53 protein-coding genes, 2 tRNA genes and 1 other RNA gene (2 of these 56 running past the window's edge) are annotated in these 54,793 nt (G+C 71.7%); 23 read left to right on the top strand and 33 right to left on the bottom strand.

All coding sequences use genetic code 11. The features are described from left to right. Positions 1-116, bottom strand: the beginning of a protein-coding gene (locus ACFVTR_RS16555; RefSeq protein ID WP_387039071.1) for a DNA polymerase III subunit gamma/tau. 397 nt of this gene lie to the left of the window's left edge; the window shows 116 of its 513 coding nt (coding positions 1-116); the start codon lies at positions 114-116; its stop codon lies beyond the left edge, outside the window. Between the two features lie 9 nt (positions 117-125). After that, positions 126-887: a copper homeostasis protein CutC gene (locus ACFVTR_RS16550; protein WP_387039068.1), complete on the bottom strand. Its 762-nt coding sequence runs from the start codon at positions 885-887 to the stop codon at positions 126-128. Positions 888-987: 100 nt separating this feature from the next. On the opposite strand from ACFVTR_RS16550, the gene ACFVTR_RS16545 reads away from it, so the two are divergent. After that, positions 988-1,857 (top strand): hypothetical protein, encoded by an 870-nt coding sequence (locus ACFVTR_RS16545; protein ID WP_387039066.1) that lies wholly within the window; start codon positions 988-990, stop codon positions 1,855-1,857. Positions 1,858-1,939: 82 nt separating this feature from the next. Here the strand turns inward: ACFVTR_RS16545 and ACFVTR_RS16540 are convergent, their stop codons facing one another. Then, the gene (locus ACFVTR_RS16540; RefSeq protein ID WP_387039063.1) at positions 1,940-2,350 is read right to left on the bottom strand and encodes a hypothetical protein; all 411 of its coding nucleotides are present in this window, start codon (positions 2,348-2,350) and stop codon (positions 1,940-1,942) included. 114 nt (positions 2,351-2,464) lie between these two features. Between ACFVTR_RS16540 and ACFVTR_RS16535 the strand changes: the two genes are divergently transcribed. Continuing rightward, complete coding sequence (locus ACFVTR_RS16535) at positions 2,465-6,664, top strand: BTAD domain-containing putative transcriptional regulator (protein WP_387039060.1); 4,200 nt, start codon at positions 2,465-2,467, stop codon at positions 6,662-6,664. Between the two features lie 14 nt (positions 6,665-6,678). Here ACFVTR_RS16535 and ACFVTR_RS16530 read toward each other — a convergent pair whose 3' ends face one another. The 6 genes from ACFVTR_RS16530 to ACFVTR_RS16505 all read right to left on the bottom strand — a co-directional run bounded on the left by ACFVTR_RS16530 (position 6,679) and on the right by ACFVTR_RS16505 (position 16,186). Beyond that, on the bottom strand, positions 6,679-8,553 hold the full coding sequence (locus ACFVTR_RS16530) for a bifunctional metallophosphatase/5'-nucleotidase (RefSeq protein ID WP_387039057.1): 1,875 nt from the start codon (positions 8,551-8,553) through the stop codon (positions 6,679-6,681). Between the two features lie 228 nt (positions 8,554-8,781). Next, a complete protein-coding gene (gene ilvC / locus ACFVTR_RS16525; protein ID WP_157424884.1) occupies positions 8,782-9,810 on the bottom strand; it encodes a ketol-acid reductoisomerase in 1,029 nt (342 codons plus the stop codon). 63 nt (positions 9,811-9,873) lie between these two features. After that, a complete protein-coding gene (ilvN, locus tag ACFVTR_RS16520) occupies positions 9,874-10,383 on the bottom strand; it encodes an acetolactate synthase small subunit (protein WP_376947716.1) in 510 nt (169 codons plus the stop codon). 2 nt (positions 10,384-10,385) lie between these two features. Continuing rightward, positions 10,386-12,188 carry an acetolactate synthase large subunit gene (locus tag ACFVTR_RS16515; protein ID WP_387039053.1) on the bottom strand — a complete coding sequence of 601 codons (1,803 nt, stop codon included), beginning with the start codon at positions 12,186-12,188 and terminating at the stop codon, positions 10,386-10,388. 44 nt (positions 12,189-12,232) lie between these two features. Then, complete coding sequence (ilvD, locus tag ACFVTR_RS16510) at positions 12,233-13,927, bottom strand: dihydroxy-acid dehydratase (RefSeq protein ID WP_376947712.1); 1,695 nt, start codon at positions 13,925-13,927, stop codon at positions 12,233-12,235. Positions 13,928-13,936: 9 nt separating this feature from the next. Beyond that, a complete protein-coding gene (locus ACFVTR_RS16505) occupies positions 13,937-16,186 on the bottom strand; it encodes a bifunctional alpha,alpha-trehalose-phosphate synthase (UDP-forming)/trehalose-phosphatase (protein WP_387039050.1) in 2,250 nt (749 codons plus the stop codon). Positions 16,187-16,261: 75 nt separating this feature from the next. On the opposite strand from ACFVTR_RS16505, the gene ACFVTR_RS16500 reads away from it, so the two are divergent. Further along, positions 16,262-16,678 (top strand): RidA family protein, encoded by a 417-nt coding sequence (locus ACFVTR_RS16500; protein ID WP_387039048.1) that lies wholly within the window; start codon positions 16,262-16,264, stop codon positions 16,676-16,678. Between the two features lie 95 nt (positions 16,679-16,773). Here ACFVTR_RS16500 and ACFVTR_RS16495 read toward each other — a convergent pair whose 3' ends face one another. The 3 genes from ACFVTR_RS16495 to ACFVTR_RS16485 are packed head-to-tail and all read right to left on the bottom strand — an operon-like array spanning position 16,774 to position 22,412. Beyond that, complete coding sequence (locus ACFVTR_RS16495; protein ID WP_387039047.1) at positions 16,774-18,879, bottom strand: YhgE/Pip family protein; 2,106 nt, start codon at positions 18,877-18,879, stop codon at positions 16,774-16,776. Continuing rightward, positions 18,876-21,785: an MMPL family transporter gene (locus ACFVTR_RS16490; protein WP_387039045.1), complete on the bottom strand. Its 2,910-nt coding sequence runs from the start codon at positions 21,783-21,785 to the stop codon at positions 18,876-18,878. The genes ACFVTR_RS16495 and ACFVTR_RS16490 overlap by 4 nt, the downstream gene beginning before the upstream one ends. 9 nt (positions 21,786-21,794) lie before the next feature. Further along, positions 21,795-22,412 (bottom strand): TetR/AcrR family transcriptional regulator, encoded by a 618-nt coding sequence (locus tag ACFVTR_RS16485; protein ID WP_387039043.1) that lies wholly within the window; start codon positions 22,410-22,412, stop codon positions 21,795-21,797. A gap of 98 nt (positions 22,413-22,510) precedes the next feature. On the opposite strand from ACFVTR_RS16485, the gene ACFVTR_RS16480 reads away from it, so the two are divergent. From ACFVTR_RS16480 to ACFVTR_RS16445, 8 genes are all read left to right on the top strand, one after another. Next, the gene (locus ACFVTR_RS16480) at positions 22,511-22,699 is read left to right on the top strand and encodes a hypothetical protein (protein ID WP_387039041.1); all 189 of its coding nucleotides are present in this window, start codon (positions 22,511-22,513) and stop codon (positions 22,697-22,699) included. 120 nt (positions 22,700-22,819) lie between these two features. Further along, positions 22,820-23,290 (top strand): hypothetical protein, encoded by a 471-nt coding sequence (locus ACFVTR_RS16475; RefSeq protein ID WP_387039039.1) that lies wholly within the window; start codon positions 22,820-22,822, stop codon positions 23,288-23,290. 130 nt (positions 23,291-23,420) lie between these two features. Beyond that, complete coding sequence (locus ACFVTR_RS16470; RefSeq protein ID WP_387039037.1) at positions 23,421-24,113, top strand: biotin transporter BioY; 693 nt, start codon at positions 23,421-23,423, stop codon at positions 24,111-24,113. Beyond that, positions 24,110-25,441, top strand: coding sequence for a hypothetical protein (locus ACFVTR_RS16465; RefSeq protein WP_387039035.1), 1,332 nt, complete (start codon positions 24,110-24,112; stop codon positions 25,439-25,441). The genes ACFVTR_RS16470 and ACFVTR_RS16465 overlap by 4 nt, the downstream gene beginning before the upstream one ends. After that, positions 25,438-26,580, top strand: coding sequence for a thiolase family protein (locus tag ACFVTR_RS16460; RefSeq protein WP_387039034.1), 1,143 nt, complete (start codon positions 25,438-25,440; stop codon positions 26,578-26,580). Before ACFVTR_RS16465 ends, ACFVTR_RS16460 begins: the two co-directional genes overlap by 4 nt. Beyond that, a complete protein-coding gene (locus ACFVTR_RS16455) occupies positions 26,577-27,257 on the top strand; it encodes an energy-coupling factor ABC transporter ATP-binding protein (protein ID WP_387039032.1) in 681 nt (226 codons plus the stop codon). The genes ACFVTR_RS16460 and ACFVTR_RS16455 overlap by 4 nt, the downstream gene beginning before the upstream one ends. A 10-nt stretch (positions 27,258-27,267) precedes the next feature. Beyond that, the gene (locus tag ACFVTR_RS16450; RefSeq protein ID WP_387039030.1) at positions 27,268-27,861 is read left to right on the top strand and encodes an energy-coupling factor transporter transmembrane component T family protein; all 594 of its coding nucleotides are present in this window, start codon (positions 27,268-27,270) and stop codon (positions 27,859-27,861) included. A gap of 77 nt (positions 27,862-27,938) precedes the next feature. Beyond that, positions 27,939-28,130: a hypothetical protein gene (locus ACFVTR_RS16445; RefSeq protein ID WP_387039027.1), complete on the top strand. Its 192-nt coding sequence runs from the start codon at positions 27,939-27,941 to the stop codon at positions 28,128-28,130. 75 nt (positions 28,131-28,205) lie between these two features. On the opposite strand, the gene ACFVTR_RS16440 is transcribed toward ACFVTR_RS16445, so the two are convergent. After that, positions 28,206-28,278: transfer RNA gene (locus ACFVTR_RS16440), tRNA-Lys, on the bottom strand. A gap of 118 nt (positions 28,279-28,396) precedes the next feature. Between ACFVTR_RS16440 and ACFVTR_RS16435 the strand changes: the two genes are divergently transcribed. From ACFVTR_RS16435 to ACFVTR_RS16425, 3 genes are all read left to right on the top strand, one after another. After that, positions 28,397-29,188 (top strand): inositol monophosphatase family protein, encoded by a 792-nt coding sequence (locus ACFVTR_RS16435; RefSeq protein ID WP_387039025.1) that lies wholly within the window; start codon positions 28,397-28,399, stop codon positions 29,186-29,188. Positions 29,189-29,193: 5 nt separating this feature from the next. Further along, entirely contained in the window at positions 29,194-30,126 is a 933-nt protein-coding gene (locus ACFVTR_RS16430) for an LLM class F420-dependent oxidoreductase (protein WP_387039024.1), read from the top strand. A 177-nt stretch (positions 30,127-30,303) separates the two neighbouring features. Then, a complete protein-coding gene (locus tag ACFVTR_RS16425) occupies positions 30,304-30,828 on the top strand; it encodes a septum formation family protein (RefSeq protein ID WP_387039022.1) in 525 nt (174 codons plus the stop codon). 70 nt (positions 30,829-30,898) lie between these two features. On the opposite strand, the gene ACFVTR_RS16420 is transcribed toward ACFVTR_RS16425, so the two are convergent. Then, complete coding sequence (locus tag ACFVTR_RS16420) at positions 30,899-31,882, bottom strand: DMT family transporter (protein WP_387039020.1); 984 nt, start codon at positions 31,880-31,882, stop codon at positions 30,899-30,901. An 81-nt stretch (positions 31,883-31,963) separates the two neighbouring features. Here ACFVTR_RS16420 and ACFVTR_RS16415 point away from each other — a divergent pair, with 81 nt between their 5' ends. Next, positions 31,964-32,875, top strand: coding sequence for a LysR family transcriptional regulator (locus ACFVTR_RS16415; RefSeq protein WP_387039018.1), 912 nt, complete (start codon positions 31,964-31,966; stop codon positions 32,873-32,875). Between the two features lie 117 nt (positions 32,876-32,992). Here the strand turns inward: ACFVTR_RS16415 and mgrA are convergent, their stop codons facing one another. Both mgrA and ssrA read right to left on the bottom strand, forming a co-directional pair. Further along, a complete protein-coding gene (gene mgrA, locus ACFVTR_RS16410; RefSeq protein WP_387039016.1) occupies positions 32,993-34,045 on the bottom strand; it encodes an L-glyceraldehyde 3-phosphate reductase in 1,053 nt (350 codons plus the stop codon). A gap of 419 nt (positions 34,046-34,464) precedes the next feature. Next, positions 34,465-34,833, bottom strand: a transfer-messenger RNA (tmRNA) gene (ssrA, locus tag ACFVTR_RS16405). A gap of 167 nt (positions 34,834-35,000) precedes the next feature. Between ssrA and ACFVTR_RS16400 the strand changes: the two genes are divergently transcribed. Continuing rightward, positions 35,001-35,669: an SIMPL domain-containing protein gene (locus ACFVTR_RS16400; protein WP_387039014.1), complete on the top strand. Its 669-nt coding sequence runs from the start codon at positions 35,001-35,003 to the stop codon at positions 35,667-35,669. An 8-nt stretch (positions 35,670-35,677) separates the two neighbouring features. Here ACFVTR_RS16400 and ACFVTR_RS16395 read toward each other — a convergent pair whose 3' ends face one another. From ACFVTR_RS16395 to ACFVTR_RS16370, 6 genes are all read right to left on the bottom strand, one after another. Continuing rightward, a complete protein-coding gene (locus ACFVTR_RS16395) occupies positions 35,678-36,415 on the bottom strand; it encodes a tyrosine-protein phosphatase (RefSeq protein WP_376947662.1) in 738 nt (245 codons plus the stop codon). 60 nt (positions 36,416-36,475) lie between these two features. Then, a complete protein-coding gene (gene smpB / locus ACFVTR_RS16390) occupies positions 36,476-36,952 on the bottom strand; it encodes an SsrA-binding protein SmpB (RefSeq protein ID WP_376947660.1) in 477 nt (158 codons plus the stop codon). Positions 36,953-37,024: 72 nt separating this feature from the next. Continuing rightward, a complete protein-coding gene (ftsX, locus tag ACFVTR_RS16385; RefSeq protein WP_376947658.1) occupies positions 37,025-37,936 on the bottom strand; it encodes a permease-like cell division protein FtsX in 912 nt (303 codons plus the stop codon). Next, a complete protein-coding gene (ftsE, locus tag ACFVTR_RS16380; RefSeq protein ID WP_387039009.1) occupies positions 37,933-39,036 on the bottom strand; it encodes a cell division ATP-binding protein FtsE in 1,104 nt (367 codons plus the stop codon). Before ftsE ends, ftsX begins: the two co-directional genes overlap by 4 nt. A 91-nt stretch (positions 39,037-39,127) precedes the next feature. Further along, the gene (locus tag ACFVTR_RS16375; RefSeq protein ID WP_387039006.1) at positions 39,128-40,609 is read right to left on the bottom strand and encodes a Na+/H+ antiporter NhaC family protein; all 1,482 of its coding nucleotides are present in this window, start codon (positions 40,607-40,609) and stop codon (positions 39,128-39,130) included. Positions 40,610-40,653: 44 nt separating this feature from the next. After that, positions 40,654-42,288, bottom strand: coding sequence for an amidohydrolase (locus ACFVTR_RS16370; protein ID WP_387039003.1), 1,635 nt, complete (start codon positions 42,286-42,288; stop codon positions 40,654-40,656). Positions 42,289-42,437: 149 nt separating this feature from the next. On the opposite strand from ACFVTR_RS16370, the gene ACFVTR_RS16365 reads away from it, so the two are divergent. Then, positions 42,438-43,130 carry a TetR/AcrR family transcriptional regulator gene (locus tag ACFVTR_RS16365; protein WP_387039001.1) on the top strand — a complete coding sequence of 231 codons (693 nt, stop codon included), beginning with the start codon at positions 42,438-42,440 and terminating at the stop codon, positions 43,128-43,130. Positions 43,131-43,164: 34 nt separating this feature from the next. On the opposite strand, the gene ACFVTR_RS16360 is transcribed toward ACFVTR_RS16365, so the two are convergent. Together ACFVTR_RS16360 and prfB are read right to left on the bottom strand one after the other, a co-directional pair. After that, positions 43,165-43,356 (bottom strand): hypothetical protein, encoded by a 192-nt coding sequence (locus ACFVTR_RS16360; RefSeq protein ID WP_387039000.1) that lies wholly within the window; start codon positions 43,354-43,356, stop codon positions 43,165-43,167. A 108-nt stretch (positions 43,357-43,464) separates the two neighbouring features. Further along, positions 43,465-44,571 carry a peptide chain release factor 2 gene (gene prfB, locus ACFVTR_RS16355; RefSeq protein WP_376947646.1) on the bottom strand — a complete coding sequence of 369 codons (1,107 nt, stop codon included), beginning with the start codon at positions 44,569-44,571 and terminating at the stop codon, positions 43,465-43,467. Positions 44,572-44,680: 109 nt separating this feature from the next. Here prfB and ACFVTR_RS16350 point away from each other — a divergent pair, with 109 nt between their 5' ends. After that, positions 44,681-45,961 carry an MFS transporter gene (locus ACFVTR_RS16350; protein WP_387038998.1) on the top strand — a complete coding sequence of 427 codons (1,281 nt, stop codon included), beginning with the start codon at positions 44,681-44,683 and terminating at the stop codon, positions 45,959-45,961. A gap of 26 nt (positions 45,962-45,987) precedes the next feature. On the opposite strand, the gene ACFVTR_RS16345 is transcribed toward ACFVTR_RS16350, so the two are convergent. From ACFVTR_RS16345 to ACFVTR_RS16305, 9 genes are all read right to left on the bottom strand, one after another. Continuing rightward, positions 45,988-46,311, bottom strand: a complete 324-nt coding sequence (locus ACFVTR_RS16345; RefSeq protein ID WP_387038996.1) for a hypothetical protein — start codon at positions 46,309-46,311, stop codon at positions 45,988-45,990. 59 nt (positions 46,312-46,370) lie between these two features. Continuing rightward, positions 46,371-46,769 carry a PPOX class F420-dependent oxidoreductase gene (locus ACFVTR_RS16340; protein ID WP_387038994.1) on the bottom strand — a complete coding sequence of 133 codons (399 nt, stop codon included), beginning with the start codon at positions 46,767-46,769 and terminating at the stop codon, positions 46,371-46,373. A gap of 67 nt (positions 46,770-46,836) precedes the next feature. Then, positions 46,837-47,235 (bottom strand): pilus assembly protein TadG-related protein, encoded by a 399-nt coding sequence (locus ACFVTR_RS16335; RefSeq protein WP_387038991.1) that lies wholly within the window; start codon positions 47,233-47,235, stop codon positions 46,837-46,839. A 53-nt stretch (positions 47,236-47,288) separates the two neighbouring features. Then, a complete protein-coding gene (locus tag ACFVTR_RS16330; protein ID WP_387038989.1) occupies positions 47,289-47,774 on the bottom strand; it encodes a hypothetical protein in 486 nt (161 codons plus the stop codon). Further along, a complete protein-coding gene (locus ACFVTR_RS16325; RefSeq protein WP_387038987.1) occupies positions 47,749-48,138 on the bottom strand; it encodes a TadE/TadG family type IV pilus assembly protein in 390 nt (129 codons plus the stop codon). The genes ACFVTR_RS16330 and ACFVTR_RS16325 overlap by 26 nt, the downstream gene beginning before the upstream one ends. A 23-nt stretch (positions 48,139-48,161) precedes the next feature. Continuing rightward, positions 48,162-48,338, bottom strand: coding sequence for a hypothetical protein (locus ACFVTR_RS16320; protein WP_376947632.1), 177 nt, complete (start codon positions 48,336-48,338; stop codon positions 48,162-48,164). Positions 48,339-48,362: 24 nt separating this feature from the next. Next, the gene (locus ACFVTR_RS16315) at positions 48,363-49,307 is read right to left on the bottom strand and encodes a type II secretion system F family protein (RefSeq protein ID WP_387038985.1); all 945 of its coding nucleotides are present in this window, start codon (positions 49,305-49,307) and stop codon (positions 48,363-48,365) included. After that, entirely contained in the window at positions 49,295-50,155 is an 861-nt protein-coding gene (locus ACFVTR_RS16310; protein ID WP_387038982.1) for a type II secretion system F family protein, read from the bottom strand. The genes ACFVTR_RS16315 and ACFVTR_RS16310 overlap by 13 nt, the downstream gene beginning before the upstream one ends. Beyond that, positions 50,152-51,381, bottom strand: coding sequence for a CpaF family protein (locus tag ACFVTR_RS16305; protein WP_387038981.1), 1,230 nt, complete (start codon positions 51,379-51,381; stop codon positions 50,152-50,154). Before ACFVTR_RS16305 ends, ACFVTR_RS16310 begins: the two co-directional genes overlap by 4 nt. Before the next feature lie 105 nt (positions 51,382-51,486). Between ACFVTR_RS16305 and ACFVTR_RS16300 the strand changes: the two genes are divergently transcribed. From ACFVTR_RS16300 to ACFVTR_RS16280, 5 genes are all read left to right on the top strand, one after another. After that, positions 51,487-51,876 (top strand): PadR family transcriptional regulator, encoded by a 390-nt coding sequence (locus ACFVTR_RS16300; protein ID WP_157424851.1) that lies wholly within the window; start codon positions 51,487-51,489, stop codon positions 51,874-51,876. Continuing rightward, the gene (locus ACFVTR_RS16295; protein WP_387038978.1) at positions 51,873-52,829 is read left to right on the top strand and encodes a permease prefix domain 1-containing protein; all 957 of its coding nucleotides are present in this window, start codon (positions 51,873-51,875) and stop codon (positions 52,827-52,829) included. The genes ACFVTR_RS16300 and ACFVTR_RS16295 overlap by 4 nt, the downstream gene beginning before the upstream one ends. A gap of 102 nt (positions 52,830-52,931) precedes the next feature. After that, positions 52,932-54,299, top strand: a complete 1,368-nt coding sequence (locus ACFVTR_RS16290; protein ID WP_387038976.1) for an acyltransferase — start codon at positions 52,932-52,934, stop codon at positions 54,297-54,299. 15 nt (positions 54,300-54,314) lie between these two features. Next, positions 54,315-54,396 (top strand) — tRNA-Leu (locus ACFVTR_RS16285). A gap of 139 nt (positions 54,397-54,535) precedes the next feature. Then, on the top strand, positions 54,536-54,793 hold the 5' portion of the coding sequence (locus tag ACFVTR_RS16280) for a flavohemoglobin expression-modulating QEGLA motif protein (RefSeq protein ID WP_387038975.1). Its footprint extends 924 nt past the window's final position; the window shows 258 of its 1,182 coding nt (coding positions 1-258); its start codon is at positions 54,536-54,538; its stop codon lies beyond the right edge, outside the window.

Here is a 54,793-nt window from a genome sequence, read left to right as displayed (position 1 = left end):
GCCGCGCCCTTCAGCGGAACCGGGGTGCCGACGGCCTTCCAGCCGGGGGCGAGGGTGGCGTCGTCGTCGCCCTCCCAGCGCAGGGCGTCGTCGTCGGCATCGGGGTCGGGGCGCATGGCTCCAGCCTAGCCAAGCGGGGGTGTCGCGGGGACGGCCGACGCGGCCGCGATCGCGGCGGCGACGAGTGCGGCGTCCGTCTCGTCGAAGCCGTCGACCCCGCCGCCGGGGCCGCTCGCGCCGCCCCGCAGCGCCCGGCCCCGCGCCGACAGGTGCACCGCGTCGACCCCGGCCGCGGCGAGCGCCGGGATGTCGTCGAGCTTCACGCCGCCGCCCGCCATGATCTGCATGCGGCCGGCCGCAGCACTCGCCATCTCGGCGAGGGCCTCGAGCCCGGCGCGGCAGTCGGGCGCACCGCCCGAGGTGAGCACGCGGCGCACGCCTCGCCCCGCGAGCGCGGCGACCGAACCGAGCGGGTCGGCCGAGGCGTCCACCGCGCGATGCACCGTGACCTCGGCCGCGCCGGCCGCCTCGACGAAGCGGGCGATCGCGTCGAGGTCGAGCTCGCCGCCCTCGGTGAGCGCACCGACGACGACGCCGTCGGCACCGGCGGCGACCGCCGCCCGGATCTCGCGGAGGATCGTGTCCTGCTCGTCGGCGTCGTACACGAAGCCGCCACCGCGCGGGCGCACGAGCACGTGCACGAAGCCGGTCGCACCGGCGTCGCGGGCGAGGTCGACCGCTGCCTCCACGAGCCCGGCCGAGGGCGTCAGCCCGCCGAGGCCGAGGGCCTGGCAGAGCTCGATGCGTGCGGCGCCGTTCGCGAGGGCGATGCGCGTGCCCGCGGCATCCTGAACGGCGATCTCGACGGGGAGCGGGGAGGCGACCATTCTCGACAGCGTACCCGCCGCGCGAACCCTCGGCGGCGCTCTGTCCCCCGACGCCGCCCGTCCAATATGCTCATCGCGGCACACAACAGGAGGGGGCCACGTGGCAGAGCAGCGCAAGAAGAAGATCGTACGGGTCGAGACGCCCGAGGGGCAGGCGGCGGAGGCCGGATCGACGGCGACGACGACCGCGGCGCCCACGTGGACGCCGACGCCCGAGGCGAAGCAGAAGGCGCTGCGGTTCCGGCTCATCGCGGGCGGCCTGTGGCTCCTCGCCATCGCCGGCGAGGCGTTCACGATCTTCTGGGTGCTCCGGCAGGTGCCGGTCGTCATGTGGCTCCTGATCACGCTCATCGTCGTGATCGGCGCGCTCGCGATCGGCGGCTCGCTGCTCTGGAAGCAGGCGAACCGCCTCGACCCAGCGTCGAAGGAGGACAAGGTCCGCTTCTTCGTGCAGAACCAGCTCGGCGCCATCATCGCCGTGATCGCGTTCCTGCCGCTGATCATCCTGATCTTCACGAACAAGGACATGGACGGCAAGCAGAAGGCGCTCGCCGGCATCATCGCGATCGTCATCGGCGGCGGCGCGATCGCCCTCGGCGTCGACTACGCCCCGCCGTCGGTCGAGCAGTACACCGAGGAGTCGAACATCGTCGCCCAGCTCACCGGCGAGGACCTCGTCTACTGGACGAAGTCGGGCAAGGTGTTCCACGTCTGCGAGGACGTGCCCGACGTCAACAAGGAGTCGCAGGACGGCCAGATCTACGAGGGCACCGTCGCCGAGGCGCACGCCGCCGGCAAGGACCGCCTCGTCAGCTACTGGGAGCGCGAGGCCGTCAACTACTGCGGCTACACGCAGGAGCAGGTCGACGCTGTGATGGCCGACGTCGACGCCCCCGCCGACGAGGCGCCCGCCGAGGGCGACGTGCCCGCCGATGAGGATGCCACGGAGGAGACGCCCGCCGCGGAGTAGCACTCCCCGCGACCGCGAACGACGGCCCGCCCGGCTCCCCCGGTGCGGGCCGTCGTGGTCTCTGCGCTCGGACTCGGCACGATCACCACCCGTTCGTGGGGAGATCGTGGAGGCCTCGCGGATCGTCGTCGTTCACCGTGCGGCGCTCCGATCGCGGCAGCTTGGTGAGCGTCGGATCGCTCCGCAGCCCGTGCGGCTCGGCCGGACGGATTCCGGGGCGGACCTCTTCCGTATCGGTGTCCACCGATGCCGGAACGCCGGAGCTGGCGTCTCCGTGGAGGCCGCGCGGATCGTCGTCGTTCACGAGCAGGTTACGGGCACGCTGCACGTCGAGCGGCACGGTCGCGACCGAGGCCGACCCGGACCCGCGATCCGGTTCCGACGCGGGCGCTGCGCCGTCGGAGCAACCGGCGAGACCGACGCCCGCGAGAAGGGCGAAAGCGACGGCGGTCGTGCCGACCCGCCGGCGAGGTGTGTTCGATGCGGTGTTCATGACCTCACCGTCTCCCGCGCCGGTATCCGCTCGGCGCCCGACCAGTATCCGTCCGGTATCCACCCCTCGGATCGGGGATTGACCGTGGCGTCCGCGCACGCGCAGACTGCTCACGTGACCGTTCGCGTCCTCGGGACGCTCGATCTCGACGGTGTCCCGATCAGCCCGCGGGAGCGGGCGTTCCTCGCCGCACTCGTCCTCAGAGCCGGAAGCACCGTCGCGCCCGACGAACTCGCCGATGCGGTGTGGGGTGAGCAGCCGCCCGCCACGTGGGCCAAGCAGGTGCAGATCGCCATCGCGCGGCTTCGCCGCCATCCGGGCTCACCCCGGATCGCGACGAGCCCGGATGGATACCGGGTCGAGATTCCCGACGACGGTGTCGACGCGGCGGAGTTCGAACAACTCGTCGCCGCCGGACTGCGCCACATGGGCTCCGGCGCACCCGACCGCGCCGAAGCCGCCCTCGTCAAGGCGCTCGCACTATGGCGGGGCTCCGCCTACCCGGAACTGGCCGACTGGCCACCGGGCGCGGCCGAGTCGCACCGTCTCGACGAGCTCCGCGAGTTCGCACAGGAGGAGCTGCTGTCGAGCCGCCTCGCGCTCGGTCGCAGCTCCGAACTCGTCGGCGACGCAGAACTGCTCGTGCGGAACTCGCCGCTCCGCGAGCGACGATGGGAGCTGCTCGCGACGACGCTCTACCGCAGCGGCCGTCAGGCGGATGCCCTCGCCGCGATCCGGGAGGCCCGCCGGCGTTTCGACGAGGACCTCGGCATCGAGCTGTCGGACCGGCTGTCGGAGCTCGAGGGCGCGATCCTCCGGCACGACGCAGCCCTCGCCGCACCCGTGAGGGGTCTCTCGGTCGATGCGGACTGCCCGTACCGCGGGCTCGACGCCTTCGACGCCGACGACGAGCGGGAGTTCTTCGGACGCGACCGCGAGGTCGCCGCCGGTCTGACCCGGCTCGAGCACTCGAGGTTCGTGGCGTTTGTCGGCCCCAGCGGCTGCGGCAAGTCGTCGCTCATCAGGGCCGGCATCGTGCCCGCCCTGCGGCGGCGCAGCCACCGCGTCGATGTGCTCCTCCCCCGGCGCAGCATCACCGCCGCGCTGTCTGATCGCCTCGGCCGGCAGGGCTCATGCGACGTGCTCGTCATCGACCAGTTCGAGGAGCTGCTGCACCTCGGTCTCCGCCCCGACGAGATCGAGGCATTCGGCCGCGGGATCGCCCGGTTCATCGACGCCGGCGGAACCGTCATCGCCACGGTGCGCAGCGACCACCTCGACGACTGCGCGGCCCTGCCGCACCTCGCCGGCCTCTTCGCGGGCGGCGTGCAGCTGGTGCCTCCCATGGGAGCCGAGCAGCTGCGCGAGGCCATCGAGGGCCCAGCCGCGGCAGCCGGACTGCGACTCGAGGCGGGGCTCGCGGAACTCATCCTGCGCGACGCCGCCGGTCGGCCGGGCGTGCTGCCGCTCGTCTCCCACGCGCTCGTCGAGACCTGGCTGCGGCGCGACGGCGCGACGCTCACCGTCGCCGGCTACGAGGATGCGGGCGGGCTCTCCGGTGCGATCGCCCAGTCGGCCGACCTCATGTACCGCCGGATGTCGCCCGAGGAGCGCGAGGTCTGCCGAGCGACGATGCTGCGGCTCGTCGCGCTCGGCAGTGACGGCACCCCCGTCAGGCGGAGCCTGCCGACGAGCGTGCTGCACGAGGACGAGACTCGCGAGCGCGTGCTCGCACGGCTGTCGGACGCCCGGCTCGTGAGCGCCGACGAGTCGGTCGTGGTCGTCGCGCACGAGGCGCTCGCCGATGCGTGGCCGAGGCTGCACAGCTGGCTCGAGCAGGATGCGGCGGGTCTTCGCACCATGCACGCGGTCGCCAACGCCGCAGAGGCCTGGGACACCGGCGACCGTCTCGACGAGGACCTCGCCCGCGGCGCCCGCCTGGAGGCCGCGCTCGAATGGGCGGACGGCGCCGACCGCTCGCTGACCGCGGTCGAGACGGAGTTCCTCGCCGCATCGGCCGAGCACGAGGCATCCGACCGCCGAGCGCTCGAGGAGCGCGCGAAGACCGACCGCCGACAGAATCGTCGCCTGCGGAGCCTGCTGATCGCCGCCGGGGTGCTCATCGTCGCGCTCGTCGGCGCCAGCGCTTTCGCCGGCTACAACGCCGGCGAAGCCGAGCTCCGGCGGAACGACGCCGCGATCGAGGCACTCGTCGGCAAGGCACTGTCACTGCGCGGCTCGGAGCGGGATGTCGCGGCATTGCTCGCGGCGGAGGCGTACCGTCGCTGGCCTGACGATGCGCGCACGCACGCGGGACTGATGGGCATCGTGAGCGGCGTCGGCGGGTTCCTCGGCAACGCGTTCACCGAGGACGCGGGCGAAGCCGTGGGCGCGGTGATCCCCGGAACCCTCACCGCCCTCATCTCGAGCGACGACGGCGGGCTGGCGGTGCGCGAGCTCGACGACGCCTCGCTCGTGCGCGAACTCGACCTCGGCTTCAGGACGGAGCGTCAGAGCCGTCTCGTCGGCGTCAGCGGCGACGGCCGAGTCGGTGCCGTGCTGTGGGGCGAAGACACCGATCCGGAAACCGGCTCGGCGCATACCGGTTCGACCGCGTCATCGACCCTCGTCGTCGTCGATCTGGACGACGGCCGTCGCCTCCTGGGTCCGCTCCGCGTGGACGTGGGGGTCGGCACCAGCATCGGCGTCGGCGCGCTCGCCCTCGATCGGACGGGCGAGGTCGTCGCAATCGCCGACTTCGACAACGGCAGCGTCCGGCTCGTCTCGGTGGCCGACGGCACGGTCGAGCGCATCGACGGCGAGCGGACGGCAGCGCGCGAGGCGAACACCGAGGCCGGACCGTCGGCCACGCTCGCCTTCGACGAGGATGGGCTCGTGTACGTCGGACGTGTCGACGGCCGCCTCGAGATCGTCGATCCGACGACCGCAGAGGTCGTCCGTACGATCGCGGTACCGCCAGGATCGGCCCACGCCGCGATGACGATCCGAGCCGATGGCGAGGTCCTGGCTGCCGGCGATGCCGCCGTCGTCGCCATCGACCCCGTCACCGGTCGCACGCGATGGGCCACAGCCCTCCCCGAGGGCATCCCGGGCGCGTGCGCGTGGATCGCCGTCTCGGAGCCGACCAGCGCCGTCTACTGCGCAGGCATGTTCGGCCGCATCCAGGGGTACTCGCTCGACGACGGGCACCCCACCCGTCAGCTCGACGCACTGCTCGGCACCGTCGGGTCGATCACGACGATCGACGAAGGTGCCGAGCTCGTCACGATCGCGGTCGGGCGTGGAGCGATCTCCCGTTGGCGGCTCGACGGCGGCGGGCCGGTGAACCGCCTCATCGCGCCCGGCTGGATCGCGACAGGCGGGTACGCGTTCGAGGGAAGCACGCTGCTCGCCCGCCCGCGAGCCGAGGCGGGCGGCGACGAGGTCCGGGAGACCGCGATGATCGACACCGCCGACGGCTCGGCGACCTCGCTGGGGGACGCGTTCGACGGGCTCGCTTGGGCGGCCGGCGGGCGGCTCACGGGCTGGGAGGTGGCGCGAGATCGCCCCGTCCTCATCGACGCCGACACGAGGCAGGTCGTCGCCGGACTGCCCCGCGACGCGTACCGCTGGTGGCCGTCGCTCGACGGACGTCGCCTCTACGTCGCCCGCGACGGTGATTGGGTCGTCGGCGTCGACGCGTCGACGGGCGAGATCGAGGGGCCGTCGTTCCACGGCTTCGAGGGCAGGTTCGGGGTCATGGGGGTCGCCGAGAGCCCCGACGGGCGCGAGGTGTCGATCACGTACTTCCCCGGCGTGACGCGCCACACCGTCTTCGACGCGCGCACCGGCGAGCGTCTCGCCACCAACGATCTGTACGTCACCGTGCTGCTGGCCGACGGCGGCATGATCTCGTTCAGCGACAATCGCATCACCCGCTTCGCCGACATCGACGGCGACGACCCGGTCGCGCTGGCCGGTACGGCGGGCGGGCTCGGCGTGGTGTCGGTGAGCTCCGACGCGCGCCTCGTGCTCGTGCGCGCGGCCGACCAGTCCGCGTCGCTCTTCGAGTTCCCGCGCGGCGTCCGCCTCGGCGAGCCGTTCCCAATCGACTCGCCGGGGCTCGTCGACGCCGCCGTCCGCCCCGACGGAGGCGAGATGGCCGTCACCGTCGCCGAGGGCATCATGATCTGGGATCTCGAGCCCGAGCACCAGTTCGAGGCCGTGTGCCGCATCGCCGGGCGCAATCTCACGGAGCAGGAATGGCGCACCTACCTGCCCGGGTTCGACGGGCCCCGGTCCACCTGCGGTTGACCGGGGCCGGCCGCTCAGAACACCGGCACCCCGTTCCGCACGAGCTTCCAGTTCTCGACGTGGAAGCTCGGCGGGTCGATCGTCCCGGCCGCTGAGGCGTACGCCACGATCGCCTCGCGGATGGCGACCTGCGCGTTGTAGACGACCGGCGCCGTGGCGATGTGCGGGAACCCGCCGCCGCCCGACTGGCGGTAGTTGTTGACCGCCACGAGGAACCGCTGGTCGTCGGCCACCGGCGCGCCGTCGTACGTGAGCGGCGAGATACGCTGCCCGATCGGCTTCGAGAGGTCGATCGTGTACTCCACGCCCGAGAACTGGTCGTAGTTGTAGTCGGGGGTCGACGCGGCCCTGGGGGTCGGGGCGTTCGTCCACGCGGCCGGGTCGATCGGAGCGTCGGGGGCGACGGGCTTGAAGTACTCCGCCGAGAACTCCAGGTACTCCCTGATCTGCTTCCCGGTGAGGACCGACGCCATGAGCGTGTTGTCGTAGATGTAGAGCCCGGCGACGTCCTTGATCGTCACCGACCCCTGCGGGAAGCTCGCGGCCCGGTTGAACGGGGCGGCGATCGAGACGATCGGCAGGGATGCCTCTGCGGTGCCCGCGACCGCGGCGCGCACCGTCTCGGTCTGCACCTCGTTGACGTAGTCGAGGATCGCCGTGTCCTTCCAGCACGACTCGGCGGCGAGCATCTCCTCGGTCGAGGTGGCGACCGCCGAGTTCATGTAGTCGACGACCGCGTCGTGCTGTTCGCGCACGAGGGCCACGAACTCGGGGTCGTCGACGACGGTGTTGGTGTTGACCGTCACGGCCTTGCTCGTCGCGACCCGCCAGCGCCCCTTCTCGAACTCGAGTCCGAGATCGAACACGCTGACGCGCTGCCCCCAGTTCTTCGGCTCGCTCATGATGACCTGCTTGCCCGTGGCGAGGTTCGTGACGAAGCGCTCGGGCACCTCGCGGTGCGCATGGCCGAACAGGATCGCGTCGATGCCGGCGACCTGCTCGGCGACGAGCGCGGCCGCGTTCTCGACCGGCAGGCCGCCGGAGTACGACGACGTGCCGCTGTCGCCGGAATGCGCGCTCACGATGACGATGTCGGCGCCCTTCGAGCGCATCACGGGCACCCAGCGCGCCGCCGCCTCGACGAGCCCCTGCACCTCGACACGGCCGTCCACGTTGGCCTTGTCCCAGATGACGACGCCCGGGTTCGTGAGCCCCAGCACGCCGACCCGGATCGGCGGACGGCCCTTCACCTTCAGCGTGGTGATCGTGTACGGGGTGAATCTCGGCACCTTCGTTCCGGCGTGCACCGCGTTCGCCGCGAGCACCGGTGCGTCCATCTGCGAGATCCAGTGGTCGAGGAAGTCGAGGCCGTAGTTGAACTCGTGATTGCCGAGCGCGACGGCGTCGTAGCCGAGTGCGTTCATCTGCGCGGCCATCGGGTGGATCGCCCCGGTCTCGGTGACCGGCTCGACCGTCGCGTAGTAGAAGCCGAGCGGCGTGCCCTGGATCGTGTCGCCGGCGTCGAACAGCAGGGTGCGGTCGGCCCCGCGATCGGCCCTGATCTGCTTCACGACGCTCGCCACCCGGGCGAGGCCGACGACGTTGCCGCCGCTGTCGCTGTACGTCGCGTCCTTGTAGTAGTCCCAGTTGACGACGTTGGTGTGCAGGTCGGAGGTGCCCATGACCGTGATCGTCACGGTCTTGTCGTTCGGTGCGGCCTGGGCGGGGCCCGCCCATCCGGCGGCGGCGAGTGCGCTCGCGGCGGTCGCACCGATCAGGACGTTGCGTCGGGAGACACCGGAGGGCGTGGCCGCGACGTCATCGTCGGGCACGGCGCACGAGCACCAGCGAGGGGCGGGTTCGGGGTGACGATGTGAGAGTTCGCTCATGCCACCGAATACGACCACGGTGGGATGCCCCGTGGCAAGGGGTCGACGGCGAATTCGTCGTGCTCATTCGCGCACGACGGCGAACGGCCCGCCCCGGAGTGTTCCGGGGCGGGCCGTTGGAAGGATGAGACGCTCAGCGAGCGACCTCGCCGTCGCGCCGCGCCGACACAGTCGGTGCGCCATGGGCGCAGTGTCGCGCGGCTGCGTCGACGCGTGAGGACGCGAGCGTCAGCGAGCGACCTCGCCGTCGACGTAGTCGTCGTCGTCCGACGAGTTCCACGCGAAGAGCTTGCGCAGGTCGCGGCCGGTGGTCTCGATCGGGTGCTGCTCGCCCTTGGCGCGGAGCTCCAGGAACTCCTTCTGGCCGTTGTCCTGGTCGGCGATGAAGCGCTTCGCGAAGGTGCCGTCCTGGATGTCGGAGAGCACCGCCTTCATGTTCTCCTTGACCGACGGGTCGATGACGCGGGGGCCCGACACGTAGTCGCCGTACTCGGCGGTGTCGGAGACCGACCAGCGCTGCTTGGCGATGCCGCCCTCCCACATGAGGTCGACGATGAGCTTCAGCTCGTGGAGCACCTCGAAGTAGGCGATCTCGGGCTGGTAGCCGGCCTCGACGAGGGTCTCGAAGCCGTACTGCACGAGCTGCGAGGTGCCGCCGCAGAGCACGGCCTGCTCACCGAACAGGTCGGTCTCGGTCTCCTCGGTGAAGGTCGTCTTGATGACGCCGGCGCGGGTGCCGCCGATGCCCTTGGCGTACGACTTCGCGAGGTCCCAGGCGGTGCCGGTCGCGTCCTGCTCGACCGCGATGATGTCGGGGATGCCACGACCGGCGACGAACTCGCGGCGCACCGTGTGGCCGGGCGCCTTCGGCGCGACGAGGATCACGTCGACGCCCGCGGGCGCCTCGATGTAGCCGAAGCGGATGTTGAAACCGTGGCCGAAGACGAGCGCGTTGCCCTCGACGAGGTTGTCGCGCACCGACTCCGCGTAGATGTGGCGCTGGTACTGGTCGGGCGCGAGGATGACGACGACGTCGGCCCAGGCGGCCGCGTCGGCGACGTTCTTGACCTCGAAGCCGGCCTCTTCGGCCTTCTGGATCGACTTCGAGCCCTCCTTGAGGCCGATGACGACCTCGACGCCCGAGTCGCGCAGGTTCTGCGCGTGGGCGTGGCCCTGCGAGCCGTAGCCGATGACGGCGACCTTCTTGCCCTGGACGATCGAGAGGTCGGCGTCCTGGTCGTAATACATCTCAGCCATTGCTGTTTTCTCCTTGGTGTGGGTTGCGTGAGGGATGTTTCGGCGCGCGCCGCGGCATCCGTTTCAGTTCTTGAAGACGCGCTCGGTGATGGACTTGCCGCCACGACCGATCGCGAGGAGGCCCGACTGGGCGATCTCCTTGATGCCGTAGGGCTCGAGCACCTTGAGCAGCGCCTGGGTCTTGCCCGAGTCGCCAGTGACCTCGATCACGAGGGCATCGGTCGCGACGTCGACCACGCGGGCGCGGAAGAGGTTCACGGCCTCGAGCACCTGCGAACGGGTCGTGTTGTCGACGCGCACCTTGATGAGCAGGTGCTCGCGCTGCACGGACTGGGCGGGGTCGAGCTCGACGATCTTGATGACGTTGATCAGCTTGTTGAGCTGCTTCGTCACCTGCTCGAGCGGCAGCTCCTCGACGTCGACGACGACCGTGATGCGGCTGAGGCCCTCGATCTCGGAGTGGCCGACCGCGAGTGACTCGATGTTGAAGCCGCGACGGGCGAAGAGGCCCGCGACGCGGGTGAGCAGACCGGGCTTGTCCTCGACGAGGAGGGAGAGCACGTGGGTCGACATGGTCAGTCCTCCTCGCTGAATGCCGGCGCGTGATCGCGGGCGTACTGGATGTAGCTGTTCGACACGCCCTGCGGCACCATCGGCCACACCATCGCATCGGCCGAGACGACGAAGTCGATCACGACGGGGCGATCGTTCGTCTCGAGCGCGAGCTTGATAGCCGCGTCGACCTCCTCCTTCTTCGTCACCCGGATGCCGAGCGCGCCGTAGGCCTCGGCGAGGGTGACGAAATCGGGGATGCGCACCGTGTCGTGACCGGTGTTCAGGTCGGTGTTCGAGTACCGGCCGTCGTAGAACAGGGTCTGCCACTGGCGAACCATGCCGAGGGAGGAGTTGTTGATGACCGCGACCTTGATCGGGATCTTGTTCAACGTGCAGGTCGCGAGCTCCTGGTTGGTCATCTGGAAGCAGCCGTCGCCGTCGATCGCCCAGACCACGCGGTCGGGCTCGGCGACCTTGGCACCCATGGCCGCGGGGACCGCGTAGCCCATGGTGCCCGCGCCGCCCGAGTTCAGCCACGAGTTCGGCCGCTCGTACTTGATGAACTGCGCCGCCCACATCTGGTGCTGGCCGACGCCCGCGGCGTAGACGCCCTCGGGGCCGGTGAGCTGGCCGATGCGCTCGATGACGTACTGCGGTGCGAGCAGGCCGTCGCGCGGCTCGGTGTAGCCGAGCGGGAACTCGCTGCGGAGGCCGTCGAGCGTCGCCCACCACTCGTCGAGATCTGCCGCGGTGCCGCCGGTCACCGTGCGGTAGGCCGCGGTGAGGTCGACGAGCACCTCCTTCGCGTCGCCCACGATCGGCACGTCGGCCGTGCGGATCTTGGAGATCTCGGCCGGGTCGATGTCGACGTGCACGACCTTCGCGTTGGGCGCGAACAGCGCCGCCTTGCCGGTCACCCGGTCGTCGAAGCGGGCGCCGAGCGCGACGATGAGGTCGGACTCCTGGAGCGCGAGCACCGCCGGCACCGTGCCGTGCATGCCGGGCATGCCGAGGTGCTGCGGGTGCGAGTCGGGGAAGGCGCCGCGAGCCATGAGCGTCGTCACGACCGGGGCCTTCGTCGTCTCGGCGAGCGTGAGCAGCTCGTCGGAGGCGCGGGCGCGGATCACGCCGCCGCCGACGTAGAGCACAGGGCGCTTCGCCTCGGCGATCAGCTGGGCCGCGGCCGCGACCTGCTTGCCGTGCGCCTTCGTGATCGGACGGTAGCCGGGCAGCTCGACCTTCGGCGGCCAGCGGAACGAGAACTTCGCCTGCTGGGCGTCCTTCGTGATGTCGACGAGCACGGGACCGGGCCGGCCCGTCGTCGCGATGTGCACCGCGGCGGCGATCGTCCCGGGGATGTCCTCGGGATCCTTCACGAGGAAGGAGTGCTTCGTGATCGGCATCGTGATGCCGACGATGTCGGCCTCCTGGAAGGCGTCGGTGCCCATGAGCGTCGAGAACACCTGGCCGGTGATCGCGAGCATCGGCACCGAGTCCATGTGCGCGTCGGCGATGGCGGTGACGAGGTTCGTCGCGCCGGGGCCGGACGTCGCGATGGTGACGCCGAGCTTGCCGCTCGAGGCGGCGTAGCCGCTGGCGGCGTGGCCGCCGCCCTGCTCGTGGCGCACGAGGATGTGCCGGAGCTTCTTGCTCTCGAAGAGCGGGTCGTAGACGGGGAGGATGGCGCCGCCCGGGAGTCCGAACACGTCGGTGATGCCGAGCATCTCGAGCGAACGGACGACCGCCTCGGCACCCGTGATCTCCACGGGTGCGCCTGGCGGCACTGCAGCGGGCGACGGCACGGGGGTCGATTCCGTGGTCATTCGATTCCTGTTCTGGTGGGCGATGGGTGCGGGAAGCGCAGCGCTCAGCCCGTCGTGGCGCCTTCGGCGGCGGAACGCACGAGCTTCGAGTACTTCGCGAGAACGCCTCGGGTGTAGCGCGGGGGAAGCGGAGCCCAGCCTTCGCGGCGGGCGGCCAGCTCGGCCTCGTCGACAAGTAGGTCGATGGACCGGGCTGCGATATCGACCCGAATAAGATCACCATCGCGCACGAGAGCAATAGGACCTGCGTCTACTGCTTCGGGTGCCAGATGGCCGATGCACAGGCCGGTTGTGCCGCCTGAGAATCGACCGTCCGTCAAGAGTAGTACATCTTTTCCGAGCCCGGCGCCCTTGATGGCCGCGGTGATCGCGAGCATCTCGCGCATGCCCGGGCCGCCCTTCGGGCCTTCGTAGCGGATCACGACGACGTCGCCGTGCTTGATCTCGCCGTTGGTCAGCGCATCCATCGCGCCGCGCTCGCGCTCGAAGACGCGCGCGGGGCCCTCGAAGACGGCCGCGTCGAAGCCGGCCGTCTTCACGACCGCGCCCTCGGGCGCGAGCGTGCCGTGGAGGATCGTCAGGCCGCCGGTCTCGTGGATCGGGTCGTCGAGGGTGTGCAGCACCTCGCCGTCGAGCGGCGGGAGGTTCATCTCGGCGAGGTTCTCGGCCATGGTCTTGCCGGTGACGGTCAGCACGTCGCCGTGCAGGAGGCCCGCGTCGAGCAGCGCCTTCATGAGCACGGGCACGCCGCCGCGGCGGTCGACGTCGTTCATGACGTACTTGCCGAAGGGCTTGAGGTCGCCGATGTGCGGCACCTTCGAGCCGATGCGGTTGAAGTCGTCGAGGGTGAGGTCGACCTCGGCCTCGCGGGCGATCGCGAGCAGGTGCAGCACGATGTTGGTCGAGCCGCCGAGCGCCATGCCCACGGCGATGGCGTTCTCGAAGGCCTTCTTCGTGAGGATCTGCCGCGCGGTGATGCCCTTGTTCAGCAGGTTCACGACGGCCTCGCCGGAGCGGTGCGCGTAGTAGTCGCGACGGCGGTCCGCCGAGGCCGGCGACGCCGATCCCGGCAGCGAGAGGCCGAGCGCCTCGGCGACGGAGGCCATGGTGTTCGCGGTGTACATGCCGCCGCAGGCGCCCTCGCCCGGCGCGAAGGCGCACTCGATGCGCTTCGCGTCCTCCTCCGACATGGTGCCGGCCTTCACCGCGCCGACCGCCTCGAAGGAGTCGATGATCGTGATGTCCTTCTCGGTGCCGTCGGACAGGCGCACCCAGCCGGGGGCGATCGAGCCGGCGTAGAGGAAGACGCTCGCGAGGTCGAGCCGGGCCGCCGCCATGAGCATGCCCGGGATGGACTTGTCGCAGCCGGCGAGCAGTACCGAGCCGTCGAGGCGCTCGGCCTGCATGACGACCTCGACCGAGTCGGCGATGACCTCGCGCGAGACGAGCGAGAAATGCATGCCCTCGTGGCCCATCGAGATGCCGTCGGAGACCGAGACGGTGCCGAACTGCAGCGGGTACCCCCCGCCGCCGTGCACGCCCTCCTTCGCGGCCTGCGCGAGGCGGCCGAGCGAGAGGTTGCAGGGCGTGATCTCGTTCCACGAGCTCGCGATGCCGATCTGGGGCTTGTCCCAATCGGCATCGCCCATGCCGACGGCGCGGAGCATGCCCCGGCTCGTCATGGCCTCGATGCCATCGGTGACAGTACGACTACGCGGTTTGGGATCGAACTCCGACATGGATCGAGTCTATGGCCAGCGCGAGGGGCCCCCGCGCTGTGTGTCACGTTCGTCGGCGAGGCGCTCGAGCAGCTCGGCGACGTCCTCGGGGCTGCGCACGCGGTGGGCCGCGAGCGACTTGCCCTGGCCGACCTTCACGCCGAGGTCCTCGTCCTGGAGCGCCGCGAAGGCGTCCTCGTCGGTGACATCGTCGCCGACGTAGACGACGGCGCTCGCGCCGGCGTGCTGACGCAGCCGCGTGAGCGCCTCGCCCTTGTCGCTCGGGCGCACCGAGAACTCGACGACCCCCTTGCCGCTGCGCATCGTGAGTTCGGGGAGCTCGCGCGCGACGCGCTCGCGCGCGATGCGCTGCAGCTCGCTGCCGCGCGCCGCCTGGGCGACCTTGCGGGTGTGCAGCGCGAGCCCGGCGGGCTTCTGCTCCACCCAGGCCCCGTCCTCGCTCGAGGCGATCTCATCGAGGACGGCGGCGAGCCGCTGCAGTTCGGCGAGCTCGCTGTCGCGCAGCTCGATCATGACGTCGCCGCCGTCGAGCTGCAGCTCGACTCCGTGCGAACCGCTGAGGAGCGCCCCGTGGGGCGGATCGGCGACCTCGCGGAGACTGCCGAGCGCGCGGCCCGAGACGATCGCGACGCGTGTGTCGTCGACCGCGGCGAGCCGTTCGACGGCGGCGCGGGCGCGCCGGGTCGCCCGCGCATCCTCGGGCCGGTCGACGAGCGGCGCCAGGGTGCCGTCGAAGTCGAGTGCGACGAGCAGCCGCTCGGTGCCGGCGATGCGCCGCACCGAGGAGGCGAGCGACTCGGGCACGCCCGGCTCGATGATTCCGGCGCCCGTGAGCGTCTTGAGGAACGTCGCCGACCAGTTGGCCACGTCGTTCTCACGTACGCGCCGCCGAAGCGCCCGCATCCGCCGGGCCCGCTCGCGCTTGGGCATCGACGCCGCCTCGACGATCGCGTCCTTCAGGCCCTCGATGTCGTGCGGGTTCACGAGCACCGCCTGGCGCAGCTCGTCGGAGGCACCGGTGAACTCGCTGAGTACGAGCACCCCGTCCTCGTCGAAGCGGCAGGCGGCGTACTCCTTGGCGACGAGGTTCATGCCGTCGCGGAGCGCGGTGACGAGCATGACGTCGGCGGCGAGATAGAGCGCCACCATCTCCTCGCGGGGGTAGCCGTGGTGGAGGTAGGCGATGGCCTGGTGCCCGAGGGTCGAGTAGTCGCCGTTCAGCCGGCCGACCATGAGCTCGATCTCGTCGCGCAGCTGCCGATACGTCTCGACCCGTTCGCGCGACGGGCTCGCGACCTGCACGAGCGTCGCCTTCTCGACCGCCAACCGTTCGTCGCGGAGGAGCTCGCCGAACGCCTTCAGGCGGTGGCGGATCCCCTTGGTGTAGTCGAGCCGGTCGACGCCGAGCATGATCGTCTCGGGGTTGCCGAGGCTCTCGCGGATCTCGCGGGCGCGAGCCTGCACCTCTGGGCGCCGGGCGATCGCCTCGAAGCCCGCCGCGTCGATCGAGATCGGGAAGTGACGGGCGACGACGTGCCGCACCTCCCCCGTGGCATCCGGCACGTCGATGACGCTGCCCCGCGTGGCGTAGCCGAACAGGCGCCGCACCGCGCGCGAGAAGTTGCCCGCGTCGGCGGCGCGCTGGAAGCCGATGACGTCGGCGCCGAGCAGCCCGTCGATGACCTGACGACGCCACGGCAGCTGCGAGTAGATGCCGTATGCGGGGAAGGGAATGTGGTTGAAGAAGCCGATGACGAGGTCGGGGCGGCTCTCGCGGAGCATCCGCGGCACGAGCTGGAGCTGGTAGTCCTGCACCCAGACGACGGCACCGGGCGAGGCGGCCCGGGCGGCGGCCTCGGCGAAGCGGCGGTTGACGCGCACGTAGGCGTCCCACCATTCGCGGTGGAACGAGGGCGGCGCGATCACGTCGTGGTACAGCGGCCAGAGCGTGTCGTTCGAGAAGCCCTCGTAGTACTCCTCGAGCTCGGACTCGCTGAGCGGAACCGGGATGATCGAGATGCCGTCGTGCTCGAACGGGTCGAACTCGCGGTCGGCCACGCCGGCCCAGCCGATCCAGGCGCCGTCGGCGGCGCGCATGACGGGTTCGAGCGCGGTGACGAGCCCGCCGGGCGAGCTCCTCCACTGCGTCTCGCCGTCGGGCCCGGGCTGGTAGTCGACGGGCAGGCGGTTCGAGACCACGATCATGTCGTAGGCGGCATCGACGTACAGGTCGTCGCGTGATGGTTCGGGGGCGTTCATAGAGCGGATGTCCCTCCTCGCGCTGCCCTCAGGCTAACAGTGCGGTGTGTCGGCGGTCGGTGCGAGAGTCGGGGCATGGAGATCACACGCTTGCAACCCGCCGGGCTCGTCGTGAGTCCCGCATTCAGCCATGTCGCCGTCGTGCCGCCCGGCGCGACGACGATCTACCTCGGCGGTCAGAACGGCGTCGACGAGACCGGCGCCGTCGTGTCCGACGACGTCGCCGCGCAGTCGGTCCGGGCGATCGACAACGCGAGCATTGCGCTCGAGGCGGCCGGCGCGAGCCTCGCCGACGTCGTGCAGTGGACGGTGCTCATCGCCGAGGGCGCCGACCTCGGGGCGGCCTACGGGGCGATCGCGCCGCGACTCGCCGGACCGGGGGCCCCTCCGCTCGTGACGGGGGCCACGGTGCGTGCGCTCGGGGTGCCGGGCGCGCTCATCGAGGTGAGTGCGATCGCGGCGCTGCCGCCTGCCGCTCCGTCGGTCGGGTGACGACGAAGGAGCGTATCGAGACCCGCTTCTGCGACTGAACCCCGTTCGTGCGAGGTTCAGACGCACGAACGGGGTTCAGTCGATGACAGGCTGGGTCAGCCGAGCGCGGTCGCGGCGAACCCGATCGAGCGGATGCCTCGCCGCCGGCCCACGACGAACGCGGTGCCCGCGACCCCGAGCAGGCCGAAGAGCACGAGCACTCCGGCCGCGCCGGCGATGACGCCGCCGCCCGCTCCGGCGATGATCGACTGCATGCCCTGCACACCCCACGTGAGCGGCAGGAACGGGCTGATCGCCTGGTAGGGCCCGGCGAGCACCTCGATCGGCACGAGTCCGCCGGCCGCCGTGAGCTGCAGCGCGACGAGCACGAGCGACACCAGCAGGCCCGCGCGGCCGAGCCACACCGTCAAGAACGAGTGCAGTGCCGTGAACACGAGCGCGAGCAGGGCCGCGAACGCGAGGGTCTGCGGCAGCAGGCTCCACGCCACGCCCATCGCGCCGTGCAGCAGCAGCACGACCGCGATCGCCTGGGCGAGTGCGAGCAGCCCGGCCCGGGCGAGCGCGCGCCAGACGAGGCCGCCGGTCGAAGCGGTGCTGCGCAGCGCCTCGCGCCCGAACGGACGGAAGACGAGGAACATCGCCATCGCGCCGAGCCAGAGGCCGACGGGCACGAAGATCATGCCGATGACCTCTCCGGTCGAGCTGATCTCGTTGTCGCGGGTCGCGTCGACCGTGACGGGCTCGGCGACGACCTCGGCCGTCGTCTCGGCGTCGATGTCGCCGAGCTGCTGCGCCTCCTTCGCGCCGGCGGTCAGGCCGTCGGCGAGCTCGTCGGCGCCCGAGGCGAGCTTCGTGGCACCGTCGGCGGCACCGTCGGCACCGGTCTGGAGTGCGCCGAGCCCGCCGGCGAGTTCGCCGATGCCCGAGGCGAGTCCGGTCGCGCCGTCGCTGAGGCCCGCCGACCCGGCCGAGAGCTGCTGCGCACCCGAGGCGAGGCCCGAGGCGCCGTCGCGGAGTCCGGCCGAGCCGGCCGAGAGCTGGGCGGCGCCGGAGGAGAGCTGGGCGATGCCGCCCTGGAGCGGCGCGAGCCCGGCCGCACCGGCCGCGAGCTGCGTGCCCGAAGCCGAGAGGGTCGATGCGCCGTCGCCGATGCCGACGACGCCGTCGCGCATGTCGCACAACCCGTCGAGCTGCGGCGGGCGCGGCTCGGTCGCGCAGTCGGCGAGCCCGCCGGTCGCGGCCGAGATCGTCTGATCGATGAGGGCGAGCAGCCCCGGCTCGAGTGCGTCGTAGTTCTGCGAGAGCGCGGTCACACCATTCGTGTAGTCGACCATGCCGGCCCCGAGCTGCCCGAGGTCCTTCGTCTGCGTCGAGAGCTTCGCGAGCCCGCCGGCGATCCCGTCGACCCCCTGCGTGTACTTCGTCACGCCCGCAGAGTAAGAACCGAGCCCGCTCGCGATGCCGTCGACGCCGTCGGTGTACTGCGCCACGCCGTCGGCGTACGCCGAGGCGCCGCTCGCGGCATCCGAAGCGCCCGACGCCGCCTGCCCGACGCCGTCGGAGAGCTTCCCGAGCCCGCCCGAGAGCGTGCCGATGCCGCTCGAGAGCTGCGTCGCCCCGTCGGCGGCCTCGCCGAGCGAGCCGCCCATCGCGGCGAGGTTCGTGTAGAAGCCCTCGAGGTACTGGGCCGTGAGCTCGCGGCCGAACGCGGTCGACATCGCATCGCCGACCGACTGCGCGACCGAGCCGGCGAGGTAGCCGTGCGCGTCGTCGGTGCGGATGTCGAGGTTCGCCTGCGTCGGCGACTGACCCGAGATCGAGGTGACCGACTGCGAGAAGTCGGACGGGATCGTGAGCACGGCGTACGCGTCGCCCGAGGCGAGCAGCTCGGCGGCCTCCTCGTCGTTCGAGATCGTCCAGGCGAAGCCGGCGGTGTCGGCGCCGGTGAGCTCGGTGACGAGCTGGCGGCCGGCGAGCACGGGCTGCTCGGTGCCGTCGGGCAGCGTCATCGTGACCATCTCGTCGTTGTTGACGACGACCGCCGGGATCTCGGCGAGGTTGTCGGTCGCACCGCCGAGGGCGCCGGAGACGAGGCCGGCGACGGCGAGCGGAACGGCGATGACCGCGGCGACGAGCACGCCGAGTCGCGTGCGGCGCTGCGCCGGCGTCGAGCCGAACAGGCGGGAGAGTCGGGTGCTCATCGGTGTGCCTCCAGGCTGCGAGAGACGGGTTCGAGGGTTCGGATGCCACGGGCGGCGAGCGCGGGCGAGGCGTCGGGTGCCGACGCGTCGGTGCCGACGCCGACGATCAGGGTGACCGTCGCGGGCACGAGGGCGGCGAGGGCCGACCAGAGTTCTGCGCTCGCGCCGCTCGGTTCGTCGTCGAGGTCGAGCACGACGAGGCGCGGCCGTTCGGCGAGCGCGGCGGCGACGGCGACGACGGTGCGCGCCTCGGCGCCGAGCGAGGAGAGCGGGGTGTCGGCGTCGAAACGGGCGACCGGTGCTCCACCGCCCACGGCGTCGGGCGCGCCGGCGCCGAGCGCACGGGCGGCGCGCTCCGTCCAGTCGCGCACCTGCGAACCCGAGACGCCGAGGCGGTACCACGGCCGTGTCGCGTCGAGTCGTGCGGCGATGAGCTCTCCGACCGTGGTGCCCGTCGGGGCATCCGAGGCGACCTCGGCCATCGCGACGTGGCGCATGACGCGACCCTGCCCGGTCGGAAGGGGCGTGCCCTGCACGACGACGAGGCCCGAGACGGGGGCGAGGCGGCCCGCGAGGGTCGCGGCGACCACGCGACGGTCGACGGCTTCGCCGCGCACGACGAGCACACCGCCCGCCGGCACCTCGACCGCGAGCGGGCCGATGGGTCGCTCGGCGAGCCCGAACACGGCCTCCTCGACGTTGATCGCGGCGGGCCGGGCGGCGGCCCACTCCTCCTGTTCGAGGTGGGCGCGCAGCCCCTCGCCCTCGATGTCGACGTCGGGCAGTCGCTTCGCGAGCCATGCGGGCAGCCACCAGGCGGCCTTGCCCGCGAGTGCCATCGCGGCGGGCACGAGCGTCATGCGCACGAGGAAGGCATCGAAGGCGACGCCGATCGCGAGCGCGAAGGCGATGCCCTTGATGACCCCCGATCCTTCGGGCACGAAGGCGAAGAAGACGAAGAACATGATGAGCGCGGCGGCGGTGACGACGCGGGCGGCGTGCTGGAACCCGTGCACGATCGAGGTGCGCGGCTCCTTCGTCTTCACGTACTCCTCGCGCATGCCCGAGACGAGGAACACCTCGTAGTCCATGGCGAGGCCGAAGAGCACGGCCATGAGCAGGATCGGGAGGAAGCTGAGGATCGGCCCGGGCTCGACGTGCAGCAGGTCGGCGAACCAGCCCCACTGGAAGATCGCGACGGTGACGCCGATCGCGCCGAACGCCGAGAGCAGGAAGCCGAGGGCCGCCTTGATCGGCACGAACACCGAGCGGAACACCATGAGCAGCAGCACGATCGAGAGCCCGACGACGATGAGTGCGAACGGGATGAGCGCGTCGGCGAGACGATTCGAGATGTCGATCGCGACGGCGGTGTAGCCCGTGACGGCGATCGGCGTGCCGAACTCCGCCTCGATCGAGGGCGCGAGCTCGCGGATCTCCTCGACGAGCGCCTTCGTCTCGGGGGTGTCGGGGGCGCTCTCGGGCACGACCTGGATGATGGCGGTGTCGACGGTCTCGTTCGGCAGGCCCTCGCCGACGTAGGCGACGTCGTCGAGTTCGGCGAGCTGAGAACCGATGGCGTCGAGGTCTTCGAAGATGTCGGTCGTCTGCGTGATGTCGACCGTGACGATGAGCGGGCCGTTGTAGCCGGGGCCGAAGCCGCTCTCGATCATCTCGTACGCCTCGCGCTGGGTGGAGCCCGGCGTGCCCGCGTTGTTCGGCAGGTTGAGGTCGAGGCTCGCCGCGGGGATCGCGGCGGCGCCGAGGAGACCCACGACGAGGACGACGAAGACGACCGGGGCCTTCAGCACGAGGTCGACCCAGCGCCGGCCCATCGTGGGCTTGCCGCCGTCGTCGGCGGCGTTGGCACGTCGGTGCGCGCGGCTGCCGGGCTTGGGCGCGAGCCGCTTGCCGAAGACGCCGAGGAGCGCCGGCAGCAGGGTGACCGCGCCGATGACGGCGATGAGCACGGCGAAGGCGGCGCCGACGCCCATGACGCTGAGGAACGGGATGCCGACGACCAGGAGGCCGAGCAGGGCGATGATGACCGTGAGGCCGGCGAACACGACCGCACCGCCCGCGGTGGCCACCGCCTCGGCGGCGCTGTCCTCGGGATCCTGCCCGCGGGCGAGCTGGTTGCGGTGCCGCGAGAGGATGAACAGCGCGTAGTCGATGCCGACGGCGAGCCCGATCATGACGGCGAGCATCGGGGCGGTGGAGGACACCGTCGCGAAGGACGCGACGATCAGGATCCCGCCCGAGGCCGCGCCGACGCCGACGAGGGCGGTGAGCAGCGGCATCCCGGCCGAGAGCAGCGAGCCGAAGGTGATGATGAGCACGACGGCGGCGAACAGCACGCCGAACACCTCGGTGATGGTGAGGCCGAAGCTCGTCTCCTGGAAGACGTCGCCGCCGAACGCGACCTCGAGGCCCGCGGTCTCGCCGATCTCCCCCGTCGCCGTGACGGCGTCGAGCATCTCGGGGGTCACGTCGGTGACCTGCCCGTCGAAGGTGATCTGGATGTAGGCGGTGCGCTCGTCGCCCGAGATCTGATCGCCCGCGTACTCGTCGAACGGCCCGAGCACGCTCGCGACGCCGTCGAGGTCCTCGAGCTCGGCCTCCATGTCCTCGATGGCGGCGCGGGCGTCGGGCGAGTCGACGGTGTCGCCCTCGGGCGCTTCGATCACGGCCTTCGCCGAGGCGCCCGCGGTCTGCGGGAACACGGCGGCGAGCTGGTCGATCGCGGTCTGCGACTCGGTGCCGGGGATGGCGAACGAGTCTTGCAGTTGCCCGCCGAGGCCGAGGCCGGCGCCGAGCAGGGCGCCGAGCGCGATCACCCAGGCGACGATGACGAGCCACGCGCGGCGGTAGGCGAAGCGGCCGATGCGGTGCAGGAGGAGAGCCATGGGCGGGGCCTATCGGGTCTGGCGGCCGTCGGCCGGGAGGAGGAGTTCGGAGACGACGTCGACGAGCGCTTCGCGCAGCTCGTCGTCGGTGTGGGCGTTCATGGTCTCGTTCACGAGGTCGTCGTCGTCGAAGAAGGTGGCGCCGGCGACGAGCGCGTAGGTGGCGCCGGCGAGCGCGACGCCGAAGCGCATCTGCTCGACGAGGCTCGCCCCGCTGCAGATCGCGTCGGCGAGCACCCGGATGGCGGCGTTGCCGCGTTCCACGATCGGGATGCCGCCGAGCGAGTGCCCCTGGTTCACGAAGAGGTGCACGGCGAGTCGCTCGCCGAGCAGGAGGTCGACGAACCGGCCGATGAAGACGCCGCGGGCGGCGTCGGATCGCCGTCCCTCGGCGAACTCGTCGACGAGCACCTCGAGCCGCTCGATGGCGGGCGTGATCGCGGCCTCGAGCAGCGCCTCCTTGGAGGCGTAGTGGTAGAGCACGCTCGACTTCGAGTAGCCGGCGTGGTCGGCGATCTGCTGCAGCGAGGTGCCGGCGAAGCCGGCGGTCGCGAACTGCTCGAGCGCGGCGCGCAGCAGCTCGTCGCTGGCGCGGGCGCGCGAGGGGATGGTCGCATCGGTGGGCATGATCCGACGGTAATTGACCGATCGGTCAGATCCTGCACGATCGGTCAGATTCACGGATGACTCCCAGCCCGCGTTCACCGCACGGTAGCGTGACGGACATGCGCAAGTACCTCTTCAGCGGAGCCGTCCTCGGCGCGATCATCAGCGGGTTCGGCGTGGTCAAGGCCACGGTCGACGGCCCGCGCGACTGGCGCCTGCTGCTGATGTGGGTGTCATGGGCGGCGAGCATCGCGATCGCGATCGGCACCGTCGCCGAAGAGACCAAGCGACCCGAACTCGGCGAATAGCACGCCGACGCCGGGCCCGCCCGGCGTGTCATTCGAATTCCGCGCCGCCGTGCCCGAAACTGGGACGAACGACCCGAGACGACGCAGTACCCGCTGCACCACGACCGAGAGGGGCCACTGATGTTCCGCCGCTGGCGCCGCGCACGGCTTGCCGCCCAGGCCTCCGCACACGCTGCCGCTCCTGCTGCAACTCCGCCGCGCCCGACCGCGGCCGACCTGCGTGGCGAGCACATCTTCGAACTTCTGAACGCCCGCCTCTCCGAGTTCATCGGGCAGGGCGGCGGCTGGTCGCTCGTCCGCCGCTCCGACGGCGACACCGACCGCATCTTCCACGCCATGCTCACGCACCAGATCGCGGCCGAGCTCACCCGTGCGATCCTCGACGAGCGCGACTCGGTCGCCGTCGTCGTGCCCGCCGGTGAGGAGTCGATGGCCCTCGGCTGGGAGCCCGCACCGCTCATCGTCTGGGCCGACCCCGTCGAGAACGACGCCGTCGACACCGTCGAGGTCGCCGACGCCGACGCCTCCGAGCTCGCCGCCGTGCGCATGATCGGTCCGATGACCGAGCTCGAGACGCGCGCCGCCGCCTGAGCCTCGCCGATCCGGGCGGTTCCAAATTCGGCCGTGCATTCTTGTACGGCTGAGCCGACGGGGCACTCCCCCGCCCTTCTAGCGTGAAATCACGGGTGATTCGCCCGCCACGCCTCCAGAGGGGAACCCGATGAGCACCGCACCGAGCAGCACCCCGTCCACCGAGATCGCCGACGGGTCATCCGACCTCGAGCAGGCGCGTACGCCCAGGCGTCGCGGCACCGCCCGCGATCTCGCCCAGATCGCCGTGTTCACGGGTCTCATCGCCGCGCTCGGCCTGCCCGGCGCGCTCTACCTCGGCGGCACCGCGGTGCCGATCACGTTCCAGACGCTCGGCGTCATGCTCGCGGGCGCCATCCTCGGCGCGCGCAAGGGCTTCCTCTCGGTCCTGCTGCTGCTCGTGCTCGTCGCGGCCGGGCTGCCCCTGCTCTCGGGCGGCCGCGGCGGCCTCGGCGTCTTCGTCGGCCCGTCGGTCGGCTACCTCGCGGGCTGGCTCCTCGGCGTCGCCGTGATCGGCTGGGCGACCGCGCGCCTGCTCCCCCGCTACCGGGTCCTGCCCGCGCTCCTCTGGACGGCGCTCGGCGGCATCGTCGCGATCTACCTCGTCGGCGTGCCGGTGTTCGCCGCCATCACGGGCACCCCGCTCGGCGTCGCGATCGTCGGCTCCACGGCCTTCCTGCCGGGCGACGTGCTGAAGGTCGTCGTCACCGTGCTCGTCGCGAAGGGCGTGCACCGCGCCTGGCCGGGCCTCATCGAGCCCCGCACCTGGCCGTGGGCCCGCCGCGGCGCCGGCACCTCGGGCTCGGCGGTCGACGCCGCATGAGCGAATGGCTGCGGGGAGCGCCCGGCGCGCCCGCCCTCGTGTTCGGCGGCGACGTCGTACGCGTGGGCGAGCTCGCCGCGGCGGTCGCCGCAGCCGCGCTCCCGCAGGGCGACGGGCCCATCGGATGCCCCGCCGGCATGCCGCCCGCCCAGCTCATCACGACCGTGCTCGCCGCGCTCGAGCGCGGGCGGCCCGTGCTCGTCGGCGGCGACGCAGAGGAAGCCGCGCGACTCGAGGGCCGGCTCCCCGAGGGCACCGCACTCGCCCTGCGCACCTCGGGCTCCTCGGGCGGCGCCCCGACCGTCGTCGCCCGCACCGAGGAGTCGTGGCTCGCCTCGGCGGCGCCCCTCGCGGAGATCGCCGGCATCGGGGCATCCGACCGCGTCGCGATCACCGGCCCCCTGCACGTCTCGATGCACCTCTACGCGGCGCTGCACGCACTGTGGGCGGGAGCCTCGGTGGGCGACGGGCTGCGCGGGGCGAGCGTCGTGCACGCGACGCCCACGCGGCTCGCGCGGCTCCTCGACGACGGTCTCGAGGCGCGCACCGCCGTCGTCGCGGGTGCCGCGATGAGCGCGTCGGTTCGCGCGGCGGCAGGCGCCCGTCTCCGCGTGGTCGAGTACTACGGCGCCGCTGAGCTCTCGTTCGTCGCCGTGGGGCGCGGCGACGGGCTCGTACCGTTCCCCGGCGCCGAGCTCGAACTGCGCGATGCGCCCCGAGGGCGCGAGCTCTGGGTGCGATCGCCCTACCTCGCACTCGAGGCGATCGGCGGCGGGATGCTGCGTCGCGACGCCGCCGGCTACGCGACCGTCGGCGACCTCGCCGAGACCGCGCCCGACGGCCGCCTGCACGTGCTCGGACGCGGCGACGCGGCGATCACGACCGCCGGCGCGACGGTGCTCGCCGAGCACGTCGAGGCGGTGCTCACGGGGCTCCCCGGGGTCGCCGCGGCGGCCGTCGTGGGCGAGCCGCACGAGCTGCTCGGCGAGCGAGTGGTCGCCGTCGTCGAACTCGATCGGCTCTCCGTCGACGAGCCGGTGACCGACGGGCGCCTCGATGCCGCGCAGCAGGCGGTCGTCGACGCGGCCCGGGTCCGACTCGAGCCCGCCGAGCTGCCGCGCCGATGGTTCTTCCGCGCGGTGCCGCGCACCGACTCGGGCAAGGTCGCCCGGGGCGCCGTGCGTGCCGCGCTCGCGGCGGGCGGGCTCGACGGGGCGGCACGCTCCCGCTCCACCGAGCCCGACGCCGACGCGGATGCGCACGTCACCGCAGCCGCCGTCTCCTCCGCCCACTCGGCCGAGGGCATCATCGAAAGCGAGCCCGCATGACCGCCGCCCCCGTGCTCGTCGCCGCGCGACGCACCCCGATCGGCACCGCCGGCCGCGGCTTCGCCGGCCACTCCGTCGACGCACTCGCCGCGCCCGTGCTCGCCGCTGTGGCCGCCGAGGTCGCGCCGGCGGGCCTGCCGATCGACGACGTGGTGCTCGGCAACTGCATGGGCCCCGGCGGCGACCTCGCCCGGGTGGCGGCGCTCCGTGCCGGACTCGGCGCCTCGGTGCCCGGCGTCACGGTCGACCGCCAGTGCGGCTCGGGCCTCGACGCGGTCATGCAGGCGGCGTCGCGCGTGCGCGCCGGCGATGCCCGCCTCCTCATCGCGGGCGGTGCCGAGTCGGCGTCGACCGCGCCGCACCGGCTCTGGCCGAACAGCGGCGAGCGGTACACCCGCGCGCCGTTCGCACCGCTCGGCTTCGCCGACCCCGACATGGGCCCCGCCGCCGATCACCTCGCGGCCGTGCGCGGCATCACTCGCGACCGCCAGGACGCCTGGGCCGAGCGTTCCCACCGGCTCGCGCTCGCGGCGCAGCGCGCGGGCCGCTTCGACCGCGAACTCGTCGCGGTCGACGACCTCGCGAGCGACGACCGCCCCCGCGCGATGAGCGCCCCGCTCCTCGCACGGTTCGCCCCGGCGTTCGCCACCCTCGACGAGGCGTCGGGCTCCGGCACCGTCACCGCCGGCAACTCGTGCGGGTTCTCCGACGGCGCCGCCGCGATGGCCGTGACGCTGCCCGAGCTGGCCCGCGAGCTGGGCCTGCCCGCCCTGCGGGTGCGCGCCGCCGCGGTGTCGGCCGGCGACCCGGCACTGCCGGGGCTCGGCGCCGCCCCCGCGGCCGCGGCCGCCCTCGATCGCGCCGGGCTCACCGCCCGCGACCTCGGCTTCGTCGAGATCACCGAGGCCTTCGCCGCGCAGCTGCTCGCCGTGAGCGACGCGCTCGCGCTCGACGAGGGCGTCGTCAACACCGACGGCGGGGCCATCGCGCTCGGGCATCCGTGGGGGGCATCCGGCGCCGTGCTGCTCGTGCGCCTCGCCGCGCGCATGCTCGACGCCGACGACGACCGTCCGGGGCTCGCGGCCTGCTCGATCGGCGGCGGCCAGGGCATCGCCATGATCGTGGAGCGTGCAGCATGAGCCGCATCGAGTTCGACCGCGTCTCGCACGACTTCGGCGCCGAGCCGATCGTCGACGACGTCTCGCTGACGCTCACCGAGCACCGCGTCGGCGTCGTCGGCGCGAACGGCTCGGGCAAGTCGACGATCGCCCGCATGATCAACGGCCTCGTCACTCCGAAGTCGGGTGCGGTCGCCGTCGACGGCCTCGACGTGGCCCGCCGCGGCCGCGAGGTGCGCCGCCGCGTGGGATTCGTGTTCACGAACGCCGACAACCAGATCGTCATGCCCACCGTCAGGGAAGACGTCGCGTTCACCCTGCGACGGCACAAGCTGCCCGCCGAGGACGCCGCGGCGCGCGTCGAGGCGACGCTCGAGCGCTTCGGGCTGACGGCGCTCGCCGACCGGCCGGCGCACCGGCTCTCGGGCGGCCAGAAGCAGTTGCTGGCGCTCGCCTCGGTGCTCGTCGCGGACCCGGCGATCGTGGTCGCCGACGAGCCGACGACGCTCCTCGACGCCCGCAACGCGAGGCTCGTGGCCGAGCATTTCGCCGCGCTCGAGCAGCAGCTCGTCGTCGTCAGCCACCAGCTCGAACTGCTCGACGACTTCGACCGCGTGATCGTGATGGAGGCCGGCCGCGTCGTCGCCGACGACGCCCCCGGTCCCGCCCTCGCCGCCTACCGGGCACTGATCGGGTGAGCGTGACCGGATGATCGGCGTTTACCACCCCGGCGACTCGCTCGTGCACCGCACCCCCGCGCTCGTGAAGCTCGGGCTGCTCGCGGTGCTCGTGACCGTCGTCGCCCTGCAGAGCTCGCTCCTCGCGCTCGGCATCGCCGCCGGAGCGACGGCGCTGCTGTTCCTCCCCGCCCGGCTGCCGGTCGCGGCCGTCTGGGGGCAGATCGCCCCGATCCTGTGGGTGCTCGCCTTCGCGGTACCCGTGCAGTGGCTGTTCGCCGGCTGGGAGGCCGCGGCGACGATGGGACTGCGCCTGGTGATCGCGGTCGCCCTTGCAGCGCTCTACACGCTCACAACGCCGGTGACGGCGACGCTCGACGCGATGCAGACCCTGCTGCGCCCGTTCCGGCGCTGGATCGACGCAGACCGGGTCGGCCTCGCCCTCGCCCTCGCGATCCGCTGCGTGCCGCTCCTCGCCGACATCGTGCGCGAGGTGCTCGAGGCCCGCAAGGCCCGCGGCGCCGAGGGCTCGATCGTCGCGCTCGCGGTGCCGGTCATCGTGCGCGCCCTGCAGACCGCCGATCACCTCGGCGAGGCGCTCATCGCCCGCGGCTTCGACGACTGAGGCGGGCGCTCGGGTCGTGCCGCCTCCACCGTTCCGGCGCGAACGGGAGTACAGTTCACCTCACTCGGAGGGGCGACATGGACTGGACCGGTTGGCTGACACTCGTCGTACTGCTCGCCGCCTGGTGCGTCGGCCAATGGCTGTTCACCCGGCACCGCGGCACCACCCGCCCTCGCCCGCCCGGCGACGACGGATCGGGCGTGGCGAATTCGGTCGACGTCGAACGAGAGAAGTCGATGCGGCAGTTTCGCGGCACCATCATTCCGTGATCCGCGCGGGCAGCCGCGGCCGGCCGATCAGGAAAAGAAAAACCCCGATCCTGGCGAGAGGATCGGGGCTTTCAGTGCACCCCCAGGGACTTGAACCCTGAACCCACTGATTAAGAGTCAGTTGCTCTGCCGATTGAGCTAGAGGTGCGTGATCCGGACGTTTTTTTCACAACCCGAACCGAGCGACAACGTTACCAGTCCTTCGAGCGCTGCGCCAATCGAGTCTCCCACGGCGTGTCGCCGACCGCCACAGATAGCCTGTTCCGGTGACCGCCTACGCCGATGATCTCGCCCTCGCACTCGAACTCGCCGACCTCGCCGACGCCGTCGCGCTCGCCCGGTTCCGCGCCGCCGACCTGTCGATCTCGACGAAGCCCGACCGCAGCTTCGTGACGGAGGCCGACCTCGCCGTCGAGCGGGCCATCCGCGATCGCCTCGCCGAGGCGCGCCCGGCCGACGGCATCCTCGGCGAGGAGTTCGGCACCGAGGGCGACGCCTCGCGCCAGTGGATCATCGACCCCATCGACGGCACCTCGAATTTCATGCGCGGCGTCCCCGTCTGGGGCGCGCTCATCTCGCTCGCAGTCGACGGCGTGCCGGTCGTCGGCGTCGCCTCCTCCCCCGCGATGGGTCGCCGCTGGTGGGCTGCCGCAGGCGGCGGTGCCTTCACCACGGATGCCCCGGGCGCCGAGCCGCGTCGCATCTCCGTGTCATCCGTGGCCGAGCTCGGCGACGCCTCGCTGAGCTTCCAGAGCATCGCCCAGTGGCGCGACGCCGGGTACCTCGATCGCCTGCTCGGGCTCGCCGAGCAGGTCTGGCGAGACCGGGCCTACGGCGACCTGTGGTCGTACATGCTGCTCGCCGAGGGCCTCATCGACATCACGGGCGAGTTCGACGTGAAGCCGTACGACCTCGCCGCCCTGGTACCGATCGTCGAGGAGGCCGGCGGCCGGTTCACGTCGATCGCGGGCGAGCCGGGGCCATGGCACGGCAGCGCCCTCGCGACGAACGGGCTGCTGCACGACACCGTCCTCGACGCACTCGCCGACCGGGACTGACCCCGGTGGAACTCTGCATCTTCACCGAGCCCCAGCAGGGCGCCGGCTACGACGAGCAGCTCGCCCAGGCGCAGGCGGCCGAACGGCTCGGCTTCGACGGCTGGTTCCGCTCTGACCACCTCCTGCGCATGGGCGCGGGCGACCCGATGCCGGGCCCGAGCGACGCGTGGACGACGCTCGCCGGGCTCGCGCGCGAGACGAGCCGGATCCGCCTCGGCACGCTCGTGTCGTCGGCGACGTTCCGCCACCCCTCGCTTCTCGCCATCCAGGTCGCGCAGGTCGACGCGATGTCGGGCGGCCGTGTCGAACTCGGCCTCGGCACCGGATGGTTCGCCGAGGAGCACACGGCCTACGGGCTGCCGTTCCCGCCGAAGCGCTTCGACCTCTTCGAGGAGCAGCTCGAGGTGATCACGGGGCTCTGGTCGACGCCGGTCGGCGAGCACTTCGACTTCGCCGGAGAGCACTACACCCTGAGCGGCTCGCCCGCGCTGCCGAAGCCCGTGCAGCAGCGGGTGCCCGTCATCATCGGCGGCGCCGGACCGCGACGCACGCCGCAGCTCGCGGCGCGGTTCGCGACCGAGTTCAACCTCGGGTTCCGTTCGGAGGACGAGATCGCCCGCGCCTTCGACGGGGTGCGCCGCGCGTGCGAGGAGGTCGACCGCGACCCCGCGACCCTCTCGACCTCGGTCGCGCTGCCGACCGTCGTCGCCGCAAACGATCGCGACTACCTGCGACGGCTCGCCGCGATCGACGAGAACCCCGCCGGGTTCGCCGAGGTCAACATCGCGGGCTCCCCCGAGGCCGCCGTCGAGAAGCTGCTGCGACTGCACGAGCTCGGCGCCGATCGGGTGTACCTGCAGCTCGTCGACCTCCGCGACCTCGACCACCTCGAGCTGATCGCGGCCGAGGTGGTGCCGGCGCTCCGCGCGGCGCTCTGACGGCGTCGGCGAGGCGGGATGCCTCGTGTCGGTGCCGCTCGATAGGCTGACCGCGATCCCTCGACGACACCGGGCCGGCAGGCCCTCGATCGTCGCTGCCCGGCGGCGCGATCCCGCGCGCCCCGACCTCGAGGCGGATCAGACCCGAACCGACCCGAATGACCGAAAGGCCACCACGTGAACTCCACCTCGCGCCGCGCGCTCACCCGCATCGCCGTCGCCGTCACCGCGATCGCCGTCGCCGTCCCCCTCACGGGCTGCAGCATCGTCCGCGACGTGCTGGGCGGCCCCGCCCCGCAGCCCGAGCGCGACGAGACGACGCAGGAGATCGTCGCGGAGGGCGACGCCGACGTCTTCGCCATCCGGGTCGGCGACTGCCTGAACGAGGCGACCGCCGAGACGGTGAGCGAGGTGCCGGTGGTGCCGTGCGACACGGCGCACGACGAGGAGGTCTTCTCCGACTTCACGATCGCCGGCACCGAGTACCCGGGCGACGAGGCCGTGCAGACCCAGGCCGACGAGGGCTGCTACGCCCAGTTCGCCGAGTTCGTCGGGCTCGCGTACGAGGAGTCGACGCTCGAGTTCTACGCCTACCGGCCCACCGAGGACAGCTGGACGCAGCTCGACGACCGCGTCGTCTCGTGCATGATCTACGACCCGGCCGGCCAGACCACCGGCACGCTCGCGGGCGCAGCCCGCTGATCGGTTCGAGGATGCCGCGTGGTCGATCGGTGATCGGCCACGCGGCATCCTCGTCTCGTCGTGGCCCCCGTCACGAGCGCCGGGGGCGCGATGCACGGCGGCTCAGTGCGACGCCGATGAGGCAGAGCGCGCCGCCCACCATGCCGAGCACCGTCGGCAGCTCGCCGAGCAGCGCCCAGCTCAGCAGCACGACGATCGCCGGCACCGCGAGGGTCGCCGAGGCGGTGACGCCGGCCGGGCTCCGCTTCAGCACGTACGCCCAGAGCAGGAACGCGACCGCCGACGGGAAGATGCCGAGGTAGACCATCGCCCAGACGGCCGGAGCGGGCGCCGCGCCGACCTCGACGACCGTCTGCGGCAGGAACGGCAGCAGCACGGCCGCGCCGATCGCGCAGCCCACCCACGTCGCGCTCAGCGCATCGGCCTCGCGGAGCGCGACCTTCTGCACGAGCACGCCGAGCGCGTAGAGCACGGCGGCGAGCACGCCGAGAGCGATCCCGAACACGTCGGCGTGTGCGCCCACCCCGCCGGTCGCGATGATCACGACGCCGGCGAATGCGACGAGCAGGCCGACGACGAGCGAACGCGGGAACCCCTCCTTGAGGAACACCCCCGCCGCGACGGCGACGAGGAGCGGTGCGATGTTCACGAGCATCGCCGCCGTGCCCGCGTCGAGGTGGCGTTCGGCGAGGTTCAGCACGAGCGTGTACCCGGCGAACCAGAGCACCCCGTAGACGGCGACCAGTACGAGCGTGCGTCCGCGCGGCAGCGGCGGTCGCCGGATGAGGGCGACGGCGACGAGGGCCGCGGTGCCGACGAGCTGGCGACCGAGCGCGAGCGGGCCGGGCGAGATCGCATCGCCGACGAAGCGGATCGCGATGAACGCCGAGGCCCACAGCACGAGCACCACGAGCATCGCGCCGAGCACTTTCCAGCGGGTCGCGGAGGCCTCGGGAGCGGCCGGCGCCGCGACCGGCGTGGCCGTCGCCGCCGCGGGCGTCATGGGAGTCGGGGTCGAGATCGTGTCGGCGGGTTCTGGGGTGGTGCGTGGCATCCCCCCAGCCTGACGGGAACCTCACGACAGCACAAGTGAACGATGCTTGGCTTCGATTCAGCAGAACTGTACGATTGAGGAATGGTCGACCCTCACCGACTCCAGATCTTCCGGGCCGTCGTGCAGACCGGCTCGATCAACCGCGCCGCCGAGCGGCTCGGTTACACGCCCTCGGCCGTCAGCCAGCACGTCAGTGCACTGCAGCGCGAGACCGGGCTCACGCTCGTCGAACGGCGCGGGCGCGGGATCGTGCCGACCTCCGCGGGTGTGGCCGTCGCCGACCGGGCGGCGCGCGTGCTCAACCACCTGGCCGACTTCGACGGCGCGCTCGACGACCTGCGCGCCGGCCGCAGCGGCACGCTCCGCATCAGCTCGTTCATGTCGGCCAACCGCGCGTGGCTGCCGGCGATCGTGGCCGAGCTCAGCCGCGAGTTCCCCCTCCTGCGTCTCGAGCTCAGCATGCTCGAGCGACCTGGGCGGCCGGCGGGCGAACCCGACCTCGAGCTCTACGTGGCGGAGTCGGTGCGCGGCGACCGCGACCCGGCCATCGCCGACGGCTCACCCGACGGCTACGACCTCGAAGAGCTCCGCACCGAGGGTTACGTCGTCGTCATGCCGGCCGGGCACCCGCTCGCCGGGCACCCGACGGTCGACCTCGCCGAGCTCAGCGGCGACCCGTGGATCGACAACGACGACAGCCACGGCACGTGCCGCGAGATCATCGTCTCGGCCTGCGCGGCGCTCGGATTCGCCCCGAGGTTCCGCCTGCACGCACCCGACTACACGAGCGCCTTCGACTACGTCTCGCACGGGGTCGGCGTCACGGTGCTGCCTCGCCTCGGGGCGATCGACCTGCCCGCAGGTGTCGTGATGCGGCCGATCACCGACGAGGCCGCGAGGCGGCGCATCATGCTGCGGGTGAAGCGGTCGATGCGCACGCACCCCGCGGTCGAACGGGCGACCGCCCGCCTCCGGGCGGTCGCGGCGGGCTGATCGGCGGCTGACGGGTCGCGCGGCGCATCGGCGCGATGCCGAGGACGTTCCGAACCTCGGCGGCGACGCCCGCTCAGTCGCGCCGCAGTCGCTCCTCGGCCGCGCCGCAGTCGCCCCTCAGGGCCGCAGCGTCGGCAGCGGGCCGCCGCCGCGGGCATCCGCCCAGAGGTCGACGCCGGCGTCGCCCGCGAAGCGGTCGATCTCCGCGAGCTCCTCGGCGTCGAACTCGAGCCCGTCGAGCGCCGCGACGTTCTCCTCGAGCTGGGCGACGCTCGACGCGCCGATCACGAGGCTCGTGACGCGCTCGTCGCGCAGCGCCCAGGCGAGCGCGAGCTGCGCCAGCGACTGGCCGCGCCGTTCGGCGATCGCCGCAAGGCCCCGGAGACGGTCGAGCGTCTCGTCGGAGAGCATGCCGCGGTCGAGCGATCCGTCGCTCGCGGCGCGAGAGCCCTCGGGGATGCCGCCGAGGTACTTGCCCGTCAGCAGGCCCTGGGCGAGAGCGGTGAAGCCGATCACGCCGAAGCCGTCGGCGGCGGCCGCGTCGAGCAGCCCCTCGGTCTCGATCCACCGGTTGAGCATCGAGTACGAGGGCTGGTGGATGGTGAGCGGGGTGCCGCGCTCGGCGAGCAGCCGGGCGAGCTCGCGCGACGGCTCGGCGCCGTACGAGGAGATGCCGACGTAGAGCGCCTTGCCCGATCGCACGATGTGGTCGAGCGCGGCCGCCGTCTCCTCGAGCGGCGTGCCCGGGTCGGGGCGGTGCGAGTAGAAGATGTCGACGTAGTCGAGGCCGAGGCGGGCGAGCGACTGGTCGAGGCTCGAGACCAGGTACTTGCGGCTCGCGCCGGCCCCGTAGGGCCCAGGCCACATGTCCCAGCCGGCCTTCGTCGAGACGACGATCTCGTCGCGGTACGGGGCGAGGTCGCTCGCGAGCAGGCGCCCGAAGTTCGCCTCGGCGGCGCCGTAGGGCGGCCCGTAGTTGTTGGCGAGGTCGAAGTGGGTGATGCCGAGGTCGAACGCGCGTCGCACGATCGCCCGCTGCCCGTCGAGCGCGCGGTCGTCGCCGAAGTTCTGCCAGAGCCCGAGCGAGAGCAGCGGAAGCCGGAGACCGGAGCGCCCGGTGCTGCGGTAGGGCATGCGGTCGTAGCGGGCGGGGTCGGCGAGGTAGGGCATGCGCCAATGCTAGCCAGCCGCGCCGCACCCGTAGGCCGCGCCGGGCGCCGCGTCGAGGCGCGGACTCGACGCCGTGTCGAACCGTCGCCGCGAACTTCACCATGACGGCCATTCCGGCGACTCACCGCGGCTGGCAGGATCTTCTTCCATCGCGACGCGATCCCCCGGCGACGCGAAGGCCCGACGAAGGATCCGATGATGGACGAGCTCCAGCCCACCCCGTGGTACTGCCCCGACGGCGACTGCGACTACTGCGGCGGTGCGTTCACCGACTGACGCGGGCGGCGCCGGCGATCCGGCGGAGCATCGGCACGACCTCCACGCGGAGGCCCCAGGGCACGCGCGCGCATGCGCATGCGTATACCGGCCACGCCCACGGGCGACGACGACGAATCCACAACGTGCGACAACGACCTGGGTGGTGGAGATGGGGGGAATTGAACCCCCGTCCATCGCTGAGTTTCCACGCCTTCTCCGGGCGCATCCTGTGAAGGCGTTCTACTCGGCCCCGACCTTTGCCACAGGCACCTAGGTCGACGGGCCCAGCCTGAAAGAGTCCCGCACGTCGCTCAGGCGACGACGCGCAGCAAGTTCCCTCAATGACGCCAGCGACCGGGGCGGGAACACACCCGGGCTGACGGACTATCGGGCTCGCTTAGGCAGCGAGGGCGAAGTCAGACTGCTTCTTATTGGCAGTTATTGGTTTGCAGAGATCGTTTACGAGATAACCCTGCATCCTCGGCCCGCTTCTCGTGGGTACGCAGACGATGTCGAAACCGATCATCCCCATGTGACGTCGAAGAATTCGACGGGCCGTTGTCGCACGCTGTGGAGTTCTCAAGATCGGGCGAACCCGATTCACGGCGAGCATTCACCTCTCGATGACCGCCCGGCCCTACAGTCTAGAACAGGCGCGTCCGCTCCGCCATTCCCGAGCGGGCATCTGGAGGACTCTGTGGCAACCGTCATCGCCGTGCGCGGCACCGCCGAAGAACGCATCGACCCCGAACTGGGCGCCGTGGCGCTCACGGTCGGCGTCTCCGAACCCGATCGCGACACCGCACTCGCACGCACGACCGAGGCGCGCGAGCGCCTGATCGCCGACATCCGCGCGCTCGAGGCCGCAGGCGTCCTCGACACCTGGTCGGCCGGCCAGCTGCGGGTCTGGTCGCACCGCCCGTGGAACAACGAGGGCAAGCAGCTGCCGCTCGTGCATCAGACGAGCGCCGAGGTCGAGATCGTCTTCACCGACCTCGAGCGGCTCGGCGAATGGGTGAGCGGCGCCGGCATCGGCGAGACCGTCGCGATCGGCGGCATCGACTGGCGACTGACGGATGCCTCGCGCCGACGCGTGCAGGAGCTCGCCCAGCGGGCGGCCGTCGCCGATGCGCTCGAGAAGGCCCGCGTGTACGCCTCGGCGCTGGGCCTCGGCGCGCCCGTGCCGGTCGAGCTGGCCGACACCGGCCTGCTCACGGCGCACCCGGCGCCGCAGCCCCGGGGCGAGCGGATGTTCGCCATGGCGGCCTCGGCCGACATGGGCGGCGGCACGGGCGCCGAGTTCGCCCCCGCGAAGCTCGTGATCGAGGCCTCGGTCGAGGCGCGCTTCGAGGCCGTGGCGGTCTGACCCTCGGGTCAGCGCACCTCGACGAGCAGGGTCTCGAGCGCGGCGAGTTCGCCGAGTTCCAGGCCCGAGGCGAGCAGGTACTCGCGGGTCGAGCCGTGCGCCCGCTCGACGGTGTCGAGCACGCCCTCGATGGCCTCGCGCGGGCTGCCGCCCATGAGGGTGCGCAGCTCGGGGGTGTCGGCCACCCCGTACCGACCGATCATCTCGACCATCTCCTCGAGCCACTCGCCCGCGAGGTTCGCCTCGGTGCGGGCATAGTCGTCGATGACCGACTCTCGGTCGACGCCGACGGCCATCAGCGTGAGCGCGACGACGATGCCCGTGCGGTCCTTTCCGGCGGTGCAGTGCACGACCACGGCGCGGTCGCCCGCACTCGCGATCTCGCGCAGCGCCGAGACGACGACGCTCGCATGCTGGGTGACGATGCGCTCGTAGAGCGCCTCGAGCGAGATGCCCCCCGCACCCTGCGACGCGCCGGAGCCCTCGAAGACGGGCAGCCGCAGCACCTCGACCTCGAGGCCGTCGAGGTCGTCGGGCATCATCTTCGCCTCGTTGTCGTCGCGCAGGTCGATCACGATGCCGACGCCGAGCTGGCGCAGCTCGGACTTGCCCGCCTCGCCCAGTCGGTACAGCCCGTCGGAGCGGTAGAGCACGCCGTCTCGCACCACGCCGCCACGCGCGGGCAGCCCGCCGACGTCGCGGAAGTTGAACGTACCGGGAACGGGGATGCGGGACTGCGTCTTCATCGAGCCGAGCCTACCGCGCACCGCCCTCGGCGAAGCTGAGCAGTCGCCCCGAGGTGACGGCTACTCGCCGAGGTTCTTGCGGCTCGACATCGCCCGGTCGGCCTCGCGCTTGTCCTGCCGCTCGCGCAGCGCCTGGCGCTTGTCGTACTCGCGCTTGCCCTTCGCGACCGCGAGTTCGACCTTCGCGCGGCCGTCCTTGAAGTACAGCGACAGCGGGACGAGCGTGTAGCCGCCCTCCTTCGTCTTGTGGCTGATCTTCACGATCTCCTGCTTGTGCAGCAGCAGCTTGCGCTTGCGTCGCGGGGCGTGGTTGTTCCAGGTGCCCTCGGTGTACTCGGGGATGTGCACCGCGTCGAGCCAGAGCTCGCCGCCGTCGATGAACGCGTAGCCGTCGACGAGCGAGGCACGACCCTGCCTGAGCGACTTCACCTCGGTGCCCGAGAGCACGATGCCGGCCTCGTAGGTGTCCTCGATCGTGTAGTCGTGGCGCGCCTTGCGGTTGGTCGCCACCACCTTCTGACCGCTTTCCCTGGGCACGGCTGGCTCCTTCGATTCGATTCACGGATGCCCCGGGGCATCCGAGACAGCCGTTCAGTCTAGCCCGTTCCGTCAGACCTTCAGGTAGCGGGTGATCGCGATGCCCGCGGAGGCCGCGGCGAGCAGCACGCCGACGACGACGAGCAGGGGCACCACGAGCAGCGCGTCGCTGAGGCTCACGAAGGTGAACGAGAGGTTCTCGGCGAGGTAGCCCTGCACGAAGAGCTGCACGATCGCCACGACCGCACCGCCCGCGAGGAGCGACCCGATGAGGCCGGCGAAGACGCCCTCCAGCACGAACGGCGTCTGGATGAACCGGTTCGATGCGCCGACGAGCCGCATGATGCCGAGCTCGCGACGTCTCGAGAACGCCGAGAGCCTGATCGTCGTCGCGATGAGCAGCGCCGCGGCCACGAGCATCACGACCGCGACCGCGATCGCGGTGTAGCTCGCCGTGTTCAGGGCGTCGAAGATCGGGTCGAGGTAGCGGCGTTGGTCGACGACCTGCTCGACGCCCTCCTTGCCCGCGAGGCTCTCGATGATGACATCGGACTGCGAGGGGTCGACGAGGTTCACCCAGAACGCCTCGGGCAGCACCTCGGGCGTGACGTAGTCGGCCGACGGCGTGCCCTCGAACTGCTCCTGGAAGTTCTCGTACGCCTGCTCGTGGTCCTCGAAGTAGAACTCGTCGATGAACGGCGCGAGGGTGTCGCTCTCGAGCTGCGCCTCGACGGCGGCCTTCTGCTCTTCACTGGCCTCGCCGGCGACGCAGCCCTCGGCGGTCGACAGTTCGGTGCAGAGGTAGACGGCGACCTGGGCGCGGTCGTACCAGAAGCCCTTCATCTGGGCGATCTGCAGCTGCAGGAGCGCCGCGGTGCCGACGAAGGTGAGCGAGATGAAGGTGACGAGCACGACCGACACCACCATCGAGGCGTTGCGACGCAGGCCGTTGGCCGCCTCGCCGAGCACGAGACCGAGCCTCATTTCGTCGGCCCCACTTCCTGGTCGTCATCGCCTTCCCGGGGGCCTCCCGGGGCCCTGAGCCCGAGGCGTTCGGCGAGGGTCAGATGTTCGGATGCCGCGGGCTTGCCGCCGCCCTTCGGCGCGAGCTTCTCGGGGTCGACCACGATCGCCCCGGTCGCGGCCTTCGTGATCTCGGCGGCCGCCTCGGTGACCTCGTCGGTCGCCTCTGGCTCGACGTAGAGCGGTTCGGCGTCGCGCATGACCTCGGGAGTGACCTTCGGCGCGGCGTGGCCCGTCGCGCTCATCGAGCCGGCGGCCGCCACGGCGCCGGCCGCGGCGGCCTCGTCGCCGCCCGTGGCATCCGTCTCGTCGGGCTCGCCGGCGGGCTCGCCCGAGCCGTCGCCCGTCTCGGGCACGTAGTCGATGTCGCGGACGGTCTGGCCGTCGTAGCCGGCGCTGCGCTCGTCGCGCACGATGTCGCCGGCCGAGAGCTCGATGACGCGGCGGCGCATCTGGTCGACGATGCCGGCCTCGTGCGTGGCCATGACGACCGTCGTGCCGCCCGCGTTGATGCGCTCGAGGAGCGTCATGATGCCCGCGCTCGTCACCGGGTCGAGGTTGCCGGTCGGCTCGTCGGCGAGCAGGATCTGCGGCTTGTTGACGATCGCCCGGGCGATCGCGACGCGCTGCTGCTCACCGCCCGAGAGCTCGTGCGGCATGCGCTTGGCCTTGCCGTCGAGGCCGACGAGCTTCAGCGTCTCGGGCACCGCCGACTGGATGAAGCCGCGCGACTTGCCGATGACCCGCAGGGTGAACGCGACGTTCTCGAAGACCGACTTGTTGGGCAGCAGCCGGAAGTCCTGGAAGACGACGCCGAGGTCGCGCCGGAAGTACGGCACCTTGCGCGTCGAGATCTTGCCGAGGTCCTGCCCGAGCACGTGGATCTGCCCCTTCGTCGGCTTCTCCTCCTTGAGGATCAGCCGGAGGAAGCTGGACTTGCCGGAGCCCGATGCGCCCACGAGGAAGACGAACTCGCCACGCAGGATCTCGACCCCGATGTCGTTCAGGGCGGGCCTCGATTGGCCGGAGTAGGACTTGGTGACGGAGTCGAAGCGGATCATCGTGTTCGAGCCTAGGCAGGGCGAACCCAAAAGTGGGCAGCGACACCGGGAATCGGTGCCGCCGCCCACCGGATCGGGACGAGCGGTTCGCTCAGAGCCCGAGGAACCCGACCACGAGATAGCCGACGAGGCTCAGCGCCGCCGCGATGCCCGCGTACGGCAGGATCGCCGTCATCAGGTTGAGCGGCTTGATGCCGATCGAGCGCGACGCGAGGATGATGCCGTCGCCGTAGAGGCACGTGGTCGACCCGAGCGCGGCGCCCGAGAACACGGCGGCGCCGGCGATGATCGGGTTCACGTCCATCGCGAGCGCGAGCGGGATCACGATGGGGGTGATCACGGCGGCGAGGTCCCAGAACGAGCCGGTCGCATAGGCGTAGACACCGCAGACGAGGAACACCATGGCGGGCAGGAGCGCCCCGATCATGACGGGCTCGGTCGACTCGATCACGAAGTCGGCGAGCTTCAGGTCGATGTTCATGTGCTGCACCATGAACGCGAGCGCGGTGAGCACGATGACGAAGAGCATGCTGCCGACGCCGTCGAACGCGGCCTCGAAGACGGCCTTCACCTTGAGGCGCCGCTGCACCGTGTACATGACGATCGCGACGAGGAGCGCCGCGACGGTGCCCTTCAGCACGTCGACCTCAGTGAGGATCGTGACGGCGATCATGACCGCGATCGGCACGAGGAAGTTCCACGGGCGGGGCTTCGTGAGCTCGGGGGCGCGGGTCGCTACGGCGGCGGGGGCGGGTGCGGCTTCGACGGTCGGAGCAGCGACAGCGCGCGCTCCCCCGTCGCCGGCGACGGCGAACTCGCCCACCTCGGCGTCGACGGGCAGGGCGCCCTCGGCGGCGCGCTCCTCGGCGGTCGTGCCGAGCGGGAACACGTCGCCGCTCGCCTCGGCGCGCGCGAGGTCCTTCTTCAGCACGCCGAGCTTCGGGAAGACGCCGAACGCGACGAGGGCCGCGATCACGAGCGCGATCCAGCCGAAGAAGATGTACGGGATCGACTCCAGGTAGGCGCCGAAGCCCGAGCCGTTGGCCGTCACGCCCTGCGCCTCGAGGAGGCCCGCGAAGAACAGCGCCCACGTCGAGAACGGCACGATGACGGCGATGGGCGCCGCGGTGAGCTTCATGATGGTGCCGAGCTCGGTGCGGGGCACCTTGTAGTTGTCGGTGACGGCCTTCATCGAGGTGCCGACGGTGAGCACGTTGAGGTAGTCGTCGACGAACAGCACGATCGCGAGCAGGAAGCTCAGCACGGTCGACTTGCGCCGCGAGTTCACGAAGCGCTCGGCCCACGCGGCGAACTCGCGCACGGCGCCCGAGCGCTCGAAGAGCGTGATCAGGATGCCGAAGAGCACGACGACGAGCATGAGCCACTGCAGCGTCTCGTCGGCCATGGCCGAGCCGAAGTAGCCGATCCAGGAGTCGAAGAAGCCCCAGCCGCCGAGCAGCACGGCACCGACGAGGGTGCCGCAGAGCATGGCGAAGAGGGTGCGTCGGGTGAGCACCGCGACGACGAGGATGATGACGACGGGGAGGAGCGCGAGCGCGCCGACGTCTTGCATGGTTGCCTCTGATTCGAAAGGGGGTCAGGCGGCGGATGCCGCGGTCAGGGGTCGCCGTCGACGATCGTCGTCAGCACGGGGAGGTCGAGCAGTTCGTCCGCGCCGACGGCGAGCGGGCTGTCGGCCCACACGACGAGGTCGGCGCGGCACCCCGGCGCGATGACGCCGAGGTCGCGGTCGCCCTGGGCGAGCGCCGCCCACACGGTGTAGCCCTGTAGGGCCTCGTACGGCGTGAGCACCTGGTCGGGCTCGAACACCGGGGCATCCGGGTTGCCGGGTTCGCGGCGGAGCCGCGCCCAGGCGAGGCCGATGCGCGCGTCGGTCTGCGCCACGGGCCAGTCGGAGCCGAGCGCGACGGGCGCGCCGGCGTCGATCATGTCGCGCACGCGCCAGCCGAGCGCGGCGCGTTCGGGGCCGAGCCGCTCGGCCCAGAAGTCGGAGCCGTCGGCCTTGCGCCACTGCATGTGCAGCGGTTGCACCGAGGCCGTGATGCCGGTCTGCGCGAGGCGGGCGAGGTCGCGGTCGGCGAGCAGTTCGAGGTGCTCGATGCGGTGCGGCGCACCCTGCGCAGACTGCACGCCGGCCTTGAGGTAGGCGTCGATCGTCGTGCCGATGGCCCGGTCGCCGATCGCGTGCGTCGCGATCTGGAACCCGGCCTCGCTGTAGCGGGCGACGACGCGCTCGAACTCGTCGGGGTCGGCCCAGAACGAGTGCAGGCCCTCGCCGTGGGTGTCGGGCTCGTAGAGCCAGCCGGTGCCGGTGTCGATGACGCCGTCGTTGAAGAGCTTCACGAGCCCGCCGCGCCAGCGGCGCCCGCGGCGGTCGCGCTGGGCGAGGTAGCGCTGGGTGCGCTCCTCGTCGTAGCCGGGGTTGTGCGCCATCGCCGAGACGATCCGCACGGGCAGCAGCCCTGCGGCTTCGGGGTCGTCGGATGCCTCGCCGTCGAGCTCGTCGAGCAGGTCGAGCGTGCCGGGGTTGCCGTCCATGATGCAGCCGCCCGTGATGCCCGAGGCGGTGAGGGTGCCGAGGATGTCGCGCACGCGCTCGAGCGTCTCCTCGCGGGTGTACTCGGGCGCGGTGCGCAGCACGATGTCGAAGGCCGAGTCCTCGCGCAGGGCACCGGTCGGCCGGCCTGCGTCGTCGACCACGATCTCGGAGGTGTCGCCGAAGCTGCGCGGCCCGGTGATGCCGGCCCGGCGCAGGGCCTCGGTGTTCGCGAGCGCCGTGTGCCCGTCGAAGAACATGAGGAAGGCGGGCGCGCCGGCGGTGGCGGCGTCGATCGCGGCGGCGGTCATGGGCAGCGCGGTGAACACGTCGTAGTCGATGTTCCAGCCGCGCACCCAGCCGCCGGCGGCGCCGCCCTGCACGCGACGGGTCTCGTCGCGGAGCATCTCGAGGAAGCGCTCGGGGTCGCGCACTCCCCCGAAGTCGACGCCGACGGCGAGCTCGATGCCCTGGATCGGGTGCATGTGGGCGTCGATGAGCCCGGGGGTCACGGAGGCTCCGTGGAGGTCCTCGACGACGGTGCGCGGGCCGCGGAACTCGGCGAGGGTGGCGGCGTCGCCCACCGCGAGGATGCGTCCGGCGCGGATGGCGATCGCCTCGGCGACGGGCTGGCGGGGGTTCATGGTGATCACCCGGGCACCCACGAGAATGGTGTCGGCGAAGCTGCGCTGCATGTTGCTCGTTTCCGCGCCGTCGCCCTCGTTAGCCGGCTGCGCAATTTAACGTGATTAAATTCGGGCACACGTTACTCCGCAGTCGCCGCGCGACCAAATCGACCCCGACCGCGATCCCCGACCCCGATCTCGACCACCGAAGGAGCCAGGTGAGCCCGACCCCCGCGAAGCGCACCGCCGGCCGCCCGCGCACCCCCGTGCTGAGCGCCGAGCAGATCGTCGACGCCGCGTTCGCGCTCGCGAAGACGGCCGGCCCCGAGGGGTTCACGATGGCCGCCCTCGCCCGCTCGCTGTCGGTGCACCCGCCGGCGCTGTATCACTACTTCCGCGGCAAGGCCGATGTCGTGCGCGCGATGCGCGGACGCGTCGCCGAGATGCTCGACGTCACCGGCTTCGACGACCCCGCCACCCGGCTCGACGACGCCGTGCTGCGCTGGGCCCACTCGTACCGCACCGCGTTCGCCGCACATCCCGCCGGCATCGCCCTGCTCGCGACGACGGCGATCGACGGCCAGGAGCGCTCGGTGCTGAACTACGAGTCGATCACGCGGCGACTGCTCGCCGAGGGCTGGCCGTCGAGCGGCGTCGTCGACGCGATCGTCGCGCTCGAGTCGTTCATCATCGGCTCGGCGCTCGATGCGCTGGCGCCGGCCGACATCATGTCACCGGGCTCGGCCGCGGGCGTCGCGCCCGAGTTCAGCCGCGCCGAGGCGCGGCGCAGCGTGCGGGCCGCGGCACGCGGCATCCGGCTGACCGACCGCTCGTTCGAGATCGGGCTGCTCGCCCTGCTCGCCGGGCTGCCCGCGTCGCTCGCGGCGGCCGACGAGGCCGAGCGGAGCTGACTCCAGGGCACCCCCTCTCCCGGCTCCCGGCTCGCTAGGCCTGCTCGCGGGTGGAGGCGATGGCGTCGTCGATCGCCGCGTCGTCGTAGCCCGCGGCCTGTAGCGCGCTGCGGAGCTCGGCTTCGTCGGCCTCGGCGAGGTGCTCGCCGCGTCGCTCGCGCGAGGCCCGGAGCACGCGGTCGAGGTTGAAGCTGACGAACTCCGTGGCCGGCTGGGTGAAGTCCACTGACGTCTCCTTCGTGACCGTCGCCTGCGGGGCGGACACCCAGCGGCGTTGGCCCAGATCGTGGCAGCAGAACCCGGGAGCCGGCTGTGACCGGTCAGCCGGCGTCGCTCAGTCTTCCTTGCGCTTGCGCCACTTGATGCCGGCGGCGATGAGGCCGTCGAGGTCGCCGTCGAACACGATCGCCGGGTTGCCGACCTCGTAACCGGTGCGGAGATCCTTCACGAGCTGCTGGCCGTAGAGGAAGTACGAGCGCATCTGGTCGCCCCAGCTCGCGGTGATGGTGCCCGCGAGCTCCTTCTTCTGGGCCGCCTCCTCTTCGCGCTTCTGCAGCAGGAGTCGGGTCTGGAGGACCCGCATCGCCGCGGCGCGGTTCTGGATCTGCGACTTCTCGTTCTGCATGGACACGACGAGGCCGGTCGGGATGTGCGTGATGCGCACGGCGGAGTCGGTCGTGTTGACCGACTGGCCGCCGGGGCCCGAGGAGCGGAAGACGTCGACGCGGATGTCGTTCTCGGGGATCTCGACCTCCTTCGCCTCCTCCATGATCGGGATGACCTCGACCGCGGCGAAGCTCGTCTGGCGCTTGTCGGCGCCGCCGAAGGGGCTGATGCGCGCGAGGCGGTGGGTGCCGGCCTCGACCGAGAGCGTGCCGTAGATGTACGGGGCGTCGATCTCGAACGTGGCCGACTTGATGCCGGCGCCCTCGGCGTAGGAGGTGTCGAGCACCTTCACCGGGTAGTTGTGGCGCTCGGCCCAGCGCAGGTACATGCGCATGAGCATCTCGGCGAAGTCGGTGGCGTCGTCGCCGCCCGCGCCCGAGCGGATCGTGACGACGGCGCCGCGCTCGTCGTACTCGCCGTCGAGCAGCGTCTGCACCTCGAGGTCGCCGACCGTCTTCTGCAGGGCCGCGAGCTCGGCGCGGGCCTCGTTCGCGCTGTCCTCGTCCTCCATCTCGAGGGCGAGCTCGACGAGCACGTCGAGGTCGTCGAGGCGCTGCTCGACGTCGGTGATCTTCTTGAGCTCGGCCTGGCGGTGGCTGAGCGCGCTCGTCACCTTCTGCGCGTTGGCGGTGTCGTCCCATAGGTCGGGGGCACCGGCCTCTTCGGAGAGGCGGGCGATGTCGGCTTCGAGGGCATCGACGTCGACGACGGCGCGGATGTCGTTGAAGGTGGCGCGGAGTGCGGAGATCTCGGGCGCAAGGTCAAGTTCGAGCATGGCGCCCTCCAGCCTAGTTGCACGGCGGTCGGTCGAGTAGCGCGGACGCCTCCTGCCGGTCGAGTAGCGAAGCGTATCGAGACCAGCACCCGGGTGTAGCGTCGGGGTGATGACCACCGTCACGCCTCCGTTCTCGTGGCGCGGCATCATCCTCCCGGCCTACCTGCCGACGCTGCTGTTCTCGCTCGGCGAGGGCGCCATCATCCCCGTCATCCCGGTCGTCGCGACCGAGCGCGGCGCCTCGCTCGCCCTCGCGGGCCTCATCGCGGCGATGCTCATGGTCGGCGAGCTCGCGGGCGACCTGCCCGCCGGATGGCTCGTGGCCCGCATCGGCGAGCGCAACGCCATGATCGGGGCGGCCCTGCTCGCCGTGACCGGGGTGCTCGTCGCGCTCGCCTCTCCCACCAACTGGGCGCTCGGCATCGGCGTGTTCCTGCTCGGGCTCGCGACGGCGGTGTTCGGACTCGCCCGGCACGCGTTCCTCACGAGCTACGTACCCGAGCGAGTGCGTGCTCGCGCCCTGTCGACGCTCGCGGGCGTGTTCCGTGCGGGCTGGGCGATCGGCCCGTTCGTCGCGGCCGGCATCATCGCGTTCGCGGGCTCCTCCGAGCCCGTCTTCTGGGTGCTCGTCGCGAGCTGCTTCGCGGTCGTCGTCGTGCTCGTGCTCCTGCCCGACCCCGAGCGGGTGTTCGGGGCGGCGCGGCTCGCGCGCGAGGCATCCGCGCGTGACGCCGGTGACGGTACCGAGGTGACCACGGCCGGTCGGGCCGCGGCGGATGCCTCGTCGCACGGCGTGTTCCGCGCGATCGTCGTGCACCGGGCGGTGCTCGCGCGCATCGGTACCGGGGTTGGGCTGCTCGCGGCGATCCGGGCGAGCCGCACGATGATCCTGCCGCTGTGGGCGGTGTCGATCGGCGTGCCGCCCGAGCAGGCGGCGCTCGTGATCGGCGTCTCGGCGACGATCGACTTCGCGCTGTTCTACGTGAGCGGCCAGGTGATGGACCGCTTCGGGCGGCTCTGGAGCGCCATCCCCGGCATCGTCGGGCTCGCGGTCGGGCACCTCGTGCTCGCCGTCACGCACGACATGCCGGCCGCCGTGGCCTGGTTCACCGCCGTCGCGGTGCTGTTCGGCGTCGCGAACGGGCTGTCGAGCGGAGTCATCCTGACGCTCGGCGCCGACCTCGCGCCGAAAGCGAATCCCGCGCCGTTCCTCGGGGCGTACCGCACGATCGGCGACGCCGGGCAGGCCGTCGCGCCGCTCGTCGTCGCGGGGGTGACCTCGCTCGTGTCGATCATGGCGGCGGCCGCAACCATGGGCGTCGTCGGCCTCATCGGCGCCGCGATGCTGCTGCGCTGGGTGCCGCGCTACGTGCCGCGCCGTCGGCGCTGAGGCGCTGCGTCGTATCCAGTGCCGGGTCAGCCCGCTTCGGAGTCGGTGTCCGAGTCCTCTTCGGCCTGGAGCGTTGCGAGCACGCTCAGCAGCAGGAAGCCGAGGCCGCCGACCGCGATGAGGCCGACCAACCAATTCGCGGAGCCGGCGACGGGCCCGAGCCCGTGGAACTGCACGCCGATGACGCTGAGCACGAGTCCGACGAGGGAGCCGGCCACGATCGTGAACGTGACCAGCCGAAACCAGCGTCGGCGCCGGATGCTCAGGTCGATCGAACGCTGCTCGAGCACCACGGTGATGAGCACGAGCGGGTAGACCGCGCTGAGTACCGCGCACGTGGCTTCGGTCATGTGCGCGAGCCTAGCGCCGGCGAGCGCACCGAGGTGCGTTCGTCGGCGCCGGCCTGCGATCAGCGCCCGGTGACCTTCTCGAGCTGCATGACGAGGATGACCCGGTCGGCACGGTCGTCGGGCGACTCGGTCTCGGGGTCGCCGTAGCGCTGCCCGAGTCGCACGTAGAAGTCGCCGTCGGGGTCGGGGATGACCTCGCTGAGCGTGCCGCGCACCTCGACGTACTTGTGGGCGTTGTCGGGGTCGGTCATGGCGAGGGTCATCGACGGGTTCTGCTGCAGGTTGCGGAACTTCGCACGCTTCGTCGTGTGCGTGAAGCGGATGGTCTGCGAGTCGGCGTCGAACTCGAACCACATCGGGTTGATCTGCACCTCGCCGTTCGGGCGGGTGGTGCCGAGGAAGGCGAACACGGGCGCGTGGAGGATGCGGGTGAAGTGGTCGTTGATCTCGATCGTCATGCTTCAAGTCAATCAGCCCCGGGCGTCGGGCATTCCCGCCCCCACTTCGATCTCGAATCGGGGCACCTCAGTGGAACACCGAGCGCGCCGTCGCGGTCACCTCGATCGGCACCTCGACGGGGATGAACTCGGTGTCGATCGGAGCGTTCCACACCGCCCGCAAGGTGACCGTCGCCGTGCGGCCATCGGGCGACTCGGCGGCGACGAGCTCGAGCCCGTCGAGTTCGTGCACCGCGTCACCGAGGTAGGCCGTCGCAGCGCGGTACGCCTCGCCGTCGTCGAGCACGAGGGCGAATTCGCCGTCGTCGAGACGCACGTCGTCGAGGGCCCATGCCTCAGCCGCGGCGAGCGCGGCCCCGTCGGCGAGGGTGAAGAGGCGCTTGCGGTCGAGGTAGAGGGAGGTGGCCGAGGCGACGACGAGGATGAGCGCGAGGCCGAGCACGCAGAAGAAGATCGTGAGCAGCATCGTCGATCCTGACTCGTCGCCCACGCGGCGCGTGCGTGCGGCGATCCGGCTCATCACGGCTCGACCGCCGCGAAGCGCGACACCGTCTGGGTGGCGCTCGCCTCGAGCGGCACGCTGCCGACCCGGTCGAGCGAGAGCACGTCGGGCACGAGCGGAAGGCCGACGCTCGCCTGCACCGACACCCGGATGCGGCTGCCCGGTACGTCGCAGTCGGCGGCCTGGCAGTCGATGATGACGGATGCCTCGCCGGCATCCACCCCGTAGTCGACGAGTGCGACCCTCACCGCACGCTCGACGGCCGATTCGGCCGACGCCCGGTCACCCGCCTGCACGGCGACGCGCGCCCCCTGCCGGGCCGCCCCCTCGACCGCGAGCGCACCACCCTGGATCGATGCGAGCGCGAGCACCAGGTAGACGAGCGGCACGAGCAGGAGCATCCCGACGGTGAGGAACTCGAGCGAGGCGGAACCGCGCTCGTTCCCTCCACCTGGATCGAGTCGTGCGGGGCACGGCTCAGTCGAGATGTTCGACGGCGGCATGGCCGGTCACCTCCAGGCCGTGATCGACGCCGAGCAGCCCGATGACCGGCATCGTCGCCCGCACCGTCACCGCGATCACCGGCACCCCGTTGACACTCGCTCGATCGGCCGTGACGTCTCGCGCGTAGTCGGCCGAGATGGCCGCGCTGATCAGCTCACGGGTGCGCTCGACGCCGTCGGCGTCGTCGGCACCGGCGAGCGCGGCGTACCTGGCACCCTCGGCGGCCGCGTCGAGCACCGTGTTTCGCACGTGCAGCGCGAGCGCTAGCTGCACCACCGCGAGCGCGAGCGCGGTGAGCAGCACACCGACGAGGGTGAACTCGGCGACGGCCGAACCGCGCTCCTCGCTCAGGAGCCGACGCACTGCTGGCGGAGACGACGGAAGTCTCAGGCCCCGAGTACCCGCTGAATCGCCTGGTTGAAGACGTCGCTCAACGCGGGGCCGGCGAGCCCCCAGATGAGGATCACCAGCCCTGCGGTCATGAGGGTGATCAGCACCCACCCGGGCACGTCTCCGCGTTCGTCGCGGAGCCGGCGTCGGATGGCGAGGAGTGACGTTCGCATCGAGATTCCTTTCATCGCCGGGCATCAGAAGCCCGTCTGCAGTACGAGGTAGCCGGGGAACAGCGCGAACGCGATCGTCACCGGGAGGATGAGGAAGATGAGGGGCACGAGCATCGCGATCTCCTTGCGACCGGCGAGCTCGATGATCGTGCGCTTCGCCGCCTCGCGCGCATCGCCGGCCTGCGAACGCAGCACGGCGGCGAGCGGCGCTCCCCGCTCGAGCGCGCCGAGCACCTGGTCGAGGGCACGCGAGAGCCCGGCATGGTCGACACCGTCGCGGAGTTCGGCCAGGGCCGTCGCGAGCGGCACCCCGGCGCCGACGCTCGCCACCACGTTCGCGAACTCGCGCGGAAGCTCGCCGTTGCCCGCCGCGCCGACCCGACGCAGCGCGTCGAGCATGCCTTCGCCGGCGGTCAGGCTCAGGGTGAGGAACTCGAGCACCGTCGGGAGCTCCTCCGAGATGCGAGCGAGGCGGCGACGGGCACTCCGCTGGAGAAGCCAGTCACGTGCGACCGCACCGAGGGCGGCCCCGATGAACGGGGCGGCGACGCGCACGATCGTCGGCATGCCGCCGAATCCCGGTGCGACGAGGGCGAGCGCCGCTCCCAGCGCGAAGCCGACCGCGGCGCACGCCAGCTGCTCGCCCCTGAATCGCTCGACACTCTTCGGGGATCCGGCCTGCCGAAGGCGCTTCACGACGATCTCGTTGCCGCCGAGCCACGATGACATCACGCCGCGGAGCCACCGCAGAGCGGGCGCCACGACGACGCCGAGCACGGGGCTCGGGTCGGCCGGCCGCTTGGCGAGGAGTGCGCGGGCCTCGGGCGACAGGTCGGCGATGTACGGGGCGACCCGCTCGGCCAGGCGGGGCCGGCCGATGCGCGGCACCGCCGAGACCATGAGCCAGAGTCCCAGTCCGGCGAGGACGCCGAACACGAGGCTCAGTGCCGTCGCGTTCAGGTGAACCATCGGCGCTCCTCGGGCAGCCGGCCGAGTGCGATCATGCTGCGGTAGGCGATGAGGGTGACCCCGAGCCCGACGAGGATGAGCACGGCGCCCGCCGGCGAGTCGTAGGCCGCGATCGCCTCGTGCCGCGAGGCGAGCACCACGAGCAGCAGCCACGGTGCGGCGACGCCGAGCCTCGCGGCGTTGCGGATCCACGACTGCCGGGCGACGACCTCGGCGCGGAGCGCCGCGTCCTCGCGAAGGTACCCCGCCAGGCCTCGGAGCACCGCCGTCACGTCGCTGCCCCCGACCTCGCGCGCCATGCGCAACGTCTCGATGATCCGGTCGGCGACCGGATCGGCGAGTTCGGACTTCAGACCGTCGAGGCACGCCGAGAAGTTGCCAGTGCGGCGGAACTCGCGTTCGAACGACGAGAAGGCTGCCCGCGTGGGAGCCGGGCCGAGCTCGGCGAGTGCGCCGACGCTCTCGGGCAGGGACATCCCGGCGCGGACCGAGGCGACCAGGTGATCGACGACATCGGGCCACACTGCGCGGTTGGCCGCGCGACGCCGCGCGGCGCGGCCGCGCACGACGAACGGCACCAGCAGCGCACCGAGCACCGCGCCGGTGACAGTGAGGAACGGGATCGCGAACACGGCGTGCACGAGTGCCCCGCCCACCGCGGAGAGCATCAGGCTGACGGTCGCGACCACGGCCACCGGAACGCTGCCGAGGCCCGCGAGCGCAAGCTCGCCGTGCAGCCGCTGGAACGCCGATGAGGTGGGGCGCTGCTCGCCGCGGCGTGGCCACAGCAGCGGCGCGGCGACGAGCAGCAGGCCGAGACCGAGGGCCGCACCCAGCACGAGGCTCATCGCGGGTCTCCGAGGACGTGCCCGGGGTCGAAGCCGCGCGCGTGGAACTTCTCCAGTCGCGCCGGTCGCAGCCCTGTCGCCACGAGCGAGCCGTCGCGGGTGGTGAAGATCGCCTCGGCCTCGACCTCCGCTCCGGAGCATCCACCCGTCGGAGCGAGGATCTCGGCGACGCGGCGACGGCCGTCGCGATCGATCGCGAGGTGCACGACGAGGTCGATGCAGCTCGCGACCGTCGGCACGACGAACGCGGAGTCGATGTTGCGTCCGGCGAGCAGTGGCAGCGTCGAGAGCTTCACGAGGGCGTCGCGAGCCGAGTTGGCGTGGATCGTGCACATGCCCGGAAGCCCCGAGTTGAGCGCGATGAGGAGGTCGAGGCTCTCGGCTTCGCGTACCTCGCCGACGATGAGCCGGTCGGGGCGCATGCGCAGTGCCTCTTTGATGAGGCGGCGGAGCGTGATCTCGCCGCTGCCCTCGAGATTCGGCTGCCGGCACTGCAGCGAGACGAGGTCGCGGACGTCGAGATCGAGCTCGAAGGTCTCCTCGACCGTGACGACTCGGTCGCCGATGCGCGCGCTCGACATGAGTGCGTTCAGCATGGTCGTCTTGCCGGTATGCGTCGCGCCCGACACGAGGATGTTGGCGCCCGCGAGGACCGACATGCGGAGGAACTCGGCGGCCTGCAGCGTGAGCGAGTCGAGTTCGACGAGCGATTGGAGCGATCGGATGCGCCGCTGGAACTTGCGCACGTTGACGGCCCAGTGCGTACGCGCCACATCGGGGATCGCGACATGCAGCCGTGACCCGTCGGGCAGCGAGGCGTCGACGAACGGCGAGCTGAGATCGACCCGGCGCCCGGTGTGGGCGAGCATGCGTTCGACGAGTTCGCGCACCTCGCGATCGGAGAGCACCACGGTCGTGAGCTCGGCGACGCCGCCGCGGGCGATGAACACCCGCGTGGGCCCGTTGATCCAGATCTCCTCGACCTCGTCATCGTCGAAGAAGGGTTGCAGCGGGCCGTACCCGGTGAGCGAGGCGACGACCTCGCGGGCGGTGCCGTGCTCGTCGCCGAGCCCGGCGTGCGCCCCGCCGAGCGCGCGTTCGCTGTATCGGCGCACCTCGTCGTGGGCGTAGCGGGCGGCGAGCTCGTCGTCGCCCGCGAGGTCGACCCCGTCGCGCAGCACACGCGTGCGCACCCGCTCGGCGATGGTGCGGACGGCGTCGGACATGGCACCCATCATGCGGTGAGGCGGGTGACCCGCTCCGAAGTTATCCACAACGAGGCATCCATTCGCTTGTTCACATTGGGTACTTGATCTGTTACAGTACCCAACATGATCCAAGATTCAGCGGCATCCGGCGACGCCTTCGCGGCCGACCTGCTGCGCGGGCACACCGACACGATCGTGCTCGGCGTGCTGCGCGAGCACGACAGCTACGGCTTCGAGATCTACAAGCACATCCGCGATGCGACGGGCGGGGGCTACGAGATCAAAGAGGCCACCCTCTACGCCAGCTACCGCAGGCTCGTGCGCGACGGCCTCGCCGAGGCGTACTGGGGCGACGAGTCGCAGGGCGGCCGCCGCAAGTACTACCGCATCACCGACGCGGGCCGCGCCGCCTTCCGCCAGAACGTGGCGAGCTGGGTGGCCACCCGCACCATCATCGACTCACTGCTCGGCAGCCAACCGGCGCCGGCGAACACGAAAGGCTCCCTGCGATGAGCGACAACCGCAGCCCCCGCACCTCGACCGAGGTGCACCGTCTCCTCGACGAGGCCTTCGCGGGCATCGACCCCACCCCCGAGGCGCAAGACCTGAAGGAGGAGATCCGCGACAACCTGCTCTCGCGGGTCGCCGAGCTCGAGGTCGCCGGCGCCTCCCCCGCCGAGGCGGCCCGCCGCGCCGTCGACGAGCTGGGCGACGTGCGCGAGCTCGTCGCGGCGGCGACGGGCGACGTGGATGCCTCGGCGCCGGCCTCGTCCCCGCGCGGCACCCGCCCCGGGGCATCCGCCGCCGAACTCGCCGAACGCAACCGGGTGCGCCCGAAGCCCGCCTTCGTGGTGCGCACCGTGGTGCTCGCCATCGTCGCGGCCGCCGCCCTCGTCGCACTCGTGCTCGGGCTCACGCCCGTGCTGCCGCTCGCCACCGGCGCGCTCATCGCGATCGCCGCGGTGCTCGGCCTCGCGATCGGCGTGATCACGGGCGACGCGCTCCACCAGGAGACGACGACGAACTACCCGCTGCCGGTCGGCCGTGCACTGCTCTTCGGCACCGCGACGGGCCTGCTCGTCGCCGGCCTCGGCTTCGCCGCCGTCGTCGCGGTGCGGCTCGACCTCGTCTGGCTCGTGCTCGCCGCGGTGCTCGTGATCGTCGCGATCGCCGTGCTCAGCGCGCTCGGCGCCACCCAGACCAACCGGCACAAGCCCTGGGTGGTCGCCATGCAGCGCGATGCCGCCCGGGCGGGCAACCGCTTCGAGGAGGACCCGGCCGCCGCCGCCCGCTTCGGCATCTACTCGGCCGTGATCTGGCTCACCGCCTTCGCGCTCGTGCCGGTGCTCGGTTTCACGGTCGGCTGGTGGTGGGCGCCGCTGCCGGTCGTCGGCGCCTTCATCGCGATGATGCTCGTGCTCGCGCGCATGCTCTTCGGCCACGAGTCGTCGCGCTCCTCGAACTGAGTGACGCGACACGCGCAGGGCGCCCCTCCGCAGCAACCGTGGAGGGGCGCCGTGCGCGTTGCTAGGCTCGGCACACCCGACCCGCCCGCACCTCGGAGAACGATGACCGCAGAGCCGCGATCGACCCCGTCGACGCCAGAGCCCGCGCCGGCGCCCGCCGCCGTCGACGCGACCGCCGCACGCGCCGGCGACCAGTCCGCCGGCCGCAACGCCGCGGTCGCCACCGCCCTCGCCTCCCGCGACCTCGTCGTCGACCTCGCGAGGGTCGCGTGCATCCTGCTCGTCGTCGTCATCCACCTGCTCATGATCGGGGTCGGCTACGCCCCCGACGGCTCGCTCGTCGTCTCCCGCCCGCTCGAGGCGCAGCCGTGGTTCGCCGCGGCCACCTGGTTCGGGCAGATCATGCCCCTCTTCTTCGCCGTCGGCGGGTTCACCGCCCTCGCCGCATGGCGCAGCCTCACCCGGCGCGGCGGCGACGCGACCGCGTTCGTGCGCGGACGGGTGCTGCGCCTCGCCGGGCCCGCGCTGCCGCTCTTCGTCTTCTTCTCGGTCGTGCTCGGCGTCGCGACGCTCATCGGCGTCGACCCTGCACTCCTCGACACCATCGCAACCGGCACGGGGTCGCCGCTGTGGTTCCTCGCGGCCTTCCTCATCGCGCAGTGCGCGGTGCCGTGGATGTCGCAGCTGCACGAGCGGGCTCCGCGCATGACGCTCGTGGTGCTCGCCGCCGGCGCCGTCGTCGTCGATGTGCTGCGCATCACCTCGGGCATCGCCGAGATCGGTCTCGCGAACCTCTTCTTCATCTGGCTCTTCGTGCAGCAGCTCGGCTTCTGGTACTCCGACGGATGGTTCCGCCGACGCCGCCCCGCTGTGCTCGTCGGGCTCGCCGCCGCGGCGTACCTCGTGATCTGGCCGCTCGTCGCGCTGGGGTGGTACTCCCCCGACATGCTCGTGAACCTCAACCCGCCGACGGTGCCGCTCATGCTGCTCGGCATCGCGCAGATCAGCCTGATGAGCGCCCTGCACCGCCCGCTCAGCGCGCTCATGCGTCGCCGACCCGCACAGGCGGTCGTGCACCTCGTCGGCAGCCGCGCGATGACCGTCTACCTCTGGCACCTGCCGGTGATCATCATCGTCGAAGGGCTCTCGCTCCTCATTCCAGGTGCGGCACCCGAGCCCGGCAGCGCCGGATGGTGGGCGAGCCGGCCCCTCGCGCTCATCGTCGTGCTCGGCATCGTGTTCGCGATCGCGCCGCTCCTCGTGCGCTTCGAACGGCTGCCGACCGCGATCCCCGAGGGGTTCCGCGCGCCGTCGCCGATCGCCACGGCGGCCGCGGCCGTGCTCGCGATCGTGCCGCCGTTCCTCGTGATGCAGTGGTTCCTCGACCTGCCGATCGCGCTCATCGGCACCGCATCGCTCGTCGTGGTGCTGCTGCTGCTCCGACCGCGGCGCGCGGCGCTGCGCGCATAGACTGTTCGGGCACTCGCGGGAGTGGTGAAATCGGCAGACACGCAGGATTTAGGTTCCTGTGCCTTCGGGCGTGAGGGTTCAAGTCCCTCCTTCCGCACGAAGTAGTGGCCCCGACCTCCCCGGAAACTCAGGGAGGTCGGGGCCCCTCCTCGGCATTCTGGACGAGCTCCCCCACACGAAGTCGGGGAGGAGTCAAGGGGTGGGCCGGCCCCACGCCCCGTGGGTATGTTGATGAGATGTCCTCACTGACCGAGCAGCTGGCGCCCGCGCTCGACATCGACGCCCGGCTCACCGAAATCGAGCGCCGCGTGAACCTGCTCGTCAATGTCACGCCGGTCAACGCGGCGGAGGCGTGGACGGACTTCGAACGCAGCGAGTTCGGCACCGCCCCCACGCTTCGGCTTCGTCCGCTGGATTTCGACCCCGACCTTGCGCAGCGTGAACTGTACGACCTCGAGGTCGAGAAGGTCGACGACCCGGCCCTGCACACGCTC

The organism is Agromyces sp. NPDC058126, assembly GCF_042884595.1.
In the GTDB taxonomy this organism is placed as follows: Bacteria; Actinomycetota; Actinomycetes; order Actinomycetales; family Microbacteriaceae; genus Agromyces.
This window is presented reverse-complemented; position numbering and strand designations above follow the sequence as displayed.

Excerpts from the sequence above, each read along its gene's own strand:
- ACFVTR_RS16550 (WP_387039068.1), bottom strand. The coding sequence starts at position 887 with ATGGTCGCCTCCCCGCTCCCCGTCGAGATCGCCGTTCAGGATGCCGCG.
- ACFVTR_RS16415 (WP_387039018.1), top strand. The coding sequence starts at position 31,964 with ATGGTCGACCCTCACCGACTCCAGATCTTCCGGGCCGTCGTGCAGACC.
- ACFVTR_RS16505 (WP_387039050.1), bottom strand. The coding sequence starts at position 16,186 with ATGAACGCCCCCGAACCATCACGCGACGACCTGTACGTCGATGCCGCC.
- ACFVTR_RS16540 (WP_387039063.1), bottom strand. The coding sequence starts at position 2,350 with ATGAACACCGCATCGAACACACCTCGCCGGCGGGTCGGCACGACCGCC.
- ilvD (WP_376947712.1), bottom strand. The coding sequence starts at position 13,927 with ATGTCGGAGTTCGATCCCAAACCGCGTAGTCGTACTGTCACCGATGGC.
- ACFVTR_RS16300 (WP_157424851.1), top strand. The coding sequence starts at position 51,487 with ATGATCCAAGATTCAGCGGCATCCGGCGACGCCTTCGCGGCCGACCTG.
- ilvN (WP_376947716.1), bottom strand. The coding sequence starts at position 10,383 with ATGTCGACCCACGTGCTCTCCCTCCTCGTCGAGGACAAGCCCGGTCTG.
- prfB (WP_376947646.1), bottom strand. The coding sequence starts at position 44,571 with ATGCTCGAACTTGACCTTGCGCCCGAGATCTCCGCACTCCGCGCCACC.
- ACFVTR_RS16465 (WP_387039035.1), top strand. The coding sequence starts at position 24,110 with ATGAGCGAATGGCTGCGGGGAGCGCCCGGCGCGCCCGCCCTCGTGTTC.
- ACFVTR_RS16500 (WP_387039048.1), top strand. The coding sequence starts at position 16,262 with ATGGAGATCACACGCTTGCAACCCGCCGGGCTCGTCGTGAGTCCCGCA.
- ACFVTR_RS16350 (WP_387038998.1), top strand. The coding sequence starts at position 44,681 with ATGACCACCGTCACGCCTCCGTTCTCGTGGCGCGGCATCATCCTCCCG.
- ACFVTR_RS16375 (WP_387039006.1), bottom strand. The coding sequence starts at position 40,609 with ATGCAAGACGTCGGCGCGCTCGCGCTCCTCCCCGTCGTCATCATCCTC.
- ACFVTR_RS16460 (WP_387039034.1), top strand. The coding sequence starts at position 25,438 with ATGACCGCCGCCCCCGTGCTCGTCGCCGCGCGACGCACCCCGATCGGC.
- ACFVTR_RS16515 (WP_387039053.1), bottom strand. The coding sequence starts at position 12,188 with ATGACCACGGAATCGACCCCCGTGCCGTCGCCCGCTGCAGTGCCGCCA.
- ACFVTR_RS16420 (WP_387039020.1), bottom strand. The coding sequence starts at position 31,882 with ATGCCACGCACCACCCCAGAACCCGCCGACACGATCTCGACCCCGACT.
- ACFVTR_RS16305 (WP_387038981.1), bottom strand. The coding sequence starts at position 51,381 with ATGTCCGACGCCGTCCGCACCATCGCCGAGCGGGTGCGCACGCGTGTG.
- ACFVTR_RS16335 (WP_387038991.1), bottom strand. The coding sequence starts at position 47,235 with ATGCTGCTCACGATCTTCTTCTGCGTGCTCGGCCTCGCGCTCATCCTC.
- ACFVTR_RS16445 (WP_387039027.1), top strand. The coding sequence starts at position 27,939 with ATGGACTGGACCGGTTGGCTGACACTCGTCGTACTGCTCGCCGCCTGG.
- ACFVTR_RS16470 (WP_387039037.1), top strand. The coding sequence starts at position 23,421 with ATGAGCACCGCACCGAGCAGCACCCCGTCCACCGAGATCGCCGACGGG.
- ilvC (WP_157424884.1), bottom strand. The coding sequence starts at position 9,810 with ATGGCTGAGATGTATTACGACCAGGACGCCGACCTCTCGATCGTCCAG.
- ftsE (WP_387039009.1), bottom strand. The coding sequence starts at position 39,036 with ATGATCCGCTTCGACTCCGTCACCAAGTCCTACTCCGGCCAATCGAGG.
- ACFVTR_RS16480 (WP_387039041.1), top strand. The coding sequence starts at position 22,511 with ATGCGCAAGTACCTCTTCAGCGGAGCCGTCCTCGGCGCGATCATCAGC.
- ACFVTR_RS16320 (WP_376947632.1), bottom strand. The coding sequence starts at position 48,338 with ATGCGAACGTCACTCCTCGCCATCCGACGCCGGCTCCGCGACGAACGC.
- ACFVTR_RS16495 (WP_387039047.1), bottom strand. The coding sequence starts at position 18,879 with ATGAGCACCCGACTCTCCCGCCTGTTCGGCTCGACGCCGGCGCAGCGC.
- ACFVTR_RS16290 (WP_387038976.1), top strand. The coding sequence starts at position 52,932 with ATGACCGCAGAGCCGCGATCGACCCCGTCGACGCCAGAGCCCGCGCCG.
- mgrA (WP_387039016.1), bottom strand. The coding sequence starts at position 34,045 with ATGCCCTACCTCGCCGACCCCGCCCGCTACGACCGCATGCCCTACCGC.
- ACFVTR_RS16370 (WP_387039003.1), bottom strand. The coding sequence starts at position 42,288 with ATGCAGCGCAGCTTCGCCGACACCATTCTCGTGGGTGCCCGGGTGATC.
- ACFVTR_RS16395 (WP_376947662.1), bottom strand. The coding sequence starts at position 36,415 with ATGAAGACGCAGTCCCGCATCCCCGTTCCCGGTACGTTCAACTTCCGC.
- ACFVTR_RS16330 (WP_387038989.1), bottom strand. The coding sequence starts at position 47,774 with ATGCCGCCGTCGAACATCTCGACTGAGCCGTGCCCCGCACGACTCGAT.
- ACFVTR_RS16315 (WP_387038985.1), bottom strand. The coding sequence starts at position 49,307 with ATGGTTCACCTGAACGCGACGGCACTGAGCCTCGTGTTCGGCGTCCTC.
- ACFVTR_RS16450 (WP_387039030.1), top strand. The coding sequence starts at position 27,268 with ATGATCGGCGTTTACCACCCCGGCGACTCGCTCGTGCACCGCACCCCC.
- ACFVTR_RS16340 (WP_387038994.1), bottom strand. The coding sequence starts at position 46,769 with ATGACGATCGAGATCAACGACCACTTCACCCGCATCCTCCACGCGCCC.
- ACFVTR_RS16490 (WP_387039045.1), bottom strand. The coding sequence starts at position 21,785 with ATGGCTCTCCTCCTGCACCGCATCGGCCGCTTCGCCTACCGCCGCGCG.
- ACFVTR_RS16295 (WP_387038978.1), top strand. The coding sequence starts at position 51,873 with ATGAGCGACAACCGCAGCCCCCGCACCTCGACCGAGGTGCACCGTCTC.
- ACFVTR_RS16530 (WP_387039057.1), bottom strand. The coding sequence starts at position 8,553 with ATGAGCGAACTCTCACATCGTCACCCCGAACCCGCCCCTCGCTGGTGC.
- ACFVTR_RS16310 (WP_387038982.1), bottom strand. The coding sequence starts at position 50,155 with ATGAGCCTCGTGCTGGGTGCGGCCCTCGGTCTCGGCCTGCTGCTCGTC.
- ACFVTR_RS16345 (WP_387038996.1), bottom strand. The coding sequence starts at position 46,311 with ATGACCGAAGCCACGTGCGCGGTACTCAGCGCGGTCTACCCGCTCGTG.
- ACFVTR_RS16455 (WP_387039032.1), top strand. The coding sequence starts at position 26,577 with ATGAGCCGCATCGAGTTCGACCGCGTCTCGCACGACTTCGGCGCCGAG.
- ACFVTR_RS16485 (WP_387039043.1), bottom strand. The coding sequence starts at position 22,412 with ATGCCCACCGATGCGACCATCCCCTCGCGCGCCCGCGCCAGCGACGAG.
- ftsX (WP_376947658.1), bottom strand. The coding sequence starts at position 37,936 with ATGAGGCTCGGTCTCGTGCTCGGCGAGGCGGCCAACGGCCTGCGTCGC.
- ACFVTR_RS16475 (WP_387039039.1), top strand. The coding sequence starts at position 22,820 with ATGTTCCGCCGCTGGCGCCGCGCACGGCTTGCCGCCCAGGCCTCCGCA.